Origin of the sequence: Dyella subtropica, assembly GCF_026283965.1 — a bacterium.
GTDB lineage: Bacteria > Pseudomonadota > Gammaproteobacteria > Xanthomonadales > Rhodanobacteraceae > Dyella_D > Dyella_D subtropica.
On sequence record NZ_JAPDPD010000005.1, the window covers coordinates 171,180 to 224,029 of the forward strand.

General features: G+C 63.4%; 47 protein-coding genes (1 of these 47 only partly in view). 24 read left to right on the forward strand and 23 right to left on the reverse strand.

Annotated elements, in window-relative coordinates; translation table 11 throughout:
• From OUZ45_RS06105 to acnD, 3 genes are all read right to left on the reverse strand, one after another.
• On the reverse strand, positions 1-1,262 hold the 5' portion of the coding sequence (locus OUZ45_RS06105; protein ID WP_266169048.1) for a bifunctional 2-methylcitrate dehydratase/aconitate hydratase. The gene continues 190 nt to the left of window position 1, outside the view; only the first 1,262 of its 1,452 coding nucleotides appear in the window; it begins with the start codon at positions 1,260-1,262; its stop codon lies beyond the left edge, outside the window.
• An 82-nt stretch (positions 1,263-1,344) separates the two neighbouring features.
• The gene (prpF, locus tag OUZ45_RS06110; protein ID WP_266169049.1) at positions 1,345-2,529 is read right to left on the reverse strand and encodes a 2-methylaconitate cis-trans isomerase PrpF; all 1,185 of its coding nucleotides are present in this window, start codon (positions 2,527-2,529) and stop codon (positions 1,345-1,347) included.
• 106 nt (positions 2,530-2,635) lie between these two features.
• Positions 2,636-5,230 (reverse strand): Fe/S-dependent 2-methylisocitrate dehydratase AcnD, encoded by a 2,595-nt coding sequence (gene acnD, locus OUZ45_RS06115; RefSeq protein WP_266169050.1) that lies wholly within the window; start codon positions 5,228-5,230, stop codon positions 2,636-2,638.
• 364 nt (positions 5,231-5,594) lie between these two features.
• On the opposite strand from acnD, the gene OUZ45_RS06120 reads away from it, so the two are divergent.
• Positions 5,595-6,281 (forward strand): TerC family protein, encoded by a 687-nt coding sequence (locus OUZ45_RS06120; RefSeq protein ID WP_266169051.1) that lies wholly within the window; start codon positions 5,595-5,597, stop codon positions 6,279-6,281.
• Positions 6,282-6,337: 56 nt separating this feature from the next.
• Positions 6,338-6,946, forward strand: a complete 609-nt coding sequence (locus OUZ45_RS06125) for a glutathione S-transferase N-terminal domain-containing protein (protein ID WP_266169052.1) — start codon at positions 6,338-6,340, stop codon at positions 6,944-6,946.
• Positions 6,947-7,037: 91 nt separating this feature from the next.
• On the opposite strand, the gene OUZ45_RS06130 is transcribed toward OUZ45_RS06125, so the two are convergent.
• From OUZ45_RS06130 to prpB, 7 genes are all read right to left on the reverse strand, one after another.
• Complete coding sequence (locus OUZ45_RS06130) at positions 7,038-8,456, reverse strand: acetate kinase (protein ID WP_266169053.1); 1,419 nt, start codon at positions 8,454-8,456, stop codon at positions 7,038-7,040.
• Positions 8,457-8,498: 42 nt separating this feature from the next.
• On the reverse strand, positions 8,499-9,086 hold the full coding sequence (locus tag OUZ45_RS06135; RefSeq protein ID WP_266169054.1) for a hypothetical protein: 588 nt from the start codon (positions 9,084-9,086) through the stop codon (positions 8,499-8,501).
• Positions 9,083-9,769, reverse strand: a complete 687-nt coding sequence (locus tag OUZ45_RS06140; protein WP_266169055.1) for a C39 family peptidase — start codon at positions 9,767-9,769, stop codon at positions 9,083-9,085. Before OUZ45_RS06140 ends, OUZ45_RS06135 begins: the two co-directional genes overlap by 4 nt.
• Entirely contained in the window at positions 9,766-10,062 is a 297-nt protein-coding gene (locus OUZ45_RS06145) for a hypothetical protein (protein WP_266169056.1), read from the reverse strand. Before OUZ45_RS06145 ends, OUZ45_RS06140 begins: the two co-directional genes overlap by 4 nt.
• Before the next feature lie 257 nt (positions 10,063-10,319).
• A complete protein-coding gene (locus tag OUZ45_RS06150; protein ID WP_266169057.1) occupies positions 10,320-11,276 on the reverse strand; it encodes a hypothetical protein in 957 nt (318 codons plus the stop codon).
• Positions 11,277-11,702: 426 nt separating this feature from the next.
• Positions 11,703-12,848, reverse strand: coding sequence for a bifunctional 2-methylcitrate synthase/citrate synthase (gene prpC / locus OUZ45_RS06155; protein ID WP_266169058.1), 1,146 nt, complete (start codon positions 12,846-12,848; stop codon positions 11,703-11,705).
• A gap of 81 nt (positions 12,849-12,929) precedes the next feature.
• Positions 12,930-13,811, reverse strand: a complete 882-nt coding sequence (prpB, locus tag OUZ45_RS06160; RefSeq protein ID WP_266169059.1) for a methylisocitrate lyase — start codon at positions 13,809-13,811, stop codon at positions 12,930-12,932.
• A 116-nt stretch (positions 13,812-13,927) separates the two neighbouring features.
• Between prpB and OUZ45_RS06165 the strand changes: the two genes are divergently transcribed.
• The 3 genes from OUZ45_RS06165 to ahpF all read left to right on the forward strand — a co-directional run bounded on the left by OUZ45_RS06165 (position 13,928) and on the right by ahpF (position 17,707).
• Positions 13,928-15,307: a dicarboxylate/amino acid:cation symporter gene (locus tag OUZ45_RS06165; protein WP_266169060.1), complete on the forward strand. Its 1,380-nt coding sequence runs from the start codon at positions 13,928-13,930 to the stop codon at positions 15,305-15,307.
• A 99-nt stretch (positions 15,308-15,406) separates the two neighbouring features.
• The gene (ahpC, locus tag OUZ45_RS06170; protein ID WP_266169061.1) at positions 15,407-15,970 is read left to right on the forward strand and encodes an alkyl hydroperoxide reductase subunit C; all 564 of its coding nucleotides are present in this window, start codon (positions 15,407-15,409) and stop codon (positions 15,968-15,970) included.
• Positions 15,971-16,126: 156 nt separating this feature from the next.
• A complete protein-coding gene (gene ahpF / locus OUZ45_RS06175; protein ID WP_266169062.1) occupies positions 16,127-17,707 on the forward strand; it encodes an alkyl hydroperoxide reductase subunit F in 1,581 nt (526 codons plus the stop codon).
• Between the two features lie 93 nt (positions 17,708-17,800).
• Here ahpF and prpE read toward each other — a convergent pair whose 3' ends face one another.
• On the reverse strand, positions 17,801-19,696 hold the full coding sequence (gene prpE / locus OUZ45_RS06180) for a propionate--CoA ligase (protein WP_266169063.1): 1,896 nt from the start codon (positions 19,694-19,696) through the stop codon (positions 17,801-17,803).
• A gap of 170 nt (positions 19,697-19,866) precedes the next feature.
• Between prpE and OUZ45_RS06185 the strand changes: the two genes are divergently transcribed.
• Positions 19,867-20,901 carry a MerR family transcriptional regulator gene (locus tag OUZ45_RS06185; RefSeq protein WP_266169064.1) on the forward strand — a complete coding sequence of 345 codons (1,035 nt, stop codon included), beginning with the start codon at positions 19,867-19,869 and terminating at the stop codon, positions 20,899-20,901.
• A gap of 63 nt (positions 20,902-20,964) precedes the next feature.
• Here OUZ45_RS06185 and OUZ45_RS06190 read toward each other — a convergent pair whose 3' ends face one another.
• Both OUZ45_RS06190 and OUZ45_RS06195 read right to left on the reverse strand, forming a co-directional pair.
• Complete coding sequence (locus tag OUZ45_RS06190; RefSeq protein WP_266169065.1) at positions 20,965-21,951, reverse strand: malate dehydrogenase; 987 nt, start codon at positions 21,949-21,951, stop codon at positions 20,965-20,967.
• Between the two features lie 80 nt (positions 21,952-22,031).
• Complete coding sequence (locus OUZ45_RS06195) at positions 22,032-23,231, reverse strand: pyridoxal phosphate-dependent aminotransferase (protein WP_266169066.1); 1,200 nt, start codon at positions 23,229-23,231, stop codon at positions 22,032-22,034.
• 361 nt (positions 23,232-23,592) lie between these two features.
• On the opposite strand from OUZ45_RS06195, the gene OUZ45_RS06200 reads away from it, so the two are divergent.
• Positions 23,593-23,949: a hypothetical protein gene (locus OUZ45_RS06200; RefSeq protein ID WP_266169067.1), complete on the forward strand. Its 357-nt coding sequence runs from the start codon at positions 23,593-23,595 to the stop codon at positions 23,947-23,949.
• Between the two features lie 427 nt (positions 23,950-24,376).
• On the opposite strand, the gene OUZ45_RS06205 is transcribed toward OUZ45_RS06200, so the two are convergent.
• Complete coding sequence (locus OUZ45_RS06205; RefSeq protein WP_323137525.1) at positions 24,377-25,513, reverse strand: RHS repeat-associated core domain-containing protein; 1,137 nt, start codon at positions 25,511-25,513, stop codon at positions 24,377-24,379.
• A 385-nt stretch (positions 25,514-25,898) separates the two neighbouring features.
• Here OUZ45_RS06205 and OUZ45_RS06215 point away from each other — a divergent pair, with 385 nt between their 5' ends.
• The 3 genes from OUZ45_RS06215 to OUZ45_RS06220 all read left to right on the forward strand — a co-directional run bounded on the left by OUZ45_RS06215 (position 25,899) and on the right by OUZ45_RS06220 (position 26,894).
• A complete protein-coding gene (locus OUZ45_RS06215) occupies positions 25,899-26,129 on the forward strand; it encodes a hypothetical protein (RefSeq protein WP_266169068.1) in 231 nt (76 codons plus the stop codon).
• A 48-nt stretch (positions 26,130-26,177) separates the two neighbouring features.
• Positions 26,178-26,567, forward strand: a complete 390-nt coding sequence (locus OUZ45_RS20825) for a tyrosine-type recombinase/integrase (protein ID WP_425601671.1) — start codon at positions 26,178-26,180, stop codon at positions 26,565-26,567.
• A gap of 69 nt (positions 26,568-26,636) precedes the next feature.
• Positions 26,637-26,894 (forward strand): GlsB/YeaQ/YmgE family stress response membrane protein, encoded by a 258-nt coding sequence (locus OUZ45_RS06220; protein WP_266169069.1) that lies wholly within the window; start codon positions 26,637-26,639, stop codon positions 26,892-26,894.
• Positions 26,895-26,953: 59 nt separating this feature from the next.
• Here OUZ45_RS06220 and OUZ45_RS06225 read toward each other — a convergent pair whose 3' ends face one another.
• From OUZ45_RS06225 to OUZ45_RS06235, 3 genes are all read right to left on the reverse strand, one after another.
• Entirely contained in the window at positions 26,954-27,397 is a 444-nt protein-coding gene (locus tag OUZ45_RS06225) for a YidB family protein (RefSeq protein ID WP_266169070.1), read from the reverse strand.
• Positions 27,398-27,571: 174 nt separating this feature from the next.
• Complete coding sequence (locus OUZ45_RS06230) at positions 27,572-28,081, reverse strand: peptidylprolyl isomerase (RefSeq protein WP_266169071.1); 510 nt, start codon at positions 28,079-28,081, stop codon at positions 27,572-27,574.
• A 94-nt stretch (positions 28,082-28,175) separates the two neighbouring features.
• Complete coding sequence (locus OUZ45_RS06235; protein WP_266169072.1) at positions 28,176-30,011, reverse strand: 3-hydroxybutyrate oligomer hydrolase family protein; 1,836 nt, start codon at positions 30,009-30,011, stop codon at positions 28,176-28,178.
• A gap of 305 nt (positions 30,012-30,316) precedes the next feature.
• On the opposite strand from OUZ45_RS06235, the gene OUZ45_RS06240 reads away from it, so the two are divergent.
• Together OUZ45_RS06240 and OUZ45_RS06245 are read left to right on the forward strand one after the other, a co-directional pair.
• A complete protein-coding gene (locus tag OUZ45_RS06240) occupies positions 30,317-30,889 on the forward strand; it encodes an SRPBCC family protein (protein WP_266169073.1) in 573 nt (190 codons plus the stop codon).
• Positions 30,890-31,044: 155 nt separating this feature from the next.
• On the forward strand, positions 31,045-31,698 hold the full coding sequence (locus tag OUZ45_RS06245; RefSeq protein ID WP_266169097.1) for a response regulator transcription factor: 654 nt from the start codon (positions 31,045-31,047) through the stop codon (positions 31,696-31,698).
• 71 nt (positions 31,699-31,769) lie between these two features.
• Here OUZ45_RS06245 and OUZ45_RS06250 read toward each other — a convergent pair whose 3' ends face one another.
• The 3 genes from OUZ45_RS06250 to OUZ45_RS06260 form a co-directional block, all read right to left on the reverse strand.
• Positions 31,770-35,069 (reverse strand): hybrid sensor histidine kinase/response regulator, encoded by a 3,300-nt coding sequence (locus OUZ45_RS06250; protein ID WP_266169074.1) that lies wholly within the window; start codon positions 35,067-35,069, stop codon positions 31,770-31,772.
• Positions 35,070-35,585: 516 nt separating this feature from the next.
• Positions 35,586-36,611: an extracellular catalytic domain type 2 short-chain-length polyhydroxyalkanoate depolymerase gene (locus OUZ45_RS06255; protein WP_266169075.1), complete on the reverse strand. Its 1,026-nt coding sequence runs from the start codon at positions 36,609-36,611 to the stop codon at positions 35,586-35,588.
• A 20-nt stretch (positions 36,612-36,631) separates the two neighbouring features.
• Complete coding sequence (locus tag OUZ45_RS06260; RefSeq protein ID WP_266169076.1) at positions 36,632-38,848, reverse strand: TonB-dependent receptor; 2,217 nt, start codon at positions 38,846-38,848, stop codon at positions 36,632-36,634.
• A gap of 168 nt (positions 38,849-39,016) precedes the next feature.
• Between OUZ45_RS06260 and OUZ45_RS06265 the strand changes: the two genes are divergently transcribed.
• Entirely contained in the window at positions 39,017-40,414 is a 1,398-nt protein-coding gene (locus OUZ45_RS06265; RefSeq protein WP_266169077.1) for a GntP family permease, read from the forward strand.
• 149 nt (positions 40,415-40,563) lie between these two features.
• The gene (locus OUZ45_RS06270) at positions 40,564-41,265 is read left to right on the forward strand and encodes an alpha/beta fold hydrolase (protein WP_266169078.1); all 702 of its coding nucleotides are present in this window, start codon (positions 40,564-40,566) and stop codon (positions 41,263-41,265) included.
• A gap of 6 nt (positions 41,266-41,271) precedes the next feature.
• Here OUZ45_RS06270 and OUZ45_RS06275 read toward each other — a convergent pair whose 3' ends face one another.
• Positions 41,272-41,466 carry a hypothetical protein gene (locus tag OUZ45_RS06275; protein ID WP_266169079.1) on the reverse strand — a complete coding sequence of 65 codons (195 nt, stop codon included), beginning with the start codon at positions 41,464-41,466 and terminating at the stop codon, positions 41,272-41,274.
• A 340-nt stretch (positions 41,467-41,806) separates the two neighbouring features.
• Here OUZ45_RS06275 and OUZ45_RS06280 point away from each other — a divergent pair, with 340 nt between their 5' ends.
• The 7 genes from OUZ45_RS06280 to efpL all read left to right on the forward strand — a co-directional run bounded on the left by OUZ45_RS06280 (position 41,807) and on the right by efpL (position 46,830).
• Positions 41,807-43,126, forward strand: coding sequence for a metal-dependent hydrolase family protein (locus tag OUZ45_RS06280; protein ID WP_266169080.1), 1,320 nt, complete (start codon positions 41,807-41,809; stop codon positions 43,124-43,126).
• A complete protein-coding gene (locus OUZ45_RS06285; RefSeq protein WP_266169081.1) occupies positions 43,123-43,611 on the forward strand; it encodes a GNAT family N-acetyltransferase in 489 nt (162 codons plus the stop codon). Before OUZ45_RS06280 ends, OUZ45_RS06285 begins: the two co-directional genes overlap by 4 nt.
• Before the next feature lie 9 nt (positions 43,612-43,620).
• Entirely contained in the window at positions 43,621-44,235 is a 615-nt protein-coding gene (locus OUZ45_RS06290) for a YdeI/OmpD-associated family protein (RefSeq protein ID WP_266169082.1), read from the forward strand.
• A complete protein-coding gene (locus OUZ45_RS06295) occupies positions 44,232-44,720 on the forward strand; it encodes a GNAT family N-acetyltransferase (protein WP_266169083.1) in 489 nt (162 codons plus the stop codon). Before OUZ45_RS06290 ends, OUZ45_RS06295 begins: the two co-directional genes overlap by 4 nt.
• Complete coding sequence (locus tag OUZ45_RS06300; protein ID WP_266169084.1) at positions 44,695-45,261, forward strand: GNAT family N-acetyltransferase; 567 nt, start codon at positions 44,695-44,697, stop codon at positions 45,259-45,261. The genes OUZ45_RS06295 and OUZ45_RS06300 overlap by 26 nt, the downstream gene beginning before the upstream one ends.
• A 76-nt stretch (positions 45,262-45,337) precedes the next feature.
• The gene (locus tag OUZ45_RS06305) at positions 45,338-46,105 is read left to right on the forward strand and encodes an SDR family NAD(P)-dependent oxidoreductase (protein WP_266169085.1); all 768 of its coding nucleotides are present in this window, start codon (positions 45,338-45,340) and stop codon (positions 46,103-46,105) included.
• A gap of 161 nt (positions 46,106-46,266) precedes the next feature.
• The gene (efpL, locus tag OUZ45_RS06310; RefSeq protein WP_266169086.1) at positions 46,267-46,830 is read left to right on the forward strand and encodes an elongation factor P-like protein EfpL; all 564 of its coding nucleotides are present in this window, start codon (positions 46,267-46,269) and stop codon (positions 46,828-46,830) included.
• A 375-nt stretch (positions 46,831-47,205) separates the two neighbouring features.
• Here efpL and OUZ45_RS06315 read toward each other — a convergent pair whose 3' ends face one another.
• Complete coding sequence (locus OUZ45_RS06315) at positions 47,206-48,036, reverse strand: hypothetical protein (RefSeq protein ID WP_266169087.1); 831 nt, start codon at positions 48,034-48,036, stop codon at positions 47,206-47,208.
• Positions 48,037-48,190: 154 nt separating this feature from the next.
• Positions 48,191-48,733, reverse strand: a complete 543-nt coding sequence (locus OUZ45_RS06320; protein WP_266169088.1) for a TetR/AcrR family transcriptional regulator — start codon at positions 48,731-48,733, stop codon at positions 48,191-48,193.
• A gap of 260 nt (positions 48,734-48,993) precedes the next feature.
• On the opposite strand from OUZ45_RS06320, the gene OUZ45_RS06325 reads away from it, so the two are divergent.
• The 3 genes from OUZ45_RS06325 to OUZ45_RS06335 all read left to right on the forward strand — a co-directional run bounded on the left by OUZ45_RS06325 (position 48,994) and on the right by OUZ45_RS06335 (position 52,741).
• On the forward strand, positions 48,994-51,081 hold the full coding sequence (locus tag OUZ45_RS06325; protein WP_266169089.1) for an FUSC family protein: 2,088 nt from the start codon (positions 48,994-48,996) through the stop codon (positions 51,079-51,081).
• 116 nt (positions 51,082-51,197) lie between these two features.
• Entirely contained in the window at positions 51,198-52,211 is a 1,014-nt protein-coding gene (locus tag OUZ45_RS06330) for an amidohydrolase family protein (RefSeq protein WP_266169090.1), read from the forward strand.
• A 23-nt stretch (positions 52,212-52,234) separates the two neighbouring features.
• Positions 52,235-52,741, forward strand: coding sequence for a hypothetical protein (locus OUZ45_RS06335; protein ID WP_266169091.1), 507 nt, complete (start codon positions 52,235-52,237; stop codon positions 52,739-52,741).
• Positions 52,742-52,850 lie beyond the last annotated feature (109 nt).

The following is a 52,850-nucleotide window of genomic DNA, read 5'->3' on the forward strand; positions in this document are numbered from 1 at the left end:
GAAACCTTCTCGGTGCTGCTGCCGTCCTTGAAAAACACCTGTACCGAGTTGCCGATATAGCGCTTTTCAGGATCGAAATAATCCTTGGTGAATTGCGGATTCTCGCTAACCACCATTTTGTCGCGCAGTACATCGATACGCGGGTCGGCGGCCACGTCGTCGTTATAGTCGTCGGCCGTGAGACGGCCAAAAATCAGCGGCACCGCCACCATGTACTGGATGCAGTGATCGCGATCGGCGTAATTCGCCAGCGGGCCGGTCTTGTCGATGATGCGCGCGCCCGCTTCCTGGGTCTCGATCACCACCTTATCGATCTGGTCGACCTTACCGGCCACCTGGCTGTGCAGCTGCATGGCGCACTCCACCGCGGTCTGCGCGTGGAACTCGGCCGGGAAGCTGATCTTGAACAGCACGTTCTCCATCACATAACTGCCGAACGGGCGCTCGAACTCGAACGCCTTGCCCTTGAAGGCCACGTCGTAATAACCCCAGGTCTTGGCCGACAGCGCCGACGGATAGCCCACCACTCCGCGGTACACAGCGTTGATGGCATGAGTCACCGCACGACGGCAAGCATCGCCGGCCGCCCAGCTCTTGCGCGGGCCCGTGTTCGGCGCGTGGCGATAGGTGCGCAGCGCACCATTGTCGATCCAGCTGTGCGACACGGCCGTGGTGATCTGCTCCTTGTTGCCGCCCAGCATCGCGGTGGCGACGGCAGTGGACGCCAGACGCACCAGAATCACGTGATCTTGACCCACGCGGTTGAAGCTGTTGAGCAGCGCGTAGCAACCCTGGATCTCATGCGCCTTGATGGCATAGGTCAGCACGTCGCGCACGGTCAGCGCCTTGCCGCCTTTGCGCTCGGCCTTGCGGCTGAGGTAATCGGCCACCGACAGGATCGCACCGAGGTTGTCCGACGGATGGCCCCACTCGGCGGCCAGCCAGGTGTCGTTGAAGTCCAGCCAGCGGATCTGCGTGCCGATGGAGAACGCGGCCTGCACCGGATCCAACTCATGACTGGTCCCCGGCACGCGAGCGCCGCCCGGCAGATTCGCGCCCGGCACAACCGGGCCCAGGTGCTTCACGCACTCGGGAAACTTCATCGCCATCATCGCGGTGGCGAGGGAGTCCAGCAGCATGTAGCGCGCGGTGTCGTACGCCTCGGTCGAATCGATCTTGCAATCGGTGACGTAATTAGCGATGTCGACCATCGGCTGATCGGGGTCTGGACGCTTGGCGGAGCGGATGTCATGCGTACTCATGAGGCTCGTCTCCTGGCAACAGGGAAACCGCCATTGCGTCGCGGAGGCTTAACCCTTTCGGTTGACGCAACCTTTGTCGAGCTTACTCCGCAGGCACACGCACCCAGCCTTCCATCAGCACACGCGCGCTTCGGCTCATGACCGCCTTGGTGACGGTCCACGTGCCGTCAACCAGCGCCGCCTCAGCGCCCACCCGCAACGTCCCCGACGGATGGCCAAAGCGCACAGCCTGGCGCTCACCACCGCCTGCTGCGCTGTTCACCAGCGTGCCTGGAATGGCCGCCGCGGTGCCTATGGCTACCGCCGCTGTACCCATCATGGCGTGATGCAGCTTGCCCATCGACATCGCGCGCACGAGCAGGTCGACGTCGCCCGCCGTCACGGGCTTGCCACTCGACGCGACGTAGTCGGCCGACCTGGCGACGAAGGCCACCTTGGGCGTGTGCTGGCGTGTGGCGATCTCGTCGAGCGAGCCGATCAGGCCCATGCGCAGCGCGCCGTGCGCGCGAATGGTCTCGAACATCGCCAGCGCCTTGGCATCGCTGTTGATGGCGTCCTGCAGCTCCGTCCCGGTGTAGCCGATCGCGGAGGCCTCGACAAAGATCGTGGGGATGCCGGCGTTGATCATGGTGGCCTTGAGCGTGCCGACACCCGGCACCTCCAGATCGTCGACGAGGTGCCCGGTGGGAAACATGGCCCCACCCGCGCCATCTTCCTCCGCGGCCGGATCCATGAACTCCAGTTGCACTTCGGCGGCCGGGAAAGTCACGCCGTCCAGCTCGAAATCACCGGCTTCCTGCACCGCGCCATCGGTCATCGGCACATGGGCAATGATTGTCTTGCCGATGTTGGCCTGCCAGATACGTACGGTGGCGATGCCGTCGCGCGGTACGCGCGCGGGATCGACCAGGCCACCCGCGATGGCGAACGGGCCGACCGCCGCCGACAGGTTGCCGCAGTTGCCGCTCCAGTCGACGAAGGCCTTGTCGATGGCCACCTGGCCGAACAGGTAATCCACGTCATGGCCTGGTCGGCTGCTTCTGGACACGATCACCGTCTTGCTGGTGCTGGACGTGGCGCCGCCCATGCCGTCGATCTGCTTGCCGTAGGGATCGGGACTGCCGATCACGCGCTGCAGCAGCGCGTCGCGCGCGGCACCCGGCACCTGCGCTGCTTCGGGCAGGTCCTGCAGGCGGAAGAACACGCCCTTGCTGGTGCCGCCGCGCAGGTAGGTGGCGGGAATGCGGATCTGGGGAAGCTGTGCCATGTGTGTGTTGTCCTGTGGTGACGGGACTTCGCTCGCGTCGCACGCGAGCGAAGTCACCAACCGCAGGACGATGCCGCGTGGCATGTACCTGCGGATCAGCGCGTGGTCAGGCCGCCTGCGAAGCCTCGAGGAAATCCTGCGCAAAGCGCTGCAGCACGCCGCCAGCTTCGTAGATCGACACTTCTTCAGCGGTATCCAGGCGGCACGTCACCGGCACCTCGACGCACTCGCCGCTCTTACGATGAATGACCAGCGTGAGGTCCGCGCGCGGCGTGCGCACGCCAACCACGTCGAAGGTCTCGGTGCCGTCGATGCCCAGCGTCTTACGATCGGTGCCGGGCATGAACTCCAGCGGCAGCACGCCCATGCCGATCAGGTTGGTGCGGTGGATGCGCTCGAAGCCTTCGGCCGCGATCGCTTCCACGCCCGCAAGGCGTACACCCTTCGCCGCCCAGTCGCGCGACGAGCCCTGGCCGTAGTCGGCACCGGCGATCACGATCAGCGGCTGCTTGCGGTCCATGTAGGTCTCGATCGCTTCCCACATGCGCATGACCTTGCCTTCCGGCTCCACGCGGGCAAGCGAACCCTTCCTCACTTCGCCATCGACCACGGCCATCTCGTTGAGCAGAGTGGGGTTGGCGAAAGTCGCGCGCTGCGCAGTGAGGTGATCGCCGCGATGGGTCGCGTACGAATTGAAGTCCTCTTCCGGCAAGCCCATCTTCGCCAGGTATTCTCCGGCCGCGCTGTCGAGCATGATCGCGTTCGACGGCGACAGGTGGTCGGTGGTGATGTTGTCGCCGAGCACCGCCAGCGGACGCATGCCCTTGAGCGTGCGCTCGCCGGCGAGCGCGCCTTCCCAGTACGGCGGACGGCGGATATAGGTGCTCTGCGGGCGCCAGTCGTACAGCGGCGCGGCGCTGGTGCCGGTGTGGCCGGTGCGCGCGAACATCGGCTCGTAGACCTTGCGGAAATGCTCCGGCTTCACGCTGGAGGACACGATCGCGTCGATCTCCTCGTCGCTGGGCCAGATGTCCTTGAGCGTCACCGGTTGGCCGTTGGCGTCGACGCCGAGCACGTCCTTCTCGATGTCGAAGCGGATGGTGCCGGCGATGGCGTAGGCCACCACCAGCGGCGGCGAGGCCAGGAAGGCCTGCTTGGCATACGGGTGGATGCGGCCATCAAAGTTGCGGTTACCGGACAGCACGGCGGTGGCGTACAGGTCGCGGTCGATGATCTCCTGCTGGATCGCCGGATCGAGCGCGCCGGACATGCCGTTGCAGGTGGTGCAGGCGAACGCGACGATGCCGAAGCCGAGCTTCTCCAGATCCGGCAGCAGGTTCGCCTCCTTCAGGTACAACTCCACCGCCTTGGAACCGGGTGCGAGCGAGCTCTTCACCCACGGCTTGCGCGTGAGACCACGTGCGTTAGCGTTGCGCGCCAGCAAGGCCGCCGCGATCACGTTGCGCGGGTTGCTGGTGTTGGTGCAACTGGTGATGGCGGCGATGACCACAGCGCCATCGGGCATCTGGCCCGGCTGCTCTTTCCACTCGCCCGCGATGCCGCGCGCGGCGAGATCAGAGGTGGGCAGGCGCTTGTGCGGGTTGGACGGGCCCGCCATGTTGCGCACCACCGAGGACAGGTCGAACGTCAGCGTGCGTTCGTACTGCGCATGCGCCAGCGTGTCGGCCCACAGGCCGGCGGCCTTGGCATAGGTCTCCACCAGCTTGACCTGCTCGTCGCTGCGGCCGGTGAGGCGCAGGTAGTCGATGGTCTGGCCGTCGATGAAGAACATCGCGGCGGTGGCGCCGTATTCGGGCGCCATGTTGGAGATGGTGGCGCGATCGCCCAGCGTGAGGCTGGCTGCGCCTTCGCCGCGGAACTCCAGGTACGCGCCGACCACCTTTTCCTTGCGCAGGAATTCGGTGAGGGCAAGCACGATGTCGGTGGCAGTGATGCCGGACTGGCGCTTGCCAGTAAGCTCCACACCAATGATGTCGGGCAGGCGCATCCACGAGGCGCGGCCGAGCATCACGTTCTCGGCCTCCAGGCCGCCCACGCCGATGGCGATGACGCCGAGCGCATCCACGTGCGGCGTATGGCTGTCGGTGCCCACGCAGGTATCGGGATAAGCCACGCCGTCCTGCACCTGGATCACCGGCGACATCTTCTCCAGGTTGATCTGATGCATGATGCCGTTACCCGGCGGGATCACGTCGACGTTCTCGAACGCCTTCTTGGTCCACTCGATGAAGTGGAAGCGGTCCTCGTTGCGGCGATCTTCGATGGCGCGGTTCTTCGCGAACGCGTTCGGATCGAAGCCACCGCACTCCACCGCCAGCGAGTGATCGACGATCAACTGCACCGGCACCACCGGGTTCACCTTGGCCGGGTCACCGCCACGCTCGGCAATCGCATCGCGCAGGCCGGCCAGGTCGACCAATGCCGTCTGGCCGAGGATGTCATGGCACACCACGCGCGCCGGGAACCACGGGAAATCGCGCTCGCGCTTGCGCTCGATGATCTGCTTGAGCGACTCGGTGAGGATCGCCGGATCACAACGGCGCACCAGGTTCTCGGCAAGCACTCGCGAGGTATAGGGCAGCGCGTCATAGGCGCCCGGCTGGATCGCCTCCACGGCGGCACGCGCATCGAAATAATCCAGCGACGTGCCGGGGAGGGATTGGCGGTAGACGGTATTCATAGTATCGAGAACCCTGGAGATAAACGCCTGACTTAGCGCAGGCCGGGACCCAGCCTGCGCTCTCCACCCGGCGGCCGCACATTTCGTTGCAAAACCGCGACATTGTAGCGAGGAAAAGCCATTTCCTTAAGGGCTTTGGCTTGACTGGTATGCATGACGGCATCGACAATGGCCGGAACTAATCCCAAAGGGGAGTAGTTCCGGACGCCTCCTCATCAGCCGTCCGTGCAGTGGTCGTCATCACGAGCGGAGCACCGCTCCGGTCACTGCAGCGGTTCTGCCGCGAACGAGACTTTTGCGGTAACAACGGGGCTGCGTGCACCCGCGGTTGCTGCATTCGTCCCGCGCGCAGGAACCGAACCATATGGATTTCCTCACCCCCGAATTTCTCTCCGGCCTGATGGCCATCGTTCTGCTGGATCTGGTGCTGGCGGGCGACAACGCCATCGTCATCGCCCTTGCCGCGCGCAACCTGCCCAAGCATCTGCAAAGAAAAGCAGTGTTCTGGGGCAGCTTTGGCGCAGTGGCGATACGCGTCGCGCTGACCGCCGTGGTGGTCTACCTGCTCAAATTGCCGGGCCTTATGCTGGCCGGCGGCTTGCTGCTGCTGCCGATCGCATGGAAGCTGTTGCGCACCGATGACGGTGACCGACACAACGTCAGTGCCGCCGCCGGCTTCTGGGCAGCCATACGCACCATCGTGGTCGCGGACGCACTGATGGGCCTGGACAACGTGCTGGCCATCGCCGGCGCCTCGGGCGGCCACATGACCCTGGTGATCATCGGCCTGGCGATCAGCGTGCCGCTGGTCGTGTGGGGCTCCACCCTGATCTTGAAGCTGATCGAACGCTTCCCCATCGTCGTCTACATCGGCGCCGGCGCCATCGCCTGGACGGCGGCACGCATGATCGCGCACGACCACCTGCTGTCGGCCTGGTTCGATGCCCGCAGCTGGTCCCGCTATACGCTCGACGGCCTGCTGGTGGTAACCATCTGCGGCAGTGGCTGGCTCGCACAGCGACGACGCCAGCGCCTCGCCAGCGCGGCTTGAGGTGAACGAGGCGGCCCGCCACACTGCGCGCCGCCCTACTCCGCAAAGAGACCCCCATGAAGCTCTACTACCTGCCCGGCGCCTGCTCGCTCACCGACCACATCGTGCTCGAGTGGATCGGCCAGCCTTATGAGGCCCATCAGGTCGCGCGCGACCAGCTCCGCTCGCCGGAATATCTGAAGATCAGTCCGGGCGGCATGGTGCCGGCGTTGCAGGAAGACGACGGCTGGCTGCTCACGGAGAACGTGGCCATCCTGAGCTACCTCGCTGAGCGTTTCCCCGAAGCCAGGCTGGGCGGCGAAGGCCCGCGCGGCCGTGCCGATGTGCTGCGCTGGCTGTGCTTTCTCAACTCCGACGTGCATCCGGCGTTCAAGCCATTGTTCGGCCCGGCGCGTTTCGTGGGCGACGAAGCGGTGCATCCCGAACTGATGACCAACGCGCGCAATCGTCTGCGCGGCTTGTTCGAACGGCTCGATGCGCAGCTCGTCGGCCGCGACTGGCTGACCGGCACGCGCTCGATCGCCGACCCCTACCTGTTCGTCGTGCTGCGCTGGGCCAGGGCCAAGGGCGTGGCCCTGAGCGGCCTCGACCAACTGGAGCGATTCTCTCAGCGCATGCTGGAAGATGCCGGTGTGCAGGCGGCCATGAAGGCCGAGGGCTTGTAAGAGCGAGTAAAGACCTTAGATGCAAGCAACTGCGTGAGAAGTAAGTGGCTACGTAGCGCCCTTACTTCTCACGTCTCGCCTCTCACCGCTTTCAGTACGCCATCGGCACGCGCACCGTCACCGTCGCATCCGGCGTGTCGCGCGTCACCCCGACGCCCAGCGTGAAGTTCAATGTGCGCTTTTCGTTGAAGCGATACGAACCGCCGATCAGCAGTGTGCCGAGCACCGTCTTGGCCGAGCCTGGCACCGTCCTGCCGTTTTGCTTGGTGACACCGATCCAACTCTGGTCATAGCCGATACTGAAGGAAGCCTTCTCATTTAACGCCAAGCCCATGCCGACACTCACATCCACGACGTCACCCACTTTCACCTTACCGAGCTGCTCCTTACCCGCGAGCAGCAAGGTGCGGCTGACGTGGTTGCGCTCGAAGTTGTGCAGATAGCTCACATTGCCGAAGAACACCACCGGATCGGACGGATACAGCCAGGTCACTCCCGGCTGTATCGAGTAGAAGCCGGTACCGGTAGGCAGCTGTAATGGCAGGCCCGTGCCGGTCGCGTTTTGCACGCAGCGCTGCACACAGTCGGTCGTCACTTCGAAGGGATCACGGCCCGTACGCGATTTGAAACGCAGCCAGGCGATGTAATACGCCTTGTCCGCGCCACCATCGTTGAGCTGGTATCGCGCGGTCGCTTCCACGTCGCCGATGCCATGACCGCTCGCGCCGAACACGCGGTCAGTCGCCGTACCCGTGAAAATCTCCCGGCTGATGGTATCCGTGTGGCCATACACGTATGGGATGCGTACCTCGGCCTCCAGCCGGTTGGTGATGCCATAACGCAAAGCCACGGCTGCGGTCTGCGTGGTGGTCTTGACCTGCCTCACATCGATCAAGCCAATAAGGATGGCCGGAATAATGGTGTAGCCCACCAGCGCCACGCGGTCCGCGGACGAATAGCCGAACTGATACGACGGCTCCACGATCAGCTTGCCACGCGGCGTCAGCACGCCCGGCTGATCGAAGATGGGGGCTACCTCAGGAGGTCGCGTATCTTGCTGTGGCGCTTGCCCTACCGGCTTGGTATCCGTCGGTACGTCCGTCACACCGCCGACAGCAAGCGAATCAGCAGCGGACATCGGCAACGCCGATGCGCTCGCCCCCGCGGCCCTGATGTTGCCTGCTCGCTGCTTGTCCAGCACGTCCATGCCCACGGCATGTCGCAACGCCCTGTAGTCCGCTTCTTGGGTGGCGAGGGTTCGCTTCATGGTTTCGAGCTGTTCGATCTGCGTAGCGATCTGATTGCGCATGGCGTCGATGCGCTCACCCTGTTCGACCACCTGCTTGCGGATGGTGGCGGAGACCTCACTCGTTGCCGGCGTCGCCGACGTTACCGGTGGCGATGCGCCGAGTGCAGGCATCTGCTGGGCCGAACATACGCCGGTAAGCAGCACCAAACCGGCGCAGCCCACCGAGCACGTATATCGCCATGGCTTTCGTCCCGTAGTCATCTCGCATCCTTTCGCGCCAGCCAATGGATGGCTTCGTGCGCGTCAATGGCCCAGTGGATTGGCGGTTGCGGATTGCAGACTCTGTTGCAGGTTGAGCCCGCGGAACATGCTCAGGGTGTTCACCGAAATGTTCAGCGTGGTTACGGTGTCGATGTTCTGGTTGTTGAGGGTGTTCTGCACCACCGTGGCCGCCACGGTATGGCTGAATGCGGATGGATCGAAGGTGTTGCCCGGCCCGTTCTGCACCAGGGTGGCTGTGCCGTTCGCCGAAGCAAGCACACCAGCCTGCGCCGGAGTCATGTGAGCGATGTCCGGGATATCGATCTTGGTCGAGGTGACCAGCGCGCCGTTGATGTAAACCGCGCGATCAATGCCCAACGAAGCCACGAGCCCGTTGCCCAGATCGAACCCACCGCGGACATCGTCGAGACGCGAGGCGCTCACGGGCATCCAGTGCGCCACTTCCGAGGTCGGATTGGCATCGCTCAAAGACGGCGACAATAACGCAAGCGGCCCCTTGTCGAAGACAAAGTCATGAGCATGGGCTGCACCCGCCCACACTCCTGCGGAGGTGATCAACAGGCAGGCGAGAATGACCTGCGAACGTGTCGACGACAGCAAGGTTTTCATATGTCCCCCGGGCCGCGCTTGGGCATGGTAATACCGTCCAGCCCGCGACGGTCAATACCGGAACTAAGAGGCGCCATGGGAGCTGCACGCCAGTCGCTCGCGCTGTTGAAGACCGCCATCGAGCGCCGGTTGTGGATAACGAAAATTAGATGGTTCTTCCACATCGCATTAAAGCGCGAACGCGGCAGCGAGCGCGTACCCAGGGCGGGGTCGCCGACCAGCACGCGATCGTTACGCAAACCTTTGATCACCACGAAATGGTGGTAGCCGCCTTCATCGATCAGCACGATCGCTGGAAGATTTTCCTGCTGGAGTTTTTCCAGCGGCACGTCGAAGCCGTCCGCTTCGAAGCCGTTCGCCTGCAGGTAAGCCTTGATGTCGAGCAGGGAGAATCCTTCCTTGGTGATCTTCGCGCGGTCACCATGGGCATACATCTGCTCGAAAGCAGCCTGCTCGTCGACGGGGTAGCCATACTGATAGGTCAGCAAGGTGGCGACCGCAGCCGAGCCACAGCTGAAGTCGTACTTCTGCCGGATGGTGTTCTTGAACCGGGCTTCCTTCAGACTGGTCAGATGCAAGGTGACGTTCTGGCCCTGCGCGCCAGGCACCACGACCGATGACGCCTGCAGTGAACCCGCAAGCAGCATCGACGGAAGCACCAGCAGCGGCAGCCATCGCCTCATGGCTTGAACTGCACGTTGATGATGGTGGCGTTCTGGATCAGTACGTTGTTGCCGGTATTCTGGATCACCATCGGCACACCCGACACACCTACGAACGAACCGGCGCTGATCGAATTGAATCCGGTAGCAACATGGTCCGCGGTGTTGTTACTCACGTTGCCGTTGAGCGTTATCTGCTCACTCGCATCGGTACCGCCGCTGGACCTGGCAAGCACGCTGGCGTCCACGCTCTGCCCGAGGCCATCGACGTAAACCCGATGAGCGCCGTTCGCAGCCGCGACATAGACAGCCACCGGCGATCCCGAACCGCCCGCGAGATACGCAGGCGAGCCTGACGATCCATCAGCGAACGCGACGCCTGATGCCGCCAGCAAACACGCTACTCCCAAACCGCACGCAGGCCTAATGATCTGCATGGCACATGTCTCCCGTAGTGCCCGCGGCCGCTACGCGTCGTTGCTTGCCATGATGTCCATGGCAAACGCTCCGAATCATCCGGCCACAAGCGGTCGTGGAGCGCACAAGGCGCTCCACGACGTGGGTTTGCGCATCAATGACCGACGTTCAGATTGGCCTGTACGTTCACGCTCTGCTGAGTCAGCGCAGCAATACCGCTGTTCTGCGAGATCACCGTCACGCCTGCCGCAGCCGCCGCCGAACCGGTCATGGTGTTGGACATATTGAAGCTGCCCGCATCGGCCATAGCGCTACCACCGGCCGCGCCGTTGCCACCATTGCCGCCCGCAGCGGCGCCGCCCATGCCGGCCGCACCCGAACCACCAGCGCCACCAGCACCGCCAGCGCTGCCGGCCGCACCACTGGTTCCGCCGGTCGCGGACGAATTGCCGCTGGATGCTGTGGCCGCGCCACCGGAAGCAGCTCCGCCTGTCCAGACACCACTGCCACTCGTGGCGGTATCGGTGCCGGCACCGCGAGCGCGCGCCTTACCGGTATTGCCACTGCTGTCGCCGCCCCATGCGCCGCTGCCTGCCCAGGCGTTGCCGCTTGCGCTGTGGGAACCACCGACGTAGCCGCTACGTGCGTGGGAGTCGCCGCCGTTGCCGCCGGAACTGCCGCTACCGCCGTTGCCGTCGCCGCCCGAGCCAGCACCGCCGCTGCCGCCCCGGCCGCCACTCGCATTGCCCATGTTGGTGGCGTAGTTGCCGATGCTGGAGACGGTGTTATTCGTCACCGTGCCGTCGAGCCGGCTTACGGCGACTGCCTTGCTGGTATCGAACGAACTGGTGATGGACGAAGTTGCAGTGCCTCCGTTGTTTGCCGCTGAGCTGCCCTGACCAGTGGCATAGGAATCGCCCATATTGCCGCGGTCACTGCCATTGTGCTGACTGGAATTGCTATTGCTGTGCGTACTCGAGTTGGTATTGCTATGCGTACTCGAGTTGGTATTGGCCTGTGTACCGGAGTTGTTGTTGTTGTCTTGTGCCGCGGCGGGGAGTGCCAATCCCAGCCCTAGCAGAAGCGCTGTTGCAAGAAGACTTTTGCGCATGGTTGTTCTCCAAGCAGTGTGCGGTGACCCCCTGTTTGCCTGCGTAAGCGGCACGATTGCATTGCAACATGCATACCATGCCCGGACCACGCCAGACCGGCGCTATCACGCGAGAAAAATCAGACACTTGAGCGCAAGGTCGTAACTTCGCATGGCTAATCCAACGGCCATGGCATCGCACCATGCATCACTGCTGTTACACAAAAATCGGCAGCAGCCATCGCTGTCGCCGTCGATGCGAAAAAATTTCACGACTATCCATCGCGTTGGAGGAAGTTCCTCAGCGGGCTTGGCGATGGATAGAACCTGTATCAAAACAGATACACCTGTGCCTACGAACGGATAACGCACCGTCGACTCCACTCCAACATCGCCCACGCCAACAAAAAAGGAGCCCGAAGGCTCCCTTTTCGCTTAGCGCTCGGCTCAGCGCTTTTCGATCGGCACGTAGATCTGGTCTTCCGGACCGGTGTAGTTCGCGCTCGGACGGATGATCTTGCCGTCCTGGCGCTGTTCGATCACGTGCGCGCTCCAACCGGAGGTGCGGGCGATCACGAACAGCGGCGTGAACATCGCCGTCGGCACGCCCATCATGTGGTACGCGCTGGCGGAGAACCAATCGAGGTTGGGGAACATTTTCTTGAGATCCCACATCAGCTTCTCGATGCGCTCAGACACATCGAACAGCGTCGGGTTGCCGCCCTCGGTGCAAAGCTTGCGCGAGACTTCCTTGATGATCTCGTTGCGCGGATCGGACACCGTGTACACCGGATGGCCAAAGCCGATGATGATCTCCTTGCGCTCGACGCGAGCGCGGATATCCGCCTCCGCCTCGGCCGTATTGCGATAGCGCGCGATGATCTCCATCGCCACTTCGTTCGCACCGCCATGCTTGGGACCGCGCAGCGCGCCGATGGCGCCGGTGATCGCCGAGTACATGTCCGAACCGGTGCCGGCGATCACGCGAGCGGTAAAGGTGGACGCATTGAACTCGTGCTCGGCGTACAGCACCAGCGACTTGTCCAGCGCGTGCGCGTGCAGCTCGCTCACCTTCTTGCCGTGCAGCAGGTGCAGGAAATGCGCGGCGATGGAGTCGTCGTCGGTCTCCGTCTCGATGCGCTTGCCGTTGTGGCTGAAGTGGTACCAGTACAGCAGCATCGAACCGAAGCTGGCCATCAAACGGTCGGCGATGTCGCGCGCGCCGGTGACGTTGTGGTCGTCCTTCTCCGGCAGCACCGTGCCGAGCACCGAGCAGCCGGTGCGCATCACGTCCATCGGGTGGGTGGAGGCCGGCAGCAGTTCCAGCGCACTCTTCACCGGCGCCGGCAGGCCGCGCAGGCGCTTCAACTTGGCACGATAGGCATTCAGCTCAGCCCAGTTCGGCAGCACGCCATGGACCAGCAGGTAGGCCACCTCTTCGAAGCAGCCCTTGGCCGCCAGATCGTGGATGTCATAGCCGCGGTAATGCAGATCGTTGCCGCTGCGACCGACCGTGCACAGCGCGGTGTTGCCCGCGGCCACGCCGGACAGGGCGACGGATTTCTTGGCCTTGGGAAGGACTTGCTCGCTCATCGGATACTTCTCCTCATTGCATGCAACTGGCCGGCCGCGTCGAAAGCGCCGCGGCACGGCGTGAATTCGGCCCGTTCAGGACTACTTGTTGGCAAACAGTGCGTCGAGCTTGTCTTCATAGGCGTGGTAGCCGAGGAAGTCGTAAAGCTGTTCGCGCGTCTGCAGCGTGTCGATGATGTTCTTCTGGGTGCCTTCGCGGCGCACCGTCTCATAGAAATTCAGCGCAGCCTTGTTCATCGCGCGATAGGCACCGCAGCAATACAGAGCAATGTCGACGTTGGCGTCGCGCAGCTCGTCCGTGGTGAAGAACGGCGTCGAACCAAACTCGGTGAGGTTGGCCAGGATCGGCACCTTCACAGCCGCTTTGAAACGACGGTAGTCATCCAGCGTCTTCATGGCTTCCGGGAAGATCATGTCGGCACCCGCCTCGACATAGGCGCAGGCGCGGTCGATGGCCGAATCGATGCCCTCGACAGCGGCGGCATCGGTGCGCGCCATGATCACGAACCCGGGGTCGGTGCGCGCATCGACGGCCGCCTTCACGCGATCAACCATCTCTTCCTTCGGCACCACTTCTTTGCCGGGACGGTGGCCGCAACGCTTCTGGCCGACCTGGTCCTCCATGTGCACCGCGGCAACGCCGACATTGATGAACGAGCGGATCGTACGGGCGATGTTGAAAGCACCACCCCAACCCGTGTCGATATCGACCAGCAACGGCATCTGGGTAGCGTCCACGATACGACGGGCGTCAGTGAGTACGTCCTCCATGGTGGAAATGCCGAGGTCCGGCATACCCAGCGAATTGGCAGCCACACCGCCACCGGAGAGGTATAGCGCTTTGTAGCCCACGCGCTTGGCCATCAGACCGGCGTAGGCGGTAATGGCGCCCATGATTTGCAGGGGTTGCTCGGCGGCGACTGCGGCGCGGAAACGCGCACCGGGGGATGCAATCTGGGTCATGGAACCTCCGCGTAAAGCGCTGATTTTAGCGCGCCCGGAGGCGCAATCTCGTGCTGCGAAGCAGCAAACGTGAATTCTTGCGTGACCCAACCTGGGCTGTCACGTACATTCAATGGATGAGCACACCCACCCGTCTCGCTGCACGCATTCTCTGGGGCCTGTTGATCGGCGTGATCGCCGCCGTAGTCACGTTAGGCATCGGCCAGTTCCATCCCGGCACGCTGAAGTCCATGCAGGCCATCTCCGCCGCGGTGTTCGATCCGCTGGGCCAGATCTTCCTGCGCATGCTGTTCTTCGTGGTGATCCCGCTGGTCTTCGCCTCGCTGGCTTCCGGCATCGTGCAGCTGGGGCGACTCGACAAGCTGGGGCCGCTGGCCGGGCGCACCTTCGCGCTGTTCTTCGCCAACATGGCGATCGCGGTAGCCATCGGCCTGCTGATGATGAACCTGCTGCAGCCTGGCCATCACCTCGACCCGGCCTCGAAAGACCTGCTGATGCAGCAATACGGCAGCAGCGCACTCCAGGCGGTGGAGCGCCAGCACCAACAACCCAGCATGAGCTTCGCCATCCTGGTGGAGATGTTCATGCCGCGTAACCTGTTCAGCGCCGTCGTCGGCACCGACCGCAACGCGCTGGGCGACGTGCTGCCGCTGATCGTGTTCGCCATCCTGGTCGGTGCGGCCGGCACGCAGCTCAGCGAAGACAAACGACTGAAGCTGCAGTCCGGACTTGACCTGATCAGCGAAGTGATGACCGGCATCGTCGGCTTCGCCCTGAAGCTCGCGCCGTTCGCCGTGCCGGCCATGATCTACAGCGTGATCGTGAAGGTCGGTGTGGACATCCTGCTGACCTTGGCGGTCTTTGTGATCGGCTGCGCCGTGGCGCTGGCACTGCACCTGTTCGGCACGATGTCGCTATGGCTGCGGCTGCTGGCGGGACGCTCGCCGCTGGCCTATTTCAAACAGATCCGCCCCTTGCTCATCACCGCGTTCTCCACCAGCTCCAGCAGTGCCTCCCTGCCCGCCTCGCTGGCGATGGCGCGCGACGATCTGAAGCTGGCGCCGAGCACGGCCGGCTTCGTGCTGCCGCTGGGCGCCACCATGAATATGAGCGGCACCGCGCTGTTCGAAGGCTGCACGGTGCTGTTCGTGGCACAAGCGTTCGGCGTGGACCTCTCGCTGGGCCAGCAGTGCATCCTGATGTTGCTGTCGGTGCTGAGCGCGGTGGCGGTGGCGGGCATTCCCGGTGGCTCGATACCGCTGATCGCCGGCCTGCTGGCCACCTTCGGCGTACCACCGGAAGGCATCGGCATCGTGCTGGGCGTGGATCGCATTCTCGACATGTTGCGCACCACGGTGAACGTGGGTAGCGACATCGTGACCGCGACGGTGGTGGATGCCCGCGTGAAAGCGCCTCTACTCGGGCGTAACGCGGGTACTGCTGTCATGGGCGGACCTCATGCTGCGCCGGACATGGACGGCACCGGCGATCCATAGCCCCCGCCAATCAAGCCGATCCCTACAATCAATTAGAGTTATCGCAATACGCGCGGTATCTTTCAGCTTCCAACAACCCACCACACGGGAAAACCAACGATGTCGTTGATCAACACCGCAATCAAACCGTTCAAGGCCCAGGCTTTCAAGAACGGCCAGTTCATCGAAGTCACCGATGCCTCGCTCAAGGGCAAGTGGTCCGTGGTGGTGTTCTACCCCGCCGACTTCACCTTCGTGTGCCCGACCGAGCTGGAAGACCTGGCCGACCATTACGCCGAATTCCAGAAGCTGGGTGTAGAGATTTATGGCGTGTCCACCGACACCCACTTCGCGCACAAGGCGTGGCACGACACCTCCGACGCCATCAAGAAGGTGCAGTACACCCTGGTCGGCGATCCGACCGGCACCCTGACCCGCAACTTCGACGTGATGATCGAAGAGGAAGGCCTGGCGCTGCGCGGCACCTTCGTGATCAACCCGGAAGGTCAGATCAAGCTGTGCGAAATCCACGACAACGGCATCGGCCGCGACGCTTCCGAGCTGCTGCGCAAGGTCAAGGCTGCCCAGTACGTCGCCTCCCACCCGGGTGAAGTGTGCCCGGCCAAGTGGAAGGAAGGCGAGAAGACCCTGAAGCCGTCGCTCGACCTGGTTGGCAAGATCTAAACCACACGCTTTCCCGTGCATGGCGGCTTGCCCTCCGAGCCGCCCCCGGACCCGGCGTCCCGCCGGGTCCGACCTCCGAATCCAGAGCGTCTGCGACGCCCGGCCTAGCCGGGTGCTGGTGACGCTCACCCCGAATAAACCAATGGAGCCCCCACCATGTTGGATGCCGATCTGAAGACCCAATTGAAGGCCTACCTCGAAAAGGTCACTCACCCGATCGAGCTGGTGGCCTCCCTCGACAACAGCGACAAGTCCCAGGAACTGCTGGGCTTGCTGCAGGACATCGAATCGCTGTCCGACAAGGTTTCGCTGAGCCGCAACGGCAACGACGCACGCAAGCCGTCCTTCGCGATCAACCGCGTGGGCACCGACGTCGGCGTGCGCTTTGCCGGCATTCCGATGGGCCACGAGTTCACCTCGCTGGTGCTGGCCCTGCTGCAAGTGGGAGGCCATCCGTCCAAGGCGACGCAGGACGTGATCGAGCAAGTGCGCAACCTCGAAGGCGAGTACGTCTTCGAGACCTTCATGTCCCTCTCCTGCCACAGCTGCCCCGACACTGTGCAGGCGCTGAACCTGATGAGCGTGATCAATCCCAACATCAAGCATGTGGCGATCGACGGCGCGCTGTTCCAGGACGAAGTGAACGAGCGCCAGGTGATGTCGGTGCCCACCGTGTTCCTCAATGGCGAACCGTTCGACCAGGGCCGCATGACCATCGAGCAGATCGCTGCCCGCCTCGACAGCGGTGCCGAACAGCGCGCCGCCGAGCAGATCAAGACCAAGGCCGCGTTCGACGTGCTCGTGGTCGGCGGCGGCCCGGCCGGCGCCGCAGCGGCGATCTATGCCGCACGCAAAGGCATCCGCACTGGCGTGGCCGCAGAGCGTTTCGGCGGCCAGGTGCTGGACACCATGGCCATCGAGAACTTTATCTCCGTGACGTATACCGAAGGTCCCAAGCTGGCCGCGTCGCTGGAGCAACATGTGCACGAATACGACGTGGACGTGATGAACCTGCAGCGCGCGGAGCAGCTGATCCCCGCCGACGAGCCAAACGGTTTGATCGAAGTGCGGTTGGCCAATGGCGCCTCGCTGAAATCAAAGACGGTGATCCTTTCCACCGGCGCGCGCTGGCGCAATATGAACGTGCCGGGCGAGCAGGAGTACCGCAACAAGGGCGTCACCTATTGCCCGCATTGCGACGGCCCGCTGTTCAAGGGCAAGCGCGTCGCGGTGATCGGTGGTGGCAATTCTGGCGTCGAAGCTGCCATCGACCTGGCCGGCATCGTGGGCCACGTCACCCTGCTGGAATTCGACAGCAAGCTGCGCGCCGATGAAGTGCTGCAACGTAAGCTGCGCAGCCTGCCGAACGTGAAAGTGATCGTCAGCGCGCAGACCACCGAAGTGCTCGGCGACGACAAGGTCACCGCCCTGGCCTACACCGACCGCACCAGCGGCGAAAGCCATCGCGTAGCGCTGGAAGGCATCTTCGTGCAGATCGGCCTGCTGCCGAACACCGAGTGGCTCAAAGGCACGCTGAAGCTGTCGCCGCGCGGCGAGATCGAAGTGGATGCACGCGGCGAGACCTCGATTCCCGGTGTGTTCGCCGCGGGCGACGTCACGACCGTGCCGTTCAAGCAGATCGTGATCGCCATGGGTGAAGGTGCGAAGGCGTCGCTGAGTGCCTTCGATCATTTGATTCGCATGCCGGTGGTGGAACGAGAGGTGGAAGCGGCATAGCAAGCTAGGTTGGGGTGAGCGGCAGCGAACCCCAACATCGCGTACAGAAGCATCGTTGGGGTTCGCTGCGCTCACCCCAACCTACCCGACGCCTTAGCCCTGGTCCGGCCCACGCTCCAACGCCCGACGAATCTCTTCCAATGCTCCCGGATCATCCAGCGTCGAAAGATCGCCCGGGTCGCGCTGCTCCGCCAACGCCTGCAGCGAACGTCGCAGCAATTTCCCCGAACGCGTCTTCGGCAACGCATTCACCACATACACCCGCGACGGTTTCGCCACCCCACCGAGCTGTTCCACCACGCGCTGCTGCATCGCTCGCGCCACGGTCCCAGCGCCCGCTACACCTGCATCCTGTTTAAGCGTGGCGAACACCACGGGCACCTGCCCCTTCAGCTCGTCATGCACACCGATCACCGCGGCCTCGGCCACCGCCGGTAGCGTCGCCACCGACTCCTCGATCTCACGCGTACCCAGCCGATGCCCGGCCACGTTAATCACATCGTCGGTGCGGCCAAGAATGGTGGTGTAGCCGTTCTCGTCGCGAATGGCCCAGTCCAGCGAGCTGTACACCAGTTCCTTGAAGTGGCTGAAGTAGCTGCTGAGATAGCGCTCGTCGTCGCCCCACACCGTGGTGAGGCAGCCAGGAGGCAGTGGCGGCTCGAACACCAGCACACCCTTCTCGCCCGGCACGGCTTCGAGTCCCGTCCCCTCGTCGATCACCTTCATCTTGTAGCCCGGCGCCGGCAGGCCCGGTGAGCCGAATTTCACCGGCTTCAGATCCAAGCCTGGCATCAGAGTGATGGCCGGCCAGCCGGTTTCCGTCTGCCAATAATTGTCGATCACCGGCACGCCGAGACCATCGGTGATCCAGTGCGCGGTCGGCTCGTCCAGCGGCTCGCCGGCAAGGAACAGCCACTTCAGTTTCGACAGGTCATACCGCTTCAACCAGGCCGGGTCCTGTTTCTTCAACACACGGATACCGGTGGGCGAGGAGAACATGGTGCGCACGCCGTAGCGCTCGCATAGCTGCCACCAGATGCCCGGGTCCGGCCGCGTCGGCAAGCCTTCGTATAGCAGCGAGGTTGCGCCGCCGATCAACGGTCCATACACGTTGTACGAATGCCCCACCGCCCAGCCCACATCGGAGGTGGAAAACATCACCTGCCCCGGCGCGATATCGAACACGTTGCGGATCGACATGGCCATCGCCACCGCATAGCCGCCCACGTCGCGCTGGATGCCTTTGGGCTTGCCCGTGGTGCCGGAGGTGTAGAGCAGATAACTCGGCTCGTTCGACTCCAGCCAAGTCACCGGCACTTCGGCGTCTTCATGCGCCACGCGCAGACTGGCATAGTCGAGATCACGCCCGGACACCCGCGTCATCTGCACGTCCAGCCCGCGATCGACGATCAGCACGCGCGGTGGCGAGTGGGTTGCTTCGTCCAAGGCGGCATCGACCAGCGGCTTGTAGGGAATCACCTTGCCACCGCGCATGCCCGCATCGGCGGCGATCAGCAGCTTCGGTCGTGCATCGTCGATGCGCAGTGCCAGGTTGTGCGCGGCAAAGCCGCCGAACACCACCGAGTGAATCGCCCCGATGCGCGCGCAAGCCAGCATGGCGAATACCGCTTCGGCGATATTGGGCATGTAGATCACCACGCGATCGCCTTTGGCGACATCCAGCGACTTCAGCACCGCCGCGAACGTGTTCACCTCACGATACAGATCGCGATAGCTCAGTTCGCGGGTGATGCCCGTCTCGCTGGAAATCGCCACCAGCGCCAGCTGCTCACCACGCTTGGCCAGATGCTGGTCGATGGCGTTGTAGCAAAGATTGGTGGTGCCACCGACAAACCAGCGACGAAACGGTGGATTCGACTGGTCGAGGATCTTCTGGGGTGGGATCTCCCAGTGAATCAGCCGTGCCTGCTCAGCCCAGAACAGCTCGGGCTGCTCAACCGACATCCGGTAGAAGTCTTCGTAGCGCATCGGCCCCTCCTCCGTATGATCGCCGTGCCAAGCCTAGCAAGCCTAGAGTAAGTCGCCCGTGCATTGCAGCGCGACGATGGTCGTAGCTGGCACGCCCATGTCTATCGCCATGCTTGACCCTTACGTAACGTAAGGCCCCAGTGTTCCGCCACGCACCGAAGGAGAACCCCATGCAGTTGACCGTTGGCGAGCTTGCACGGCGTAGCGGACTGACCGTCCGCACGCTGCACCACTACGACGCCATCGGCCTGCTGAAGCCCTCGGTGCGCTCCGCTGCCGGTTATCGACTCTACGATCGGGCAAACATCGAGCGCCTGCATCGTATCCAGGCCCTGCGCCAGCTGGGTCTGTCGCTAGCCGACATCGGAGACGCCCTGTCCGGGCCAGAGCTGCCGCTGGCCGAGCTGATCGACCGCCAGCTCGCGCAGATCGATCGCGAATTGGCACGCGCAGAACGGTTGCGCGGCAAGCTCATTCAGTTGCGTACGCAACTGGCCGCCGGACAGCCCCCTGATCTGGCCGAATGGCTAGACACCTTGGAGCTGATGACGATGTACGAGAACTACTTTTCCACCGAGGAAATCAAGCAACTTCCGCTGCTTCACGACGTGACCCTCCGCGCCGAATGGAGCGCCATGGTCAGCGCCATACAGGCTGCGATGGATCGTGGCGCTTCACCGGACGCGCCCGAGGCGCAGATCCTCGCAGTGCGCTGGATGCGCACGCTCTATCGGGACACCGGCGGCAACCCGGATTTCCTCGTACGCCTCAATCAGATGCATGACAACGAACCGGGCTCCTGGGATGCCCTGGGCGTCAGCGCCGCCATGCGGCGGTTCGTCGAGCAGGCCTTCGTGGAAGGGCGACTGGTGATCTACCAGCGCTACCTGAAGCCGGAAGAGTTCGCCTTCATGCGCGAGCACTACGGCGCAACATTCAACGAATGGCCGCCACTGTTGGTCGCTTTGCGCAAGGCGATGACCAACGGCTTGCCGCCACACGAACCCGAAGCCCGCGCACTCGGCGAGCGCTGGATAACGCTATTTCGCAGGTACGCCGGCGACGATCCGGGTACCCATGAACGCATTCGCGAAGCCCATGCGAAAGAACCGGACCTCACCGAGAGCTCGTGGGCCGACGAGGCGCTGATCGGTTATGTAAGGAGCATCCTCTCCACGCTGCAGGCCCCGCCGCGCACCCATTAATGCGGCCACACGCGACAAGGGCGGCACAGGGCCGCCCTTGTCGTGGCAACGATGGCCGTTCGTTTACTTCTTGGCGAACAGATGCTCGACGCCGGCGCGCTCTTCGCGCAGTTCCTTGTCGGTGGCGTCCATGCGGGCACGCGAGAAGTCGTTGATCGCCAAGCCCTGCACGATCTCGTACTTGCCGTTCTTCACCGTCACCGGGTAGCCGTAGATCACGCCCGGGGCGATGCCATAGGAGCCGTCGGACGGGATGCCCATCGAAGCCCAGTCACCTTCCGCCGTGCCCAGCGCCCAGGTGCGCATGTGATCGACAGCAGCCGATGCGGCGGACGCGGCCGACGAAGCACCGCGCGCCTTGATGATCGCCGCGCCGCGCTGCTGCACGGTGGGGATGAAGTCGCTCTCGTACCAGCTCTGGTCGACCAGCGACAGCGCCGCCTGGCCGTTGACGGTGGCGTGGTGCAGGTCCGGATACTGAGTGGAGCTGTGGTTGCCCCAGATCGTCATCTTCTTGATATCGGTGTTGTGCTTGCTGGTCTTCTCGGCCAGCTGCGACAGCGCGCGGTTGTGGTCCAGGCGGACCATCGCGGTGAAGCAGTTCGGATCGAGATCCGGGGCGTTCTGCTGGGCGATCAGCGCATTGGTGTTGGCCGGGTTGCCGACCACCAGCACCTTGACATCACGCTTGGCGTGATCGTTCAGCGCCTTGCCCTGCGGGCCGAAGATGGCGCCGTTGGCTTCCAGCAGATCCTTGCGCTCCATGCCCGGGCCGCGCGGACGCGCACCGACCAGCAGCGCGTAGTCGACGTCCTTGAAGGCGACGTTGAGGTCGTCGGTAGCGACAACGCCAGCAAGCGTCGGGAACGCGCAATCGTTGAGCTCCATCACCACGCCCTGCAGCGCGGGCAGCGCCGGGGTGATCTCGAGCAGGTGCAGGATCACCGGCTGGTCCTTGCCGAGCATGTCGCCTGCGGCAATGCGGAACAGCAAGGCATAACCGATCTGGCCGGCTGCGCCGGTAACGGCAACGCGAACGGGGGCTTTCATCACTTCCACTCCTTCAGAGACAAGGTGGGACTGGCCCACCGAATGTTGTTGGGTGGGCTGCAAACCCACCTCGCATTGGATCAGGTCAGTTCGGCAAAAAATGCCTGGATGCGCTTCAGGCCCGGCGCCAACTGTGCCGTCGGACAGGTGTAGGAAATGCGCATGGCGCGGGGCTCACCGAACGCCGAACCCGGCACGCAGGCCACGCCGGTGGCTTCCAGCAGAGCCGCGCAGAATTCCACGTCGTTGCCAATCTTCACGCCGTTATGGCTCTTGCCAAAGGCAACGGAGATATCCGGGAACGCATAGAACGCACCTTGCGGACGCGGGCACACCACGCCAGGAATCTCGCTGAGCGCGGCCACCACGATGTCACGCTTGCCGGCGAACTCGGCGCACTTGGCCTGCGGCACATCCTGCGGGCCGCCGAACGCTGCCACGGCAGCCGCGGTGATCACTTCCGGCACGCTGGTGATGTGGTTGGAATTGAGCGTGGTGATGGCCTTGGCCACCGACTCTGGGCCGGCGATCAGGCCGACGCGCCAACCCGGCATACCATAGGTCTTGGATACGGAGTCGACGAAGATCAGACGATCACGCAACTCGGGGCGGGCGAACACAAAGTTGTGATAACCGATGCCGTCGAACACCATCGAGTTGTAGATGTCGTCGGTGACGATCCAGGTCTCCGGATACTTCACCAGCACGTCGGCCAGCGCGGCGATTTCTTCGCGCGTATAGACCATGCCCGTTGGATTCGACGGATTGTTGAAAAGGAACACCTTGGGCTTGCGTTGCAACGCGGCGTCGAGCTGCGCGGGCGTGAGCTTGTAGTGCTGCTCCGGCCCGCAATGCATCACGTTGGCCTTCGCGCCAACGATGTCCGCGATGTCGTGGTACGTGGTCCAGTACGGCGCGGCGAAGCAGATCTCGTCGCCTTCGTTGAGCAGCGCTTCGGCCAGGTTGTACAGCACCTGCTTGGCGCCGATGCCGATCGAGAGATTCATGCGCCCGTAACCACTGAAACCGAGCGCCTCGATGTGCTTGAGAAACGCATCCAGCAACGGCTCCGCACCGCGGTTGCTGCCGTACTGCCCGGTGTCATGGGAGAGCGCTTCGCGTGCCGCGGCGTAGACATGCTCGCCGGGAAGGAAGTTGGGTACGCCAATCGAGAAGCTGATGATGTCGCGACCGGCAGCCTTGAGCTGCTTGGCCTTTTCGGCGATGACCATGATCGCGCTGGGTTTGGCGCGGCCGACACGCTGGGCGAGCTGGGGCATGACTTCCTCTGAGGTAGGGGACGGAGGCAGCAAACCCGGAAATTTTAGCATGCGGCTCTGCGGCATTCGGCATGGCCGCAAAACCTTGCGCAAGGATGGACCGAGTGCATTCCTCCCGCCAGCCATGCATGATGCGGTCGCTCTGGATCGATCGGGACTGGCAAACGGCACAGATGTGGGTCGGCTCTACCTTCTTCGCTGGTGTAAGCATGGCAACTCGCAACTACGTCAACACGGTTGGCGATCCCGAGATGCGAGACAAACTCCTCGACCCTACGGAGCTTGGCAAGCAGGCATTCCAACAAGCCGCTTACTCGTCCGTACTGCCCATGATGATCGATAACAGGAACAGAAACTTAGCATGAAGTGCATCATTCTCTCCGCACTACTCGTTTCCGTCCTTCCAGGACTGCACGCCGCCGAGTCGTTCCAGAAGCAGCGTGAAGATCAATTCAAGCTATGCGCTTCTGATGCGCGTCTCTTCTTTGTCGCAGCTAACGCGAAGGCCGCTGGGCGTACCAGGGAGCAGATCACGGCAGAGATCAAAGCAAAGGTTGCAGCCGAGCTTGAAGAGCACGGCATCAAGGCAAGCGACCCGGAAAAGAAGGAGTGGGCAGTCGGGCTGGTAGTGTCCACCGTTTTCGCCCAACAGAACGCTGGCAAGTCCCCAACGGTGATCGCACTCGATACCCTCCAGGGCTGCCTCGGCAACGACTGAGGGCCTGAAATGTTCACCGCAGATCTCCGTTGGGGTATCTGACGGTCGAGGAAGCGCGCGTTACCCCCGTGCGGGTGCCCGCGTGTGCACGTATGCGCGCTCGATTGCTTACTGCTGCTAGCTCAGCTCGCTCCCTTCGCTCGCAGCTTCAAAATTGCCTTCAGCACAAACCAAATGATGGTTACCGCGAGCACTGAGTTCAGGAATAACGCCAGGAATGCCCAGCTTGGTATTCCACCACCTGGGCTTTGCCACATCCACGTCACCAAATTGAGCGGGAATCCCAGTATGTTCGCGAACGTTCCTGCACTCGTGGGTACGCAATGAGGATGTATGCCGCAATTCAGTTGCGCGCTCACGACCGCAAGGCCGAGAAAGATATGCACTGCGGTCCCGATCAGAATGAATGGCAGAGCCTTGATCCGATTCATCGTGACGACGACCCTAGCGGTGGCGTCCCAAACATTTGAGGATTCCAATTCTGGTTGACGTAGGGGTTCTCGGGGATGTACTGGCCTTGGTTGAATTCCACGGTCATGTTTATGGGAATGGTAGGCAGCAACCAATCGCCGCCTCCTTGTACATTCACCCCTCCGGCCCGCAAGGTGTGCTTAACGAAGTCACCGCAATTATTCTCGTAGCCATCAAACGGATCATTGAGATGCCTTAGGGCATAAGCGTTCATAAGCAAATCTTGCCCCGGTGTGGTCCTCACGCCTCGTTGAAGGAGGTAGACACTACCCCACTGCTGCTCGAACTGATCCAGAGTGGCGTAATCGCGGTAGGTCGTCATCTGATTGTCAAGGTCGTCTAGACCATCTCTTGAGTAGTAGTGCCAACCCGCTGTGTCGTTGCCTATGAGCTGGGCAGCGTGCCCCGCGTTTCCACTAGTCAAGCCGAGAATATTGAGCGGCACCGTATTTGGGTTGACCAGGAGAATCGCGTCGGTTCCCGTCGGGTCAATATACCTGAGTGGATTGTTGTTGACCGCAGCGTACGTGTTGATACCACCCGCCATCCCGATGGGGTCGGACTGAATGAACCGCCCGGTGTTTGGGTCGTAGTAGCGACTCATGTTGTAGATCAGGCCCGTCTCCGGGTCGTAGTACGAGCCAACTGAGCGCACGTTGAGGGTGTAACCGTTGGAGAGAACAGGCTTGTCTCCCCAGGAGTTGGCCTGGAATGGGTTCTGCCATATGAGATTGCCGGAGCTGTCGCTCACTGCACGCGGATTACCCATGTGGTCCGTCGTCACGTAGCTAACCTTTGACGGGGCAGCTACAACTGCGGGCGTGTCTACGGTGGAGACAAGCATGTCGTCCAAGTAGATGTAGTCACGGCTTCCGGTCGGGCTGATTTCGCTAATCAAGTGACCGCGTTCGTCGTAGCCGAAGCGCGTGATCACACCATCAACGGTCTTGGAGATGCGCTCGCCTTTCGCGTTATACACATACGTCGCGGTGGACGCGAGGGTGCCCTGTGCAGCAACTTGGTTCGTGCTAAGCAACCCGAACGCGATGACAGACAGACCAAGCGCACCGAGCGCTTTACCGGCGATATCCATGTCCGACCCCTATGGCTCCATGAGGATTCAATAGTCACCCACGAGATTGTGATGAATATGTGAAAAGCGTCACCGAACGCAAGGAACCCGTCATTTCTTGCGGAGGGGCCGAGCACTCGCCCGTGCACACCAAACGCACCACAGCCGCCCACGAGGCGGCTTTTTCATGCCTGCAATACAACCAAAGGAGCTACACCAATGGCACGTCACGCAGTCAACAGAACCGCAACGAGCACGTACACAACTCAGTACGGGCATGAGGGCCGCCGCTGGTGCGAGTCGATCAAGGCCACAGCGCTTACGACGCGGAGCTGCACGCTCGCAATGAGGCCCGTCAACGCGGCTTGCGCGTGATCTCCACGCTTCCTCTGAACCCGGAGCATGCATGACCGGACGAACGCTCGCCATCTTCATCTCCGTGGGGGGCTTTTGCGCCCTCCTCGGTTTCTTCACAGCACTCACGGCATCGCGCGAAGCCGCTGCACTCGGCGCAGTAACGCTGCTGATTCTGCTGGTGTCATTTTTTGTCAGTGGCTTCTCCGCAGGCTCCTACAAGGAGTCGGAGCGATGTAGTCACAAACGCGAGTGGAACCTCGATTCACCTGTGGCGCCGTGAATCGCTCAAAACGCTGCGCTCCGTCCGCACCGTACCGGCCACACCGGAATGCGTGGACGCCCTGGAGAAGTGCGGCACATCAAGGGTGGACCATTTGCCGAATTGAACGGCCAGCGAGCCCTGCACGCGTGGCGATTGGTTCACAAGGAGGTCGGTATCCACGACCCGGACTGCGTGGTCCACTGCCTGCGACACACATGCGCTGCGCGCCTCCTGGAGGCCACAGGAGATCTCAAGCTCGTCCAGGAATGGCTGAGCCACGGCTCAATCGTGGTGACCGCACCCACCTATGCACACGTCATGACGCATCGCCTCGTCGGCGCCGCCGAAGCGCTCAGTAGGCTTCGCGGCGCTCACTTCCCTGTCGTAGAGGATTCAGTGACAGAAACGAATTCCAACGGGAAACATGAAAGTTCACCAGAGACCACAATCGACTGATTTTCAGATGGAATTTCCAAAGGGGAGCCGATAGAGTCTGTCCGCCACACTCATAGAGGAATAGCGGATATGCATTGGCTCTGGGTATTTATTATCGGTCTGGTTGTGGGTCTGATTGCCAAGGCCATCATGCCGGGCAAGGATCCGGGTGGCTTCATCATTACTGCTGCCCTCGGCATCGTCGGCTCCATCCTGTCCACCTACGTCGGCGAGAAGCTCGGTCTCTGGGGTGCGACTGGCCTGGTGCATTTCCTCGGGTCGATCGGCGGCGCCGCGGTGCTGCTGGCGATCTACCACTTCGTGTCCAAGCGCAACGCCGCTTCCTGACGATGCGCAGGGTCGGCGGAGCCTTGCGCTCCGCCGACCGTTGATTCAAGGCAACGGGCTCAGGGCGTCTTGCCAAACAGCTTGCCGGCCAGCGAGGCCAGCGAACCCAGATCAAGACCGCCAGCGCCGCCCTGCGGCACCTCACCGTTCGGTGTCAGATGGTCCACGGCGTGCGGCAACACCTGCGCCAGCGCGTCGGTCAACTGCCCCTGGTCCATACCCAGTTTGCTGGCCGCTTCCTGCAACACCGAACCCAGGCCGCCGCTCTGCAATGCTTGACCGAGCTGGTCGCCGGAAACCGCCTGATTGGCGCCGCTACCCACCCAGGACTGCGCAGCCGCGCCCAGCCCGCCCTGGTGCAGCATGTTGGTGAGCCCCTCTATGCCGCCGGCCTTCTGGATCAGGTCGCCGGCCACCGAAATCAGCGAACCGCCACCTGCCTGACCGCCCTGCTGGCCGGCGAGCCCGCCCAGCAGGCCGCCGAGATCTCCGAGTAACGACATGTGTGCTCTCCTTGGTTTGTGGGTACTGCGTAGTGGACAACCGCTATACGAACGCGCCATCCAAGCCGCCGATTCTAGGCCGGACGGGAACCTTCGCAGGTTACAGGGCCGTGAACGAAAAAAGCCGCCGCCCTTTGGGGCGACGGCTTTTTGGTTGACTGCGCAGCGATGTTTTCAGCCGCGTTGGTCGAGCACCGCATTCCATTCCTTGACGCGATCGGCCTGAGCGTCCAGCAGCGCGTCCACATCGCCCTCGACGATGACTTTCTCGATCACGTCGTCCTGGCGGATGGCGTCAACCACGGCCTGATCTTCCGCGCCCAGCACTTCGCCGAACACGCTGTGCTTGCCGTCCAGCCACGGCGTGGCGCCATGGGTGATGAAGAACTGGCTGCCATTGGTGCGCGGACCGGCGTTGGCCATCGACAGCACGCCCGGCTTGTCATGGCGCAGCGACGCGTTGAATTCGTCTTCGAACTTGTAGCCCGGACCGCCGCGGCCACTGCCTTCCGGGCAACCGCCCTGGATCATGAAATCGGGGATCACGCGATGGAACGACAAACCATCGTAGTAGCCGCGGCGCGCCAGATTCACGAAGCTGGCGACCGTCACCGGCGTCTTGTCGTCGTGCAGGCGCAGGTGGATCGGACCGCGGTTGGTGTTGAGGGTGACGTTGATGGTCATCGGACATCCTTCGGCTATCGGAACGGTGCAGCGCCCTGGAGGCGATGCGCAGGGGGCGGAAAGGATACTCCAGCTGGCCGCCCCTCGCCCGCTCCTACGGCAAATCCAGCGCCTTGCGTTCCAACATACCCGCCCCCCGCGGCTGCGCCGCCGGTGTGGGCCATGCGTCCGACCAGGGCGCATCTTGGTAGAGGTGGGCCCACAACCGGTCCAGCGCCACGTAGCCATAAGGCAGCAGCGGCACGTGCCGCTCGCCGAACCCCGGCAACGCCAGAAAGGCGTCGAAGTGCTGGGCGTATGGCACCTTCCAGTAAAGCGGCTGGCGGCCCTGCTGGCGCAGCCAGGCCACATAGGGTTCCGAGCTGAAGGCCGTGGGCAGCAGGCCGTCGTCCGCGCCGTGCAACACCCACAGCGGCAAGTCGCGGCGCGGTACCTTTACCGACGTCGCCTTCACACTGGCATGCAACTCGGCGGCTGAGGCATCGGCGCCTTCCCACAGCGCACGCAGGCAGCGTGTACCGGAAAGCGTGGGATCGGTTGAGACATCCATACCGCCATACAACCCGATGCCATTGCCCGGGGGAATACCGGAAGCATCGGACCACCATCCGGCACGCGTGGCCGGATCGGCCAAGGCCGGAACGCCACCCGTTCCCATCGCGGCGTAGCGGAAACCGCACGGCATGTGCTGCGCGCCGCGACGGAGATAGGCCGAGGCATAACCGGCGCTGATCGCGCGCCACAAATCGAACGTCGTGGAGGTCGCGGCCACCGCCATTGCAGCATCGCTCCACCCTTGCGCACGCAGATGCTCGTACGCCTGCGCAGCCTGCACACTGACAGTGTCGCCGCTGAGCATGCCCAGCGCATGCAGACTGCCGCAGCGCAATGGCCACGCTGGCGGCGGCAACCCGTTCGCGCCACGCGCCAACGGCGCATGGGCGAAACGCGCTTCCGTAAGCGCGCAGGGCAGCCATAACGCCGCTTCGGTAGCGTAGTCGTAGAGCGCCCGCCCCTGCCCTTCGACATGCACGTTAGGCTCCAGCGCTACCACCCCCGCCAGCATGCCGTCGTCATCCAACCCAGCCGCCTGCAACACGGCACCGCCACCATTGGACAAACCCGTAGCGATGATGCGCGTGTTCTGCGGCGTAAACGGCGCCTGCTGCGGAAAAGCGCGATCGAGCATCGCCAACCCGAAGCGCGCCGCCTGCAACACATGACGCCCCCAATCCGCCTCCGGGTTGTCGCCGGAATGCACATGTTTGATCGCGATACCCGCATCCGGCGAAGCGGGCGCCGGCTCAAACTCCAACGCCTGCTCGCCACGTTTCGCACGGCGCCCGTCCAGTGCCACACCACTGTCGTCCGCGTAGTCGAAATAACCCGCACCCGTGCCCTTGTCGGTGTAAGCCACCGCGCAACCACGCGGCAGCCCCCACGCACCGGCCAACGCGATCGCGCCATAGATACCGCGCGAACCCGACGACGCCGTGACCACCAGACAACGATGCGCCTGATCGAACTGATCCGGGATCTGCGCCAACACCCGATGCGGCGCATGCGCGCCCGGGATGCGCGCGAAAGCCTGATATTCGCGCCCCGGCACGTGAGGCACGCCGCCATAAACGTGCCCGTAGCCACCGAGCGGCCCAAGATCCGCGATACCTTTCCAGCTCGTCTGGATAGCGCGCCGACGCAGCTCCGCCGACGTTGGCTGCAAGGGATCGACGAACGGTGCGAGCGGCCCCGCGAGCCCCGGCAAGCCCAACCCCGCACTGAGCAGATCATCAGCGCCACGATGCTCCGTAACGCGCACCTCTCCCTGCACGACATCGACAACCTGCATAGCGTGCTCCGACCGGGTGGAATGCATACCGCAAGCAGCCAGCAGCGGCACCAACAACAACGTCCATCGATGCAGAGGCATGTTCATCCCTACACGATAACAACTACTCACCAACGCGCCATCGTACGAAGGTCCAGCACCGAATGTCGATTGAAGACGCTTCCGCACTTGCTCTTGATGCTGCCCTTGATCTTCGCCCCCCCTGTGCAGCAGCGCGTAACTCCGGCCTAGAATGGATTCGTCACTACGAGCGCTTCTGGGCCCAGGGTCTCGACACCCTTGAAGCCCTGCTGCAAGCCGAAGATCGCGCGGCAGCCAAACCACGAAAACCTCGCACCAAGCGATAGGCCGATGATCCACGCTCATCCCATCGAAGGAGTCACCCCATGAACGACTATGGCGTTGTCACCGCTCCCGGCACCATGCGCTTCGAACGCTTGCTGCCCGGCCCCATCGAGCGGGTGTGGAGCTACCTCATCGATTCGGACAAACGCAGACAATGGCTTGCGGCGGGCACCATGGAGCTGCGTGTCGGCGGCCAGGTCGAGCATGTGTTCCGCCATTGGGAATTGACCGGAAACGATTCGCCGCCGCCCGCCAAATACGCAAAGCATGCCGATACCGAAAGCCGCATGCATGGCCACATCATCGCCAGCGAGCCGCCCCATCTGTTGGCCTACACCTGGGGTGAAACCGAAGACGATGGCCAGCCGGCCGCCGATTCCGAAGTGCGTTTCGAATTGACGCCACAGGGCGACAACGTGCTGTTCGTGTTGACACATTCACGCCTGCCCAACCATGACTACATGATCGGCGTCGCCAGCGGATGGCACACCCACCTCAGCGTGCTGTCCGATCTCCTGAGTGGCCACCGGCCCACCGGATTCTGGAACACCTTCGCGCGCATGGAAGCGGCCTATCTCGAGCGCATTCCCGCCGATAGCGCGACACCACAATAGACCCAGGGAAAGGACATCAAGTTGCTTCAGCATGGGAGCACCTTGATCTATGGAGGCGGCGGCGCGACCACCGGCGCCACCGCCAGCCTCAGATGTGGGTCACTGGTGAATTGGCGCGCTCGACGCCGACGCGTATGCCCGCTAACGTCAGCGGCATGACCCGCCTGCTGATCGCCGACGACCATCCGCTGTTTCGCACCGCACTACGCCAGGCAATCGGCGAAAGCCTGGGCGATGGCGTCGTCCACGAAGCTGCCGACATGCCAGGCGTGCTCGCGGCTCTGGCGTCGGATGCCGATATCGACCTGGTGCTGCTCGATCTGAACATGCCCGGCAGCCACGGCCTTTCCGGCCTCGCCGCGCTGCGTGGGCAATATCCCAGTGTGGCGGTGCTCGTCGTGTCGGCGCATGACGAGGCACGCACCGTGCGGCGCGTGCTCGACCACGGCGCCGCCGGCTTCATCGCCAAGAGCGCGAGTCCGGTCGAGATCGGCGAAGCGGTTCGCACCGTGCTCGACTGCGGCAACTGGTTACCGCCATCGCTGGCGAAAGCCGTGGCCGCCCTGCCCGCCGACCCGGCGGACGCCGACCTCGCCGCGCGTCTCGCCCGACTGACCGAGCAGCAGTACCGCGTACTGACCCTGCTCGGCGAAGGCCTGCTCAACAAACAGATCGCCGACCGTCTGTCGATCCAGGAACGCACAGTGAAGGCACATGTCACGGCGATCTTCGAGAAGCTGGGCGTGCGCAACCGCACGCAAGCCAGCTTGCTGCTGCGCTCCCTCGCACTGGCAGAACCTGCTTTGTAGGAGCGCACCCTGTGCGCGAACCATGCGCAACGCGACGCCCGGTCGCGCACAGGGTGCGCTCCTACCAAAGGCTAACTCCGCGCCACCGCCATCCGCTGCAAGACCTGCCGCAACGCAAGCGGTTTGAGCGGTTTGTAGAGCACACCCATGCCTTGATCGAGCAGACGCTGGCGCAGCTCGCCATCGCGATCCGCGGTAAGGATCACCGTTGGTACGTTCGCCGCGGCATGGCCTAGCTCGCGTAGCACGTCCAGACCCGTGCGGCCCACATCGAGGTGATAGTCGAAGATATGCAAGTCGGGCTGCCATGGCGCCGCCCGCGCCTGCTCGAAGCTGCGCGCCGCATGTACTTGCCAGCCCCAGCCCGTTAGAAGCGCGCTCAATGCGGCCAGCGCCGCTGGCTCGTTGTCCAGCACCAGGGCGCGCCCAACCGGCAATGGCTGCGGCAACTCCACCATCGCGGGTGCTTCTGCGACGGCTTGCGCACGCCGCACAAGCAGACCAAACACACTGCCGCTTCCCGGCCAGGAGCGAAGTTCCAACGGGTGCCCGAGCAGTCCCGCCATGCGCTGGGCGATCGAAAGTCCGAGCCCCAGCCCCTGCCCGCCTGCCGTGCTGCCACGACGAAATTCATCGAAGATCGATTGGCGTTCTTCTGCCGCAATGCCTGGACCGTTGTCCCAGACTTCCAACCGGAGCTGCTCGCCAACGTAACGAACACCCAGCACGACACGTCCGTGTTCGGCATAGCGCAGCGCATTGGAAAGAAAGTTCTGCAATACGCGACGAAGCAACTGCGGGTCGGAGTGCACCCAGGCGCGTGTATGCACCACATTAAATCGGATGCCGCGCTCATCGGCCAAGGCACGGAATTCCGCCGCTAGCGGATCGAGCACTTCGGCCAGCGCAAAGTCGCGTGGCTGCGGATGGAGTCGGCCACCTTCCAGGCGTGCGATATCCAGCAGCCCGGCGAGCAAGCCCTCGGTAGCTGCCAGCGCGCCATTGAGATGTCGCGCCGTAGCCGGCTCGCCGCCACGTTCCGCCAAGGCGTGCGCAAACAACTGCGCGGCATGCAACGGTTGCATCAAGTCATGGCTGACCGCGGCGAGGAAGCGGCTCTTGGCGGTGTTCGCGCGTTGCGCCTCGCCGGTGGCCTCGGCCAGGGCGCGGGTGCGTTCTTCCACCCGCAACTCCAGCGTTTCGTTGACGCGCTTGAGCGCATCCTCCGCCTGACGAAACGCCGTGACGTCGGTGAAGGTGGCGACGAAGCCGCCGCCTGGCATCGGGTTGCCGCGAATTTCCACCACCGTGCCGTCAGGTAAGCGTCGTTCGGACAGATGCCGCGTGCCGGCGCGCATATGGGTCAGGCGGCGTTGCACGCGCGACTCCAGTTCGCCTGCCCCAATCATGCCGCGCTCGATGTTGTAGCGGGTCAGGTCAGCCACCGGGCGCCCCACCTGCAGCAGTGCTGACGGATACCCGAACAGACTGGCGTACTGCCGATTCCACGCCACCAACCGCAGCTCCGCATCGACCACGCAGATGCCCTGGCTCATGTTCTCCAACGCCGCTTCCAGCACGCGCTGATTGAAGCGCAGATCCTGGGCCGCTTCGCCGACGATGGCAGCTACCGTATCCAGCTCGTCGCGTCGCTGCTGACGCACCACTTCCAGCAACAAGCGCGCCGACGCTGCGCCAATCACCGCCGCCAACTCATGCTCCACCTCAGCGGCGCGAGCTGAGCCCGCCAGGCCCTGAGCCGACGCCCCTTCGAACAGATGAACCACGCGTTCCGCGGGCAAAAAGCGCGAGGCCAACGCGCGCAACTCGGCGACACCGATGCCACCGAGACTCGTTGGCGTACTCGCCTGGCCGAATCGCGAATTCGCCACAGCCAACATCACCACGACATTCGCCGCAAGGCTCGACACCACGGCGCGGCCAAGCCGACTCCATTCCTCCAACCCCATCAACCCATCCGGCGCCAGCCAATGCACACCGAGCGGACCATCGTGCAACCACGCAGGCCCCTGCAGCAGCGCCGGCAACAGAATGTAGAGCCATGCCAGTGTTCCGGCGGCGAGCCCCGAGGCAACCGCACGAGGGCCGAGTTGCGGTCGATACACCGCCACCAGTAGTGCCGGCGCCAAACCCGCCAGCGCCGAAAACGAAATGGCACCGATATCCGCCAGCGCATCGTTGCGCGCCAGCACACGGCTATAGGCCCAGGCCAACAGAATCACCGCCACGATCGCCACGCGACGCTGATTGATCACTTGGCCACGCAGGTCGCCGTGCTCGTCACGACCCCAGCCCGCATGCACGCGCAGCGGTGCAATGAAGTGATTGACCACCATCAAACTGAGAGCCAGCGTTGCGACCACCACCATGCTCGTCGCCGCGCTCAGGCCGCCGAGAAAAGCCATCAATGCCAGACCGTACTGCCCACGCGCCATCGGCAACGCCAGCACGTACAAATCGGAAGGCACCCCGCTGGGCGCCAGCCATGCATCACCCAGGCGCGCCAGTGGCAGGATCGGCAGTGCGATCAGCAGCATGTACAACGGAAACAGCCAACGCGCCGTACGCAGATGCGTACTGTCGCGGCACTCCACCACCCCCGCATGGAACTGATGCGGCAGCGTGAACATCGCCAGCGCGCCAAGCAGGATCATCGCCGGAAAGCCGGAACTGTCGTGCGGCGGCGACGCACCCACCATCGCGCCCGCCGGCAACGGCGCAAACAACAGCGAACCGAGCGCCAACATCGCCGCCAGTTTGAACAGCGACTCGAACGCCATCGCCAGCACCAGCCCGCGGTTATGCGCCATCACCGACGCGCGCCGCGTGCCAAACAACATGGCGAACAACGCCATCAGCAAAGCGACGTAAAGCGCACTGTCCTGCCAAGGCGCCGACACCGCCACCTGCCCATGACTGAGCATGGCAAAACTCATCGCCACCGCCTTCAACTGCAAGGCGATGTAAGGAACGATGCCCATCAACACCACCGCCGTCACCAGCGCCGCCAGCCCCGAATGACGCCCCAACCGAACCGCAATCAAATCCGCCAGTGAGCCCGCGTTGTAGTCCCGCGCCAACTGCACCAACCGCCGCAACACCGCGATGCCAAACAGATACATCAGAATCGCGCCCACAAACGTCGGCGGCAACCACCACCCCGAACGACTCGCCTGCGTCACCGTGCCGTAAAACGTCCACGACGTGCAGTGAATCGCCAGCGACAACGCATACACGATCGCCCAGCGGCGTTGGAATAATTCAGGACGACGCTCACCCAACAAGGCAACGCCGAACAGCAGGCCCAGCCACACCAGCGCGGCGGTAGCGATGACACCGGCCGTCAGCATGTGAAAAACACCGTTTGGAATAGGCACGTCATCGCAAGTACTCACCCCTCCCCAGCCCTCCCCTGCAAGCAAGGGAGGGAGCAAAAGCAAAGCGATGCGAAGCGAGCCCGTGTCGGGCCCCCTGTGCAGCGGTGAGGACTGGACGATCAGGCCCCGAAGGGGGCGCAGGCACGGATGCCTGCGCCTTTTCGACACGACAGGGACGTCGTGTCCCCATGTCATCTAAGAGCTGGCCCGGCCAGCCCTCACGGACTCGGAGGGCGAAGCCCGTAGAGCGCGTAACCGGGGTGCCCTTCTCTTTGGTTACTTTCTCTTGGGCAAGCAAGAGAAAGTGACCCGGCCTCCGGCAGGAGGACGGAAGCCCGCGGCAGGCGAACCAGATCGCGACAACGCGAAAACCAAACGTCGACGCCACTGGACCCCGGCCTACGCCGGGGTGACGAGGTAGAGATGGCGTCGCGAGCACCCGCCCCTCACCCCAACCCTCTCCCCAAAGGGGAGAGGGAGAAAAAGCCATCAACGCGACGGCACCAACCCCAACGCACCCACCGCATTCACAAGCCACCGCAGCTGCACCCCATGGCGGCTGTCGTAATCGGCTCCCGAATATCCCCACCAGTCCCAGCATGCCTGCGGATTCAAAGGCGCCATGCTGGCGCGCGTCTGAGGATACAGAACGGCCACACCGTATACATCGGCCCAGCGATTGAACCCGGCATCCTTTACGAAGGCCTCGCCCACCGCTGTGGCGTTTTGCTTGCAGCCGTGGAATGCCACCAGCAAGCCGCAAGGCTTGCCGGCCAAGCAAGCCTGCGGAAGGTAGACGTAGCCCTCGTCTGCGAGGAAGGCATCCGCGCCATCAGGGCGATAGGCATTTTGGTCGAAACGCCGCAGCTCTCCTTTCGCCTCACCGGCCGCACGTGACGGCTTGCCGAATAGCTGACTGAATATTTCACCCGCCGCGTCGAAACCACAGTGACCCAGGTACGGCGCCGTCGACTTGTCGCAATCGTCGCCACTGGCGGCGATGGGCAAGTTATGCGCGAACGCACGCGCACCGTCGTCGCGCACCTGCATGCCCTTGAGTGCGGGATCACCGTCGCGCAACTGCTCGTAGAACGTCGCCGACGCCTCGGCCACGGAAGGCGCGACCACGGCATCGTCCTTGCCATGCAGCACGTAAACCCGCGCACGGGCCAACGACTTCAATGCACCGATCTCACCCGCCTCCGCACGCTGCCTGGCTCGCGCCACCAACGCCGGCACATCGGGCGCCGGCGTGCCCTTCATGCATGCACCTAGCGCAACCTCCAGCTTGCCGCCCGCGCAACCATAAGGACCACCGGCCACCAGCGCGACGTTCGGAAAGCGCTCGGGATACGCCAACTGCACCTGGGTCGCCATATACGCGCCCGATGACAGGCCCGCCACGGCGACGCGCGACGACTCCAGTTTGAGCCTGGGCAACGACGTCGCATCGTCCGCGACCGCCTGGCCGGCCATGAACGGAACCACCAGGCACAACATCCTCAACCAACGCATGGCACTCACTCCCCTCAAGCTTAGAACTTGTAACGCGCCGCCAACGTCACCATGCGTGGCGCCCCGTAGAACCCGGTGACGATACCTAGCGCAGCGATGTTGTAGCCGGTGGTGCGGTAGGACTTGTTCGCCAGGTTGGTGCCTTGCAGGCTCAACGTCCACGGATCGTTGATCTGCCAGACCACGCCGGCATTCCACAACCCATAGGCACGCTGCGCGATCAGCGGCGACAGCGTGGTTTCGGGGAACACCATGCTCTGGTACGTGTAGTTGACCCGCGCACTGAGGTTGCCGCCGCCAGCTAGCGGATAGCTGTTCTCCAACGACAGGCCGCCCGACCACTTCGGCGCGTTGGTGAATTTCTGGCTGTTGGCGATATTCACACCGCCGCTCATGAACTCGGTGTACTTGGTGTGGAGGTAGGCGAAGTTACCGCTGAAGGTCCAGTTGTCGGCAGGCTTCCATGCGAACTCCTCTTCCAGTCCATCGATATGACCCTTGCCGGCGTTGGTGAAGTCGCCAAAGAAGCCCTGGCTACCATTCGGCAAGGTGTAGGACGTGAATACGGACAGCTGGATGTCCGAATAGATGTTGTGGAACGCCGCCGTATTCATCATCAGGCGACCGTCGAAGAAGCTCATCTTGCTGCCGATCTCGAAGGACTGCACCTTCTCGTCCTTGATCGGCTTGCACGAATTCGGAATCGCCACGCAGTTCGCGCGGATGTTGTAGCCGCCGGAGTGGAAGCCTTCGCTATAAGTGGCGTAGAGCTTGACCTGCTCACTGGCGGTCCAGGCCAGCGACACCTTCGGCGAAGCGTTGCGCGACGTATGCGAGCCGCTGAAGTTGGCCGTGGTGGCGATGGGTGTGGTGAAGCTCTCGTCGGCGAAGGCGTAGTTCTGGATCAGCGCCGTCTTGGTCTCTTCGGTGAGTCGCAGGCCGACATCCAGGCTCCACTGCGGATGGAAATCCCAGGTCAGATCGCCGTAACCGGCAAAGCTCTTCGTGCCCATGCGCCCGCCGGTGCTGCCGTACTGCGACAGATGCAGCGTGCTGAACGGCGGCGAGCCCAGGAAGATATTGTGGATCTGCCCGCTGGCCGCGCCCTTGAAGTAATACAGGCCGAACACGCCGTGGATGGAGCCACCCGAGTCGTAGTTGGCCTGCAGTTCTTGCGAAAACTGGTGATCGCTGTACACCGCGTTGACGTCGGCAACCTTCACCGGCAGCGTGTCGAAGTCGATATTAGTGTCGGTCGACGACTCGCGATATGCCGTGATCGATTTCAGCGTCCACGCCTCGCTGGCGATCCAGTTGAGCGTCAACGCGGCGCCCGAGAGCTCCGTGTGATTGCGCTGCCCCATACCGCCGCGTGTATCGAAGTCGCTGGATAGCGGCTGATAGGCTGGATAGAACTTATTCGCGACCAGCATCTTGGCGCCGCGCGGATTGGAGTTGTCGCGCAGGCCGTCCACCGATAGCTCGGCGTTGAACGTGTTGGTCGGAAAGAAACCGAGCGTGGCACGTCCCGCATTAGTGTTTTTGTTGCCATTGCGGCTGTCGGCGATCAGGTTCTTGCCGAAACCATCGTTATGCTCGCTGGCCACGACCACACGGCCGCGCCATACACCGTCAGCCGTCGCGCCCCCGACATTGGCCTTGATGTCCTTCTCGCCATGCGTGCCGACGGTGGCTTCCACCGCGCCATTCAGCTGAGTCGGCAGTGGATTCGACACGTACTTGATCGCGCCGCCGATGGTGTTCTTGCCGTACAGCGTACCCTGTGGACCGCGCAGCACCTCGATGCGGTTGACGTCGAATACATCCAGCAGCGCGCCCTGTGGACGTGCCATATAGACATCGTCCAGATAAATACCAACACCCGGATCGAAGCCCCAGGTCGGATCGGCCTGACCGACGCCGCGGATATACGCGGTGAGCGTGGTGTTTGAGCCACGTGCGGCATACACCTGCAGCGAAGGCACTTTGCCCTGCAGGTCGCCGAGATTCTGCACGTTCTGCTTGAACAGCGAGGCGGCGGTGAAGGCGCTGACCGCGATCGGCACGTCCTGCAGGGTTTCCTCGCGCTTGCGCGCGGTCACCTTGACCTCTTCGAGCTTCTTGGCCTCGGCCGGCCTGGCCGCCTGTGCGTCGGTCGCCTGCTGTGCATACAGCGGCGCGGCACAGACCATGCCGAACACGACCCCGATCGCCAGACTCAAATACGTGCGTTTCATATCGCCCCTCACGGTGAATGCACCCCGTCCCCCGGATGCTGATGCCGGGCAGATTAGGCGGCCGTCGCCGGCACCACACTTGTACCTTCGTACAGTGCCGTGACTTGCGGCACCTGGGGATACTCGCCGTCCACAACCTTCCGATGTTGATCATCGAGGACTGACCGAATGGCGTTTCTGATCGTGCTGGCCGCGCTGTGTTTCCTGATGTTGGCGGCTTACCGCGGCTACAGCGTCATCCTGTTCGCACCCATCGCTGCGTTGGGGGCGGTGTTGCTGACCGACCCCGCGCTGGTCGCGCCGATGTTCACCGGTTTATTCATGGACAAGATGGTCAGCTTTCTCAAGCTGTACTTTCCGGTGTTCATGCTGGGCGCGGTGTTCGGCAAGCTGATCGAGTTGTCCGGCTTTTCCAAGGCCATCGTGGCCGCGACCATCGGGTTGGTGGGACGCAGCCGCGCCATGCTGTCCATCGTGCTGGTGTGTGCCTTGCTCACGTACGGCGGCGTGTCGCTGTTTGTGGTGGTGTTCGCGGTGTATCCGTTTGCCGAGGAATTGTTTCGCGAAGCGAATATTCCCAAGCGGCTGATTCCTGGCACCATCGCCTTGGGTGCCTTCACCTTCACCATGGATTCGCTGCCGGGTACGGCGCAGATCCAGAACATCATCCCGACATCCTTTTTCGGCACCACGACATGGGCAGCACCGTGGCTGGGCACGCTCGGCTCGGCATTCATCCTGGTCATCGGCCTGCTTTATCTCGACTGGCGTCGCCGCAAGGCGGCTGCGGCCGGCGAAGGCTACGGCAGCGCGCTGGTCAACGAACCCGCGCCATTCGAGAACGGCCGTCTTGCGCATCCGTTGATCGCTCTGCTGCCGCTGGTGATCGTCGGTGTCGCCAACAAGCTGCTGGCAGACGCCATGCCGCGCTTCTACGGCGCGACCCAATCTTTCATTCCCGCTGTGATCGGCGAGGCGAAACCGGTGGTGCAGGAAGTCTCCAAGCTGGCCGCGATCTGGGCCGTGGAAGGCGCTCTTCTGCTCGGCATTTTGTGCGTGATGGCGTTTGCCTGGCGACCGGTGGTCGCCCACTTTGCCGAAGGCAGCAAGGCAGCTGTCGGCGGTGCCCTGCTCGCGTCGATGAATACCGCCTCCGAATACGGTTTCGGTGCAGTGATCGCCGCGCTACCTGGTTTCAAGCTGATCGCCGATACGCTGCATGCGATTCCGAATCCGCTGGTGAACCAGGCGATCTCCGTCACGGCATTGGCAGGCATCACGGGCTCCGCCTCGGGCGGCATGAGCATCGCACTGGCCGCGATGGCCGAGACCTTCATCCATAACGCGCAAACGGCGGGCATTCCGATGGAAGTGCTGCACCGGGTGGCCTCCATGGCCTCCGGCGGCATGGATACGCTGCCGCATAACGGCGCGGTGATCACCTTGCTGGCGGTCACCGGACTCACCCATCGGCAGTCGTACCGCGACATCTTCGCCATCACCGTGATCAAGACCCTGGCCGTGTTCGTGGTGATCGCCGCTTATTACCTGACCGGCTGGGTTTAGACCGACCGAATCTGGCCGCCGTCATGACGACGCCTTCCCCCCGTCCGCCGACGGATGACGTCGCTGTCGATTCGGAGCCGCACCGCCTGTGGTGCGGCTCTCCACCGCTCCGGCTTGCCGGGGCATGTCACAGCGAAGGAGCAAACAGCATGTCGATCAAATCATGGGGGCTGGGCCTGCTGGCCCTGCTGTTGCTGATACCAGGCTTCGGCCTGCACGCGGCCTGCGTCGACAATGTCGTGCTGGTGCACGGCAATACCGGCAGCCCGAGCGATTTCCAGAACACCTATGACCTTCTGCACCAAAACGGCTACAGCGATTCGCAGATCTACGCGCCCAGCTGGGGCAACCCCTACTGCGCCGCTTGCAACGACCACAACGGCAGCAACGAGCCGCCGGTAAGCGACGCCATCACCGCCGCCATCGCCGGCTCCTGCACCGGGCATATCGACGTCATCGGCCATTCGATGGGCGCCACCCTCGCCGCACATGAGATCGACAAACTCAATGTGGCCGACAAGGTCGACGTCTTCATCGGCATCGCCGGCGCCTTCCACGGCCTATGGTCCTGCGGCACCTATCCGTTCAACGTCGCCACGAACACCTGCGGCTACTGGGGCCTGTCCGTGAACAGCCCCTTCCTCAACAGCATCACCGGACACCGTTTCGGCCAAAAGATGTATTCGTTCAAATCCTGGATCGACGAAATCAACTGCTACGGCGGCGTATGCACCGTAGGCGGCGTGCACACCTCCAGCATCGACGGTGAAACAGACAGCTACACCTACAACTACGGCCACTACGGATTGCTCTGGTATACCGCGGCGGACCAATTACTCCTGCTGCAATAAGCAACGCTACTTTTTGCCTTTGCCTTTGCCTTTGCCTTTGCCTTTGCCTTTGCCTTTGCCTTTGCCTTTGCCTTTGCCTTTGCCTTTGCCTTTGCCTTTGCCTTTGCCTTTGCCTTTGCTTTTGGTTTTGCCTTTGATCTTCAGGGTCCCCTGTGCAGCGGTGAGGGCTGGACGATCAGGCCCCGAAGGGGGCGCAGGCATGGATGCCTGCGCCTTTTCGACACGACAGGGACGTCGTGTCGAAAAGCCCGGCCAGCCCTCACGAACCCGCAGGCGAAGCCGGAGGGCGCGTAACCGGGGTGGCCTCTCTTTTGGTTACTTTTCTCTGGCCAAACAGAGAAAAGTGACCCGGCCTCCGGCAGGAGGACGGAAGCCCGCCGCAGGCGAGCCAGGTTGCGATAACGCGACAACCGAGCGACAAGGCACTGGATTCCGGCCTACGCCGGAATGACGAAGTTAGGCAAGCAATTGCAAGCATCAGAAGAACCATCCATTGCCCAGCCCCGTTATGATCCAGTCTTCCCCGTTAGGAAGACCGTCGATGCCCCCGCGATGGAAAACCTGCCTGTTCCGAACCGTCGCGGCACTCGCCGTGCTCGCCACCCCACCCTCTTTCGCAGCCAACACCAAGGGCGACGTACTCCTACTCCCCGATCGCGTATGGACGGCCGAAGGCAATAACACACACACCGGCTGGGCCATCCTCGTGCATGAGGGAACCATCGCCGCTGCGGGGCCTACGGCATCCATCAGCGTGCCAGAAGGCACGCAACGTATCGAGCTCCCCGGCACCACGCTTACCCCCGGCCTGATCGACCTCCACTCCCACCTGTTCCTGCACCCGTACAACGAAACCCTGTGGAACGATCAGGTGCTGAAGGAACCGCAGGATTACCGCACGCTGGCGGCGGCGGCGCACGCGCGCGATACGCTGCTGGCAGGCTTTACCACGCTGCGCGACCTGGGCACGGAAGGCGCCGGTTACGCCGATGTGTCGGTAAAGCGTGCGATTGACGAAGGCATGATTCCCGGCCCACGACTGTTCATCGCCACGCGCGCCATCGTGGCCAGCGCCAGTTATGGGCCGGGGCCGCGCGGCTTTCGCCCTGACATCGATCTGCCTGGTGGTGCCGAAGAAGTCAGCGGCGTCGATGCCGCCATGCGTGCGACGCGCGAACAGGCGGGCCATGGCGCGGACTGGATCAAGCTCTATGCGGACTACCGCGTCGGTCCGAATGGTGGCACCGTGCCGACTCTGTCAGCAGCCGAGATGAAAGCCATCGTCGATACCGCACATTTGTCCGGCCGCCCGGTGGCCGCGCATGCCGCCAGCGACGCTGGGGTGCGCATGGCGGTGGAGGCTGGCGTGGACAGCATCGAGCACGGCTATGGCGCCAGCGAAACCACTTTCCGTTTGATGAAGCAGCGCGGCGTGGCTTACGAGCCGACGCTGACGGCCGTGGAATCCACCGCGGAGTATTTCGAGCACTACGTGCCCGGGCAGAGCGAACCGACGCCGCGCATGCGCGAGGCGGAGCGCGCGTTCCGCACGGCGCTCAAGCTCGGCGTCACCATCGGCAATGGCAGCGATGTGGGCGTGTTCGCACATGGCAGCAATTGGCGCGAGCCGGCGGCGATGGTGCGCGCGGGCATGGCCGCCGCGCTGGCCTTACACGCGTCGACTGACGTTGCGGCGCGCATCTTGCGCCAGCAAGATCGCTTTGGCCGCATCGCGCCAGGACTGCGTGCGGATCTCGCCGCGTTCAGCGGTGATCCCAGCCAACGGATCGACGATTTACAGCATCCCGTCTTCGTGATGAAAGACGGCACCATCTACCGCACGCCCGATCACACTCCATGACCATCACCTTTCTAATCCGCCCCATCGAGCCCCGCGACAACACTGCCGTCGCCGCCATCATCCGCACGGTGATGCCGGAGTTCGGCGCGGACGGCCCCGGCTTTGCCATCCACGACGCGGAAGTGGACACCATGTACGAGTCGTATGCGCGCCCGCGCAGCGCCTACTTCGTGGTCGAACGCGACGGCCTGGTGATCGGCGGTGGCGGTATCGCGCCGCTGGAGAATGGCGAGGAAGACGTGTGCGAACTGCGCAAGATGTATTTTCTTGCCGATGCGCGCGGCATCGGCGCCGGCAGCGCAATGATGCAACGCTGTCTGGACGCGGCCCGCGCGGAGGGTTTCCGACGCTGCTACCTTGAAACACTGACCGGCATGGATGCGGCGCAGGTGCTGTACAAGCGCAACGGCTTCGAGCCGCTGTGCGCGCCGATGGGCGGCACCGGCCACTTCAGCTGCGATCGCTTTTTCATCCGCGATTTGTGAGCGCCAGCCATGACTCGTCACGATCCACGCATCGACGCCTATATCGCCAAGTCCGCCGAGTTCGCACGGCCGATCCTGGAACATATTCGCGATACCGTGCATGCCGCCTGCCCCGAGGTGGAAGAAGGCCTGAAATGGGGCATGCCGTATTTCAGTTACAAGGGCGGCATGATGTGCGGGATGGCGGCGTTCAAGCAGCACTGCAGCTTCGGCTTCTGGCTGTACAAGGAGGTGCTGGGCGAGGATGCGGAGAACGGTGGTGAGACGAACGGCGGCATGGGCCAGTTCGGCAAGCTGGCTTCGGTGCGCGATCTGCCAGGCAAGAAGGAGTTCACGGCGCTCATCAGGAAGGCCATGGCCCTGGCCGATGCCGGCGTAAAGCAGAAGCGCCCGAAGTCCGCGCCCAAGCCGCCACCGTCGCTGCCTGAGGATCTCGCGGCACTGCTCTCGCAAAGGAAACATGCCGCAGCACGTAAGACTTATGAACGTCTCGGCCCGGGCGCTCAACGCGAATACGTTGACTGGATCATCGAGGCCAAGACCGACGCCACGCGCCAGAAACGTATCGCCACCACATTGGAATGGCTTGCGGAAGGCAAGCAACGCAACTGGAAGTATCAGTGAACCATCGACCGACCCTGCATTTCGCCATCGACGACCCCGGCGCGCCGGACATCGTTCCGCTCATCGCGCAATTGGACGGCTATCTGGCCGAGCTCTACCCCACAGCCAATATCCAGCCGGTGTCGGTGGAGGAATTGCGGCATCCCAACGTCACCTTCCTCACCGCGCGCGTGGACGGCACGCCAGTGGCCTGTGGTGCTTGCGTCGACCATGGCGACTACGTGGAAGTGAAGCGCATGTACGTGCTGCCGGCCTGCCGTGGTCTGGGCCTGGGCAAGCAATTGCTGGAAGCCCTGGAGAGGCATGTGCGCACCACCGGCGTCCGGGTGATCCGCCTGGAGACCGGCACTGCCCAAGCCGAAGCACTGGAGCTGTATGGCCGCGCCGGCTACCGACGCTGCCCGCCGTTCGGCGACCACCACGCCAACCCCCAAAGCATCTGCATGGAAAAGGTTTTGCATGATCCGCATCGCCCAGCCGAGTGACGCCGCCGCCATCCACGCCATCTACGCTCCACACGTGCTGGAGGGCATGGCCACGTTCGAGACGGAGCTGCCTGGCGAAACCGTGATGCGCGAACGCGTGCTCGCCCGGTTGGCGCAGTACCCGTGGCTGGTGTGGGAAGAGAACGGCAAGATCCTGGCCTATGCCTATGCCAGCCGCTTTCGCGATCGCGCCGCTTATGACTGGATCGCCGAAACATCCATCTATGTGCACGCCGATGCACAACGCCGCGGCATCGCGCGCCGGCTTTATGCGGCGCTGTTGGAGACCATGCGCATGCAGGGCATCAACCAGGCGGTGGGTGTCATCACCCTGCCCGGCGAGGCGAGCGTGGCGATGCATGAAACGATGGGCTTTGCGCCTGCCGGCGTTTGGCGCAAGGCAGGCTACAAGTTGGGCCGATGGTGGGATGTCGGCGTGTGGCAGAAGGAATTGCAGCCGCCCGCCACGCCGCCGCAACCGGTCGTGCCGTTTGACCTTCTGCAACACCAGCCCACCTGGCGGGGACTGCCGGCAGACTGACACCCCGCAGCGCGGCGAGCGTGCCGCCGGCCTCCTCAGCTACCATTTCGCTTTTCGGCATTACCGAGGACGTTCCATGCAGCTCCAGCAGGTCAAGGCGATTATCACCGGCGGCGCCTCCGGTCTCGGCCACGCGGTGGCCCAGCACTTCGTTGCCAACGGCGGCCAGGTCGCGCTGTTCGACGTCAACGAAGAGAAGGGCCAGGAAGCGGCCAAGGCCTTGGGCGCCAGCGCCCATTTCTTCCGCACTGACGTCACGTCGGAAGAAGGTGTGACCACCAACGTGGCCGCCGCGCGCGAAGCGATGGGTGGGCTGAACGTGGTGATCAACTGCGCCGGCATCCTGGGCGCGGGCCGCGTGCTCGGCAAAGAAGGCCCAATGCCGCTGAATACCTTCGCCAGCACCGTGATGGTGAATTTGGTTGGCAGCTTCAACGTGGCCAAGGCTGGCGCTGCCCTGATGCAGAACAACGAGGCCGGTGAAGATGGCGAGCGCGGCGTGATCATCAACACCGCCAGCGTGGCCGCTTACGAAGGCCAGATCGGCCAGGCGGCGTATTCCGCGTCCAAGGGCGGTGTGGTGGGCATGACCTTGCCGATGGCGCGCGAGCTGTCGCGCTTCGGCATCCGCGTGGCGACGATCGCGCCGGGCATCTTCTGGACGCCGATGGTGGACAACATGCCGCCGCAGGTGCAGGAGTCGCTGTCGGCTTCCATTCCGTTCCCGTCGCGCCTGGGTAAGCCGGAGGAGTACGCCTCCACCGTCGCCTTCATCCTGGGCAACCGCTATATCAATGGCGAAACGATTCGCCTTGACGGCGCGGTGCGGTTACAGCCTAAGTAAGCCCCCATTGCCGTCATTCCGGCGCAGGCCGGAATCCAGTGAAATAGGCGTGCGAAGCACACGAAATCTCTTCTGAGTGCTTCGCACGAGTTGCCTGACTGGATTCCGGCCTTCGCCGGAATGACGAATCTGAAACCCCTACTCATCCGGTTTTTGCACCCATGAAAGCTTCCGACGTCAAGAAAGGCAACGTGGTCGAACACGAAGGCATCGTCTATCAGGTGCGCGATATCGAGCGCAGCTCGCCCACGGCGCGTGGCGGCAACGTCACTTTCCGCTTCACGCTGTATTCCATCCCCGGCGGGCGCAAGTACGACTTGAGCCTGCGCGCCGACGATGATCTGAAAGAGATGGATCTGGTACGCCGCGCAGCCAACTTCTCCTACATGGATGGCGACGCGTTTGTGTTCATGGACGCGGAGGACTACACCCAATACCTGCTGTCGCCGGAACTGGTCGGTGACAACAGCGGCTATATCGTCGAGAGCGTGGAAGGCTATTACGTGCAGTTGATCGACGACGCGCCGGTCGGCCTGCAGGTGCCTACCAGCGTCGTGCTGACCGTGGTGGATACCGCGCCGGAACTGAAGGGCGCCAGCGCCACCAAGCGCACCAAGCCGGCCAAGTTGGACACGGGCATCGAAATCCAGGTGCCCGAATACATCACCAACGATGAGAAGGTGTGGGTGAACACGCTCACTGGCGAGTTCGCCGGCCGCGCCTAAGAGCCGGTTCGACTTCACTGCGCCGCGCGAAAAAAGAGGCCCGTGGAATCCACGGGCCTAACGTAGACATCACCCGGTAAATCGAACGGGCGGCTCCTAGGCCGGGGTCATGGCACTCCCCGGACACCGCCCCCATCCGATGCAGCTGCGCGACCATCCCGATCCCGCCCTGCACCTCGGTTACAACAACACCATCCCTGGAAGCCAAAGCCATCTCACCAATGGCCTCAGAGGTGTGCGAGCCCGGCGCATCATGTGCCGGACTCGCTCCCTAGCTGATCCCGCCCGGCGCGCTGATCAGCTATGGTGCATCCTTGTACCTGGCACCTCCATGTCCCGTGGGAAAGCCCTGTTCCATGGGCCTCCCTCCATCGTTCAAACCGCTTCGGCCATACCCACCCGACTCTCCTGCACCGCCGCCATCGGATGCACATGAGCCAGTTGGGCCGTCCAGAACTGTTCCCATAGATCGCAATAGCGCAGGCATAGCGCCTGCACACGCGGATACTGGTCGGGAGTGAGCGCCTGGGTGAGGATCGTCCACAGGTCGTTCTCGTGATCGTCGTCCGCGGCGTCCGAGTTTTCATCCGCGCTGACGCCGTGAACGAAGTAGTAGCCTTCGTCGACGTTAATGCCGAGCGCACGCGTCGCTTCGCGCAGCGGCGGACTGAACAGGATCACTTCCTCTTCCGCGGCCGCCAGCAGCACGGTCACGTCGAGGTAGTTGCCGTAGCTCTGTTCCAAAAATTCGCGCACGGCGCGGGAGATCTGGCTAGGTACATAAGACTGACGCTGCTGCCGAGTAATGCCGTAGTCGTCCAGCACCTTCTCGAACAACGGGTAATGCGCATATTCGGGGTTGCCGCGGTAGTAGCCGTCGGCGTCGCTGCCTGGCCGAAAGCCGAATTCGTCCAGATCGTTGAGCGTGATCAAGAAGCGCGGCGCCAGCTTGGCGCCCGGATGCAGCCGGGGTTCCAGCTGACGCGTCTGCAATTGCGCAGCCAGCAACGCGTCGGTGAAGATCTGCACGATCGCGTGGCGGTACTCCAGATGGATCGTCCGCATCGCCGCCGCGTCGAGCGTACCGCCGTTGAGCACACCAATCGCCCGATGCTTCGCCACCGGATGGTTGGCGATCAGGTAACGCAGGTTCTCGACGAAAGCCGCATTTCGCTGCCACGATTCACTGGGAATGCTGCCTCGCATGACGGCAATCGCCTTTTTGCGAGGTTGATCCATATCAGCCATCAAAGAAGGCATCGGCGTGTTCCCCCCGGTGTTTGACTGCACTCATGTCGCACAAAACCAAACGTTTGGTTTTTTATCAGACAATTCTACTGCTGTAAAGCAGCCCCTTTACCTACAATAAGTTACGAACCTGATCGCTGCACTGTCTGAGCGCTTCCTCCTCCCCCACGATCTGCAGCCAGATCACTGCGCCCTCGATCCGAGCCAGGGCATCGGTCGCCAGGCGCTGGGCCTCGGCCCGGCCGTAACGCGGCTCGAGCAGGTCAGCCAGCAAATCCCGCCAGTCGCGAAAGAACTGCTGGATCATCTGGCGGGCCTCGGCGCTCTCCTGCAAGGCGTCGGGCCATAGATGCACCAAGGCACAGACCCGGTGCTGGATGTAGTAGCTCTCCACCGCGTCGATCATCCCGTCCAAGCGCTCCTTCTCGCTCAGGTCGGCACGGCGGGCCTGGGCGAAGACGCCATCCTCGAACAGGCCGATGACATGCTGAAGAACTTCGATCAGCAGGCGCTCTTTGTTCGGAAAGTGGTGATAGATACTCCCCTTCAGTAGACCGCTGGCCCGGCCGATGTCGGCCATGGAGGTGCGCCTGTATCCCTTGCTTCGAAATAGCGAGAGCGACACCTCGATCAAGTTGGATGGATCTGTCTTCATGGGTGACCCTAGGCAAATCAGAGCGGGCAAATCAGGACAGCTGCGCGTCCGCACAACCGGGCCTACTCTAAGCGATAGCGACGGCCGAAAGGCCTATGCCGTTGATTTTACATCCATGGCGTGATCCCGTTGTCGGTGCTGGAGGGGCCTTCGTCGCAGTCAATGCGAGCTGAGGCAGCCTTCAAACACGCTAACGCTTCGCGCCTACTTCAGCCTGTCCCAGGCAGAATCAACGGATCTTTTAGGAGTGAAAGAATCCCATGCCTGCCGGCGGTTATTCGCTACGTACCACGGTCATCGAAAGCCTGCTCACCGCCAAGCGACCGGATGTCCCGCTCAGGGTGGTGCTGCGTAATACCGCTGCCGTGATTCTGCCGCTTGGCATCGGCCTCGCCACCGGCTACCCGGCGGTGGGTATCGGCATCGCAGCTGGCGCGCTGGATACCATGTTCTCCGACCAGCCCGGCCCCTATCGGCAGCGCATGTGGCAGCTGTTTCTGGCCTCGCTCGCGGCGGGGCTGGCTTCGTTGCTGGGCTTTCTGATTGGCGACCAGTTACTGCCCATGCTGATCGCCACCGCCGCATTCGGCTTCTTCGGCGGCTTGCTCGTGGTGTTCGGCGTGGACATCGCCCGCGTGGGCATGACCAGCATGATCCTGCTGGTGGTCACCGCCGCTTCGCCCACGTCGCTGATCGGGGCGCTGAGCGGCGCCGGGCTGATCTTCGCCGGCGGCTTGCTGCTGGCGCTGTTCTCGGTGGCTGCGTGGCCGCTGCAACGCTATCGCCCGGAGCGGCACGCGCTAGCCGCGGTGTATCGCGGCCTGTCCGGCCTGGCGCGGCAACAGGCGCATGACGATGCCGACGTCCCTGCGCTCACGGATGCCATGACCACGCTGCAACACACCCTGCTCGGCCGGCACCATGCGCACGGGCGCGCGATGGAAGCTTTCTGCGTGCTGCTCGAGCTGGCCGAGCGCATCCGCCTCGAACTCACCGCCATGGCCGAGTTGCGCGCCAACCCCACCGTGCATGCCATGTTCCGCAGCGACGCCGCACGCGTGCTGGCCGCCATCGCCGATGCGCTGGAGGAAGGCGAATCGCCGCAACAGGCCGAACGCGCGCTGCAAACCCTGCAAGCCAGCGAGAATGCTCTGCTCGGCCGCAATGGCAGCAGCGAAAGCCTCGCCACGCATATCCACGCACTCTCAGGCCAGTTGGCCGCGGCCGTGCGTAATGCCAACTGGGCCGGTAGTCGCGGCGAATGGCGCGCTTCCGCGGCGGAGACCCCGCTGCCCACCGCCCTTCGCGGCGATTCCGCCTGGTCCACGCTGCGCGCCAACCTCACGCCGCACTCGGTGGCGTTCCGCCATGCGGTGCGCAGCGCGGTCTGCCTGAGCGCCGCGCTGCTGATCGCGCGCAAGCTCGGGCTTCCGCACGGCTACTGGCTGCCGATGACGGCGGCGATCGTGCTACGCCCCGATTTTGCCGCCACCTTCAACTTCGGCTTCCTGCGCGTGGTGGGCACGGTACTCGGCCTGATTCTCACCACCGCTCTGTTGCATATCAGTCCACACGAACCCTGGGCGCATCTGGCCTTGATGGCGGTGCTGTGCATGGCCTTTCGCTATCTCGCCACGGCGCACTACGGCATCGCCGTGGCCGCGCTCACTGGCACCGTGGTGATCCTGCTCTCCTTCGAAGGCGTGAACCCCAGCGACGCAGTGATCGACCGCGTCATCAACACCGCCATGGGCAGCGGCATGGCGCTGCTCGCCTACGTGCTGTGGCCGACCTGGGAACGCAGCCGCGCCCGCGCCGCCCTGGCCGACATGCTCGACGCCTACGCCGGTTACTTGCACGCGCTCTCGCGCACCGACCGGCGCGACAGCCATCGCGAGGCGCGCACCGCCGCACGCACCGCGCGCAGCAACGCGCAAGCCTCGCTGGATCGCATGCGTACCGAACCGGCCACGCCACCCCATCTGCTGGACCTGGCCAACGCGCTGTTCGCCAACGGCAATCGCCTGGCCCGCACCGCGATGACACTCGAGGCGTTGATCGACGACCACGACCCATTGCCGGAACCAACCGAGATCGGCGCCTTCGTCGAAAACGCCGCCACCGCCTTGCACACCATCGCCATCGCGCTGCGCGATAGCCAATCGCCCAACGCCCTGCCTGACCTGCGCGCACTCCAGCGCAGCCTCACCTCCCTGCTCGCCATGGCCGAAGACCGCCGCGCCGCCGGGCTGCTCGACCGCATCAGCGACCGTCTCGTCGACAACGTGAATACGCTGGCGCATATCGTGGGGCGTGGAGAGCGGCAAAAGACGGCTGCCACAGCGTAAGGCAGTTCTACGGAGCAGCGTTGTTCTTCGTTTTTGATGTTCCGACTATCCCTGTCCGCCCCTGGCTTGCGGCGGCGCGACAAGGCGTGACAACGCGGACGCTCTACACTGGCCCCATGCTGAAGATCGATACCCACGCGCACATCCTGCCCCGCGACTGGCCGAATCTTGCGGCCAAGTACGGCAACGACCGCTTTCCGGTGATGATCCACAACGACGGGCGACACCGGATCTACAAGGACGGCAAATTTTTCCGCGAAGTGTGGGACTCGGCCTTCGACCCGCAGCACCGCATCGACGACTACGCCCGCTTCGGCGTGGACGTGCAAGTGATTTCCACCGTGCCGGTGCTGTTCTCCTACTGGGCACCGGGCTACCAGGCACTGGAACTGCATCGCCACCTCAACGACCACTCCGCCGGCCTGTGCCGTGACTACCCGCGCCATTACGCTGGCATCGGCACGGTGCCGCTGCAGTCGCCTGACCTGGCCATCCGTGAGCTGGAACGTTGCATCGACGAGCTGGGCCTGCAGGGCGTACAGGTCGGCTCGCATTGCAACGACTGGAACCTGGACGCGCCCGAACTGTTCCCCTTCTTCGAGGCAGCCGCCGATCTGGGCGCCGCGATCCTGGTGCACCCCTGGGACATGATGGGCACGGCCGAGATGCCCAAATACTGGCTGCCCTGGCTGGTGGGTATGCCGGCCGAGCAATCGCGCGCGGCCTGCTGCCTGGCCTTCGGCGGCGTGCTGGAGCGGCTGCCCAAGCTGCGCGTGATGCTGGCCCATGGCGGCGGCAGCTTTCCATGGACCATCGGCCGCATCGAACACGGCTTCCGCATGCGCCCGGACCTGGTCGCCACCGACAACCCGCGCAACCCGCGGGAATACCTGAAGCGGCTGTACTTCGACTCCTGCGTGCACGACCCGCAGGCACTGCGTTATCTGCTGGATGTGACCGGCGTCGAGCGCGTGATGCTCGGCACCGATTATCCTTTCCCACTGGGTGAACAGCACCCGGGCAGCGGTATCGAGGCCCTGGGCCTGGACGACACCCAGCGCGCGCGCCTGTTCCACGGCACCGCGCTGGAATGGCTGGGACTGCCCCACTACCGTTTCGCCACCGACTGATAACGTACCGCACAGGATCTGGCATGAGCTTTTTGCGCAACACCATCGTAGCCGGCGCCCTGCTGCTGGCCGGCACCACACACGCAACCGACATCACCATGGCCAACGGCAGCGTGCACTTCAGCGCGCCCGACAACTGGCTCGTCATCATGGAAACCCAGGGCGACCCCGAACTGCGCGTCTTCCAGGTACCCGACACCTCACCCACCGGCAACACCGCGCTCGCCCGTGTCACCGTCACGGTGAAGCAAGTGGCCGACGTCAACGAATTTCAGCAATACGTGAGCGGCTTCACCGCCAAGGCCAAGGCGCTAACCGGCTATCAGGCCGGCAACAACCAGGGACCGAACAGCGCCGCCTACACCGCCCAGGAAAGCGGAGCTCAGTTCAACTACGTCGAACGCTACTGGTTCAAAGATGGCCACGCCATCCAGCTACGCTGCGTGCGCCCTGCACAGAGCCAGGCCGGCCCGGCATGGAAGGCCGCATTCGACAAAGGCTGCGATGCGATCGCGGAGCGGCTCAAATAGAAACCTGTAGGAGCGCACCCTGTGCGCGATGCCCTGCGCGAGCAGGGCCGGTTGGCTAGCGACAGCAAAGGCGCAGCCCTGCTCACGCAGGGCATCGCGCACAGGGTGC

Coding starts and splice junctions, on each gene's coding strand:
- prpF (WP_266169049.1), bottom strand. CDS start 2,529: ATGGCACAGCTTCCCCAGATCCGCATTCCCGCCACCTACCTGCGCGGC.
- acnD (WP_266169050.1), bottom strand. CDS start 5,230: ATGAATACCGTCTACCGCCAATCCCTCCCCGGCACGTCGCTGGATTAT.
- OUZ45_RS06120 (WP_266169051.1), top strand. CDS start 5,595: ATGGATTTCCTCACCCCCGAATTTCTCTCCGGCCTGATGGCCATCGTT.
- OUZ45_RS06125 (WP_266169052.1), top strand. CDS start 6,338: ATGAAGCTCTACTACCTGCCCGGCGCCTGCTCGCTCACCGACCACATC.
- OUZ45_RS06130 (WP_266169053.1), bottom strand. CDS start 8,456: ATGACTACGGGACGAAAGCCATGGCGATATACGTGCTCGGTGGGCTGC.
- OUZ45_RS06135 (WP_266169054.1), bottom strand. CDS start 9,086: ATGAAAACCTTGCTGTCGTCGACACGTTCGCAGGTCATTCTCGCCTGC.
- OUZ45_RS06140 (WP_266169055.1), bottom strand. CDS start 9,769: ATGAGGCGATGGCTGCCGCTGCTGGTGCTTCCGTCGATGCTGCTTGCG.
- OUZ45_RS06150 (WP_266169057.1), bottom strand. CDS start 11,276: ATGCGCAAAAGTCTTCTTGCAACAGCGCTTCTGCTAGGGCTGGGATTG.
- prpC (WP_266169058.1), bottom strand. CDS start 12,848: ATGAGCGAGCAAGTCCTTCCCAAGGCCAAGAAATCCGTCGCCCTGTCC.
- prpB (WP_266169059.1), bottom strand. CDS start 13,811: ATGACCCAGATTGCATCCCCCGGTGCGCGTTTCCGCGCCGCAGTCGCC.
- OUZ45_RS06165 (WP_266169060.1), top strand. CDS start 13,928: ATGAGCACACCCACCCGTCTCGCTGCACGCATTCTCTGGGGCCTGTTG.
- ahpC (WP_266169061.1), top strand. CDS start 15,407: ATGTCGTTGATCAACACCGCAATCAAACCGTTCAAGGCCCAGGCTTTC.
- ahpF (WP_266169062.1), top strand. CDS start 16,127: ATGTTGGATGCCGATCTGAAGACCCAATTGAAGGCCTACCTCGAAAAG.
- prpE (WP_266169063.1), bottom strand. CDS start 19,696: ATGCGCTACGAAGACTTCTACCGGATGTCGGTTGAGCAGCCCGAGCTG.
- OUZ45_RS06185 (WP_266169064.1), top strand. CDS start 19,867: ATGCAGTTGACCGTTGGCGAGCTTGCACGGCGTAGCGGACTGACCGTC.
- OUZ45_RS06190 (WP_266169065.1), bottom strand. CDS start 21,951: ATGAAAGCCCCCGTTCGCGTTGCCGTTACCGGCGCAGCCGGCCAGATC.
- OUZ45_RS06195 (WP_266169066.1), bottom strand. CDS start 23,231: ATGCCCCAGCTCGCCCAGCGTGTCGGCCGCGCCAAACCCAGCGCGATC.
- OUZ45_RS06200 (WP_266169067.1), top strand. CDS start 23,593: ATGAAGTGCATCATTCTCTCCGCACTACTCGTTTCCGTCCTTCCAGGA.
- OUZ45_RS06205 (WP_323137525.1), bottom strand. CDS start 25,513: ATGGATATCGCCGGTAAAGCGCTCGGTGCGCTTGGTCTGTCTGTCATC.
- OUZ45_RS06215 (WP_266169068.1), top strand. CDS start 25,899: ATGACCGGACGAACGCTCGCCATCTTCATCTCCGTGGGGGGCTTTTGC.
- OUZ45_RS20825 (WP_425601671.1), top strand. CDS start 26,178: ATGCGTGGACGCCCTGGAGAAGTGCGGCACATCAAGGGTGGACCATTT.
- OUZ45_RS06220 (WP_266169069.1), top strand. CDS start 26,637: ATGCATTGGCTCTGGGTATTTATTATCGGTCTGGTTGTGGGTCTGATT.
- OUZ45_RS06225 (WP_266169070.1), bottom strand. CDS start 27,397: ATGTCGTTACTCGGAGATCTCGGCGGCCTGCTGGGCGGGCTCGCCGGC.
- OUZ45_RS06230 (WP_266169071.1), bottom strand. CDS start 28,081: ATGACCATCAACGTCACCCTCAACACCAACCGCGGTCCGATCCACCTG.
- OUZ45_RS06235 (WP_266169072.1), bottom strand. CDS start 30,011: ATGCCTCTGCATCGATGGACGTTGTTGTTGGTGCCGCTGCTGGCTGCT.
- OUZ45_RS06240 (WP_266169073.1), top strand. CDS start 30,317: ATGAACGACTATGGCGTTGTCACCGCTCCCGGCACCATGCGCTTCGAA.
- OUZ45_RS06245 (WP_266169097.1), top strand. CDS start 31,045: ATGACCCGCCTGCTGATCGCCGACGACCATCCGCTGTTTCGCACCGCA.
- OUZ45_RS06250 (WP_266169074.1), bottom strand. CDS start 35,069: ATGCTGACGGCCGGTGTCATCGCTACCGCCGCGCTGGTGTGGCTGGGC.
- OUZ45_RS06255 (WP_266169075.1), bottom strand. CDS start 36,611: ATGCGTTGGTTGAGGATGTTGTGCCTGGTGGTTCCGTTCATGGCCGGC.
- OUZ45_RS06260 (WP_266169076.1), bottom strand. CDS start 38,848: ATGAAACGCACGTATTTGAGTCTGGCGATCGGGGTCGTGTTCGGCATG.
- OUZ45_RS06265 (WP_266169077.1), top strand. CDS start 39,017: ATGGCGTTTCTGATCGTGCTGGCCGCGCTGTGTTTCCTGATGTTGGCG.
- OUZ45_RS06270 (WP_266169078.1), top strand. CDS start 40,564: ATGTCGATCAAATCATGGGGGCTGGGCCTGCTGGCCCTGCTGTTGCTG.
- OUZ45_RS06275 (WP_266169079.1), bottom strand. CDS start 41,466: ATGCCTGCGCCCCCTTCGGGGCCTGATCGTCCAGCCCTCACCGCTGCA.
- OUZ45_RS06280 (WP_266169080.1), top strand. CDS start 41,807: ATGCCCCCGCGATGGAAAACCTGCCTGTTCCGAACCGTCGCGGCACTC.
- OUZ45_RS06285 (WP_266169081.1), top strand. CDS start 43,123: ATGACCATCACCTTTCTAATCCGCCCCATCGAGCCCCGCGACAACACT.
- OUZ45_RS06290 (WP_266169082.1), top strand. CDS start 43,621: ATGACTCGTCACGATCCACGCATCGACGCCTATATCGCCAAGTCCGCC.
- OUZ45_RS06300 (WP_266169084.1), top strand. CDS start 44,695: ATGATCCGCATCGCCCAGCCGAGTGACGCCGCCGCCATCCACGCCATC.
- OUZ45_RS06305 (WP_266169085.1), top strand. CDS start 45,338: ATGCAGCTCCAGCAGGTCAAGGCGATTATCACCGGCGGCGCCTCCGGT.
- efpL (WP_266169086.1), top strand. CDS start 46,267: ATGAAAGCTTCCGACGTCAAGAAAGGCAACGTGGTCGAACACGAAGGC.
- OUZ45_RS06315 (WP_266169087.1), bottom strand. CDS start 48,036: ATGCGAGGCAGCATTCCCAGTGAATCGTGGCAGCGAAATGCGGCTTTC.
- OUZ45_RS06320 (WP_266169088.1), bottom strand. CDS start 48,733: ATGAAGACAGATCCATCCAACTTGATCGAGGTGTCGCTCTCGCTATTT.
- OUZ45_RS06325 (WP_266169089.1), top strand. CDS start 48,994: ATGCCTGCCGGCGGTTATTCGCTACGTACCACGGTCATCGAAAGCCTG.
- OUZ45_RS06330 (WP_266169090.1), top strand. CDS start 51,198: ATGCTGAAGATCGATACCCACGCGCACATCCTGCCCCGCGACTGGCCG.
- OUZ45_RS06335 (WP_266169091.1), top strand. CDS start 52,235: ATGAGCTTTTTGCGCAACACCATCGTAGCCGGCGCCCTGCTGCTGGCC.